Source organism: Mycobacteroides sp. H003 (genome assembly GCF_001440135.1).
In the GTDB taxonomy this organism is placed as follows: domain Bacteria; phylum Actinomycetota; class Actinomycetes; order Mycobacteriales; family Mycobacteriaceae; genus Mycobacterium; species Mycobacterium gwanakae.
In genome coordinates this window covers 1-56892 of the sequence record NZ_LJYL01000021.1, presented here as the reverse complement: position 1 = coordinate 56892, position 56892 = coordinate 1, and the positions used below count along the sequence as shown (strand labels likewise).

Below are 56892 nucleotides of genomic sequence, written 5' to 3'. Positions count from 1 at the left end.
ACATCGTCCCGGCCCAGCTGCCTGGTGAAGCCCGGTTCTACACGTATGCCTCGGGTGTTGCCGAGCTCGGAACCGGTGCGCTGCTGCTGGCCCCGAAGACACGCAGGCTCGGCGGTACGCTCGCGGCGCTCCTGTTCATCGCCGTCTTCCCCGCGAACATCAACATGGCGCGGCAGTGGTGGGACAAGCCGCTGCCACTTAAGCTCGGCGCCATCGCCCGGCTACCGTTGCAGATCCCGATGATCACCGAGGCCCTCAAGGTACGACGTACGGCGTAGCCGTCTTTGATCTTGTTCACTTGTTCATCAGTCATATATGACGGCGTTTCCCGTGCGCTGAAGGTCAGCTAGCCCCGCCCGGAAGGTTTCCATGAATTTGGGCGGGGGCCCTTTCCAGTCCTCAACCTCGCCAACGATGCGCACGGGTTCCCGGGTGCGGTACGAGTGGGTCGGATTCCCGGGGAACTTCTTGTCCGTCACGTTCGGATCATCTTCCAGGGTGCCCTCCGGTTCCACGATGTAGACATGGCCCCTGCCCTCGCCTTTGGCCATGATGGCGGCGAGTCCCGCGCCGATCAGTGTCCTCGTGACGTAGACGTGGTTCATGATGCGGCCCTCCTCGTAGTTCGACAGATGCCCGGCGGTCAACAGATCGCCTATCTCGAGGTCTGCCTTGGTGCCATGGAAATACGCACCCGACTCGTGCGCCTCGAAAAAGTTCGGCATCGTCATACCCGTTCCCATCAGTCGAAATTCGTGGTCGCAGGATTGTGCGTCACGATGGGGGCCTTGCCGCAAGCCCCCCTTCGTGACATATTTTGAAAGGGGACAAGCCAAAAGGTTGACCCCGCAACCGCGCAGTGGTCGGCTTGATCCATGACGCTGCAGATATCCGAACGCGAACGCGAAGCCCTGGCACAGGTCACCACGTTCCCACTGCTGGCAGCGATCACCGGGCGCCGGTCCCGGCGCTTCCCTCTCGGCGGACGCATTCCCGACGGTCCGCTCGCCTACACCAGCGGGCATCCCGTTAGACCGATATCGGAAGTCGAACGCGCACTGATCCTTTCGGTGGTTGGGGGTGTAACCGGATGGCACTATGGCATCACATATCACCCCGGATACGCCCCCGCGTTCCCGAACTACTCCGGCAGTGCGACTGGACGCACCTTTCCCTCCGCCGCCGGATTTCACACCAGCCAGCTCTTCTTCACCGATGACACCGGGATCTACCTGCTGCCGACACGTGATGAACCCCCTCGTGAATTCGCGTCCATCGAGGACTGGATCACTCACACCGCCGACTCCTACGTGCGGATTTCGGACAAACGTCTGGAACTGCCACGAGAGGAGCCGTACATGGAAGGCCACAACACCTGGATCGGGAATCACCCGGGGAGCCTGCTGGCCTTCCCGGTGGCCGATCTGGCCGAACATCTGATCGCGAACCTGTCCTTCTTCGCCGCGAACGGCTACCTGGTCTACGACGACGTCAACAACCGGAGCCTTCCCGGCACCGAAAAGTTCAGCAGCTTAAGGAATTACGACGATCCTATTCCGCTGTCTTTTGTGGAGCAGTACACGCTCACCGAGGCTAGCGCCGAACTGGCCACCGCAACCCACAACGGCGTACTCCTCCTTCAAGCACTCGGACTGGGTGGCTGGATGTTCGACGGGCTCGACCGGCTTTCGGTGCTCGGCGGCTCCGGCGACCCGCGTGCACCCGGTATCGGGTTCCGCTCCGACAACGACGATCGGTGGCCATTTCCGAATGCCACCGGTCTGGATGGATTCTTCGAAACCCTCAGTCCCCCACATGTGCCGACGGTCGCAGCGGGCGTCCAGAAGTACATCGAGCGCAAGTACGGCCCCGGCGGGCCCTTCCACCCCGACACCCCTGGCGCCTGGGCGGATTCACGCAAGGTGCGCGCGGCCGCGTTACCGGCCGAGGCGATCCAGGAGATCGTCACGACGCAGGCCTCGTACATTTACGACACCTTCGGAAAGATTCCCGGCACCGTTCCGACCGTCCATGTCTTGATGTATCTGCAGGCTCAGAACATCGATCTGGGTTTCTATGACACGCACTTCGGCCCTGGCGCCTACCTATCGACACACGCCGAACACGGCAGACGTTGGTACGGAGATTAACGGGGCTGGGACCACGGCGCACCGATGTCGTTCGGCCCGGTCGGCGGCCTGCAACTCAGTGTCACTACCCCGGAAGGGCTGGTTTCGGCGCTCAGCCGCCGGGGGTAGCACAATCTGGATATGCGCCGACGACACCTGCTCCAACTCGGAACGGCGGTAGCAGCGGGCCTCGCACTGACTTCCTGCGCGGACACTGCCGACGAGCCGCAAGATAATGGCGAGGTGAGCGACGGCGAGATCTGGCGCATGCCCGACGAGGGCGAACCACACCTGCGAACCTGGATGGCCTTCGGCGCCAGCGACGAGATCTGGGGCCGGCGGCTCAACCGAAAGGTGCAGCAGAATCTGGGTGCGATCGCCCAGGCCACCGCACAGTTCGAACCGGTGTCCATGCTGGTGCGACCGCAGGAGATCGAACTGGCGCGCCAACTGGCCGGACCCAATGTGGAACTGGTTCCCGCACCACTGGATGACCTGTGGATTCGCGATAGCGGGCCGGTGTTCGTCCGCAACGACACCGGCAAGGCAGCTGTCGATTTCAACTTCAACGGCTGGGGCGACAAACAGAAGCACGACTCCGACGCCACGGTCGCCGTCGAGGTCGCCAAGCGCGCCGGAGTGCGGGTCCTTCACACCGATCTCGTGCTCGAGGGCGGCGGCATCGAGGTCGATGGGGACGGCACCGCGATCATCACCGAGAGTTGCGTGCTCAACAACAACCGCAACCGGGGACGCTCCAAAAAGGATGTCGAGGCAGAGCTTGCGCGTCTGCTTGGTCTGCAGAAGATCATTTGGCTACCGGGCATCGCGGGCATGGACATCACGGACGGTCACACCGATTTCTACGCGCGATTCGCCGGACCGGGCGTCGTCGTCGCAGGGCTGGATAACGACCCCGACTCGTTCGACTACGTCGTGACGCGCCGGCATCTCGACATCCTCGAAAAGGCAACGGATGCGGCCGGACGCCCACTGCGCGTGGAAGTACTCGAGGCACCCGAGCAGGGGCGCGATGACTTCGAATCAGAGGACTTCGCAGCGGGCTACATCAACTTCTATGTGTGCAATGGCGGCGTCATCGCACCCGAATTCGGAGACCCGGACGCCGATGCGGCGGCCAAATCCACGCTGGAGACTGTCTTTCCCGGGCGCAGGGTGGTTCAGCTCGATATCGACGGTATCGCCGCGGGCGGCGGCGGCATCCACTGCGCCACCCAGCAGGAACCGCGGTAGGTCGCCCTCAGCTTGCCACCGAACGCGGCGCGCCGGGCCCGGGATCGATTCGCGCTGGCCCCGTCGCGGACGGCGTCACCGGAAAGTCGAAGATCGCCGTCGGGATATACACAGTGGCACAGGAATTCGGGATATCGACGACGCCCGACAGTCGACCCTCGATGGGTGCTGCGCCCAGCAGGAGATAGGCCTGCTCCGGGCTGTAGCCGAACTTGGTCAGGTAATCGATAGCGTGCAGACAGGCCCTCTGATACGCCAAATGCGAATCCAGATAGCGTTGTTCGTCGTCGAGAGTGACCGAGGTTCCCGAGAAGGCCAGCCATTGCGAGTACTGAGGGTCGGTGTTACCCGGCATGAAGATCGCGTTCTCCGACACCCCGTAGGTGTCCATTCCGCCCTTGAGCACATCGACGTGCAGATCGATGAAGCCACCCATCTCAATGGCTCCGCAGAACGTGATCTCGCCATCTCCCTGCGAGAAATGCAGGTCACCCACCGACAGCTTTCCGCCCGGCACAAACACCGGATAGAACACCCGGCTGCCCTTGGTCAGATTCTTGATGTCCTGATTGCCGCCATTCTCCCTGGGCGGCGCGGTCCTGGCCGCCTCCGACGCCGCCCTGTCAAAGGTGTCGCCGGTAAGCCCACCGAGTACGGCATCCCGGGGTTCTGGCGGAAGAGCCAGTGCGGGAACACGATAGGGGTCAGTAGCGATCAACGCGCCCTCGCGCGCATTCCAACGCGCCAGCAATTCCGCCGACGGCGCCGTCCCCATCAGCCCGGGATGCACAATCCCGGTGAAGCTGACCCCAGGGATATGTCGCGAGGTTGCGGTTTGACCTGAGAAGTCCCAAATCGCCTTGTAGGCATCGGGAAACTGCTCCGTGAGGAATCCGCCACCGTTGGTCGTCGGGAAGATGCCGGTATAACCCCAGCCCTGCCCGGCCAGTGGCCCGGAGTCTTCCTGCGGAATCGGGCCCACATCGAGAATGTCAACGATCAGCAGGTCCCCTGGCTGAGCGCCCTCCACCGAGAACGGCCCCGACAGTGCGTGCACGGTGGTCAGTGGTGCGTCACGGATGTCGTCGGCGGAGTCGTCATTGTGGATCGCACCGTCGAACCATTCGCGGCAATGCACCCGGAATGAAGCACCGGGTTTGACGACGGCAGCCGGCGGAATATCGGGGTGCCACCGGTTATGCCCGACGATCTGTTGTTCGGTGAACTTCTTGCTCGAATCCAACGGGAACAACACTTCGGGCATGGCAATCCTTCCGGTCAGGGGCGAGGCAACTTGCGATGCAAGGGATTTGATGTCACGGGAATCGCCCGGCGCGCGGTGGGCAACGCCGCCACCACGGACGGCTCACTGGCGCTGCGCTGGGTGTCGTCAAGCAGACGCATGCGAGACGAGGCGCCCCGGCTCATCCCGGCTATGCCGAAAACCCGGCGTGCCGGCTCAGGGCAGCCGGGGCAGGACACGCTATCGGGGGCGGTCGCCAAGGGAAAATTGCGCGACGTACTGCCGCAGCTCGTGCAGCGATACTCGTACAACGCCATGACCCGCCCTCACCGAGGTAACACCTGGATCTGAGACGTTACGCCGGATCGGCCAGGCCCGCAGAGGAAATCGATGGCAGGCCGGTTACAACCAGGTGTCCTCGGTGGTGGCGGTGAGGAACGCCTCCAGGTCATTGCGCCAATCGGCGGGCGTGGTCTTGTCCGGCTCGATGCCGGTGTACTGCCCTCGGTAGAACAGCAGTGGCCGGGTGGCCGTCGGCTTCTCGGGGATCTCACTCAGTTCGTTGACAGACCCGAACACCACCCAATGGTCTCCGCCGTCGTGGACGGTGGCGACCTCGCAGTCGATGTGCGCCAGCGACCCGTCGATGATCGGCGATCCGAGACCCGATGGATGCCAATCTATTCCAGCGAACTTGTCCGGCTCTCGTGAGCCGAACCGTGCCGAGACCTCACGCTGGTCCTCGGCCAGCACGTTTACGCAGAACTTGCCCGATGCCTCGATAGCAGCCCAGGATCGCGACTGCTTTGTCGGGCAGAACAGCACCAGCGGCGGCTCCAACGAGAGCGCCGCGAACGACTGGCACGCAAACCCCACCGGCTCGCCGTCGTGCGTTGTGGTGATGATGGTGACGCCGGTGCAGAACTGCCCCAGCACATTCCGGAACGCCCGCGGGTCAATAGCCGTCACTGGTTCAGCTTCGCACCGATGGTGAAGTCGTGGCCCCACAAGCTAACCGCGGTACTCTCCCGCGCAACCCAGGACTCGTCTTCGACCTGGCGTCCCTCACAACCGAATTCGATGTCGAATCCGCCCGGTGTCTTCATGTAGAAGGACAGCATCAAGTCGTTGACATGTCGCCCCAAGCTGGCCGACATCGGCACCTTGCGACGCAATGCACGGTCCAGGCACAGGCCCACATCGTCGGAGTTCTCCACCTCGACCATGAGGTGCACGATCCCGCTCGGGGTTGGCATCGGCAAGAACGCCAGGCTGTGGTGGCGCGGGTTGCAGCCGAAGAAGCGCAGCCAGGCCGGCTCGCCGTCGGCGGGACGGCCCAGCATCTGCGGTGGGAGCCGCATGGAGTCACGCAGCTTGAACCCCAGTACATCTCGGTAGAAATGCAGCGACTCGGCGTCGTTCTTGGTCGACAGCACCACGTGACCCAGGCCCTGCTCCTCGGTGACGAACTTGTGCCCGTACGGGCTCACCACCCGGCGGTGTTCCAGGGCAACACCGTGGAACACCTCTTGGATGTTGCCCGAAGGATCCTCGAAGATGATCAGCTCATCGACACGGCGCTCGGCCTTCTCCTGCGCGGTGCCCTCCTTGTACGGAGTGCCGTTGGCTTCCAGCGCCTCCCGGACCTGCTGTAGTCCGGCAGCGTTGGCGGCTTCCCACCCGGTAACCGACAGTCGGTCGTGCTGTCCGGGGAAAATCACCAGACGGGCGGGGAAGTCGTCCATGCGCAGGTACAGCGCACCGTCAACCGTGCCCTTGCCTTCGACCATGCCGAGGATCTTGAGCCCGTACTCACGCCAGGCCGCCATGTCGGTGGCCTCGATGCGCATGTATCCCAGTGAGCGGATGGCGTCCATTCTCGGATTCCTCCTAATACCCGGCGTTAAACCATTGTGTCGGTGGCGGGCAGCTCGAAGGCGTGGTTACCCCAGATTTGGTAAGCCCGCTCGGCGTCGTTGGCAGCGTGCACACGACCGGCGTGGGCATCACGCCAGAATCGCTGAACCGGAGCGTCATTGGACAGCGCAGTAGCACCGGAGTTCTCGAACAGCAGATCGATCGAGGCGATCGCCCGGCCGGTGGCACGCACCTGGTCGCGGCGGGCCGCGGCGCGCAGCTCGAACGGAACCTCCTGGCCTGCCGAGATGAGCTTGTACTCGTCGCCCACATTCCCGATCAATTGGCGCCACCCGGCGTCGATATCACTGGCCGCCTCGGCCACCCGCACCTTGGTGAACGGATCATCCTTGGCCTTCTCACCGGCGTACGCCGCGCGCACCCGCTTGCCCTGGGCCTCGACGTGGGCGTCGTAGGCGCCGTATGCCATGCCCATGATCGGCGCGGTGATGGTGGTGGGATGCATGGTGCCCCAAGGCATCTTGTACACGGGTGCCGTGTTGGTCTCGTAGCCACCGGCTGTCTGGTCGTTCATCTTCTTGTACGACAAGAAGCGGTGCGACGGCACGAACACGTCCTTGACGACGACGGTGTTGCTGCCGGTGCCACGCAGACCCACGACGTTCCACACGTCGTCGATCCGGTACTCGGTACGCGGGATCAGGAAGCTACCGAAGTCGACCGGACGGCCGTCCTTGATCACAGGGCCACCGAGGAAAGCCCAGGTGGCGTGGTCACAACCCGAGGACCAGTTCCACGCGCCGTTGACCAGGTACCCGCCGTCGACGACGACGCCGGCACCCATCGGCGCGTACGAGGAGGACACGCGCACGTTAGTGTCGTCGCCCCACACCTCCTCCTGCGCCTTCTGGTCGAACAGGGCCAGGTGCCAGTTGTGCACGCCGATGATCGAGGAGACCCAACCGGTAGAGCCACAGGCGCTGCCCAAACGACGCACCGCCTCGTAGAAGGTGGTGGGGGCGGTCTCGTACCCACCCCACTGCGAGGGCTGCAGCAGCTTGAAGAAGCCGATCTCCTGCAGTTCGGCGACCGTGGCGTCAGGCAGACGCCGCAGGTCCTCGGTCTCCTGCGCGCGCTTGCGCAGGATCGGCAGCAGGTCGTCAATTCCTGCGAGAACCGCCTGAATCTCGTCCCGCTGTTCGGTCGTCGTCACTGCATTTCCTCCACTGCTGTAGTTAGCATCAGTCGGCACAAACTAGGGCTAGTAGTTCGCGACACCCGCTGTACACCCACGGTGGTAGCGCGTGTTCCCTGCTGAGACTAGAACACGTTTCGATCTGTGTCGACACCGCCTCGCCTACCCCAGGAAGGCGGGCTCATCTGGAACGAAGCGACGACGGTGTTGTAGGGCCAAAGGTCAATTCTGTAACCTGTTCTAGTTCCACGAAGCTGGCGGCTCTTCGCGCAAGCGGCTCATCGCCCCCGGGCGACGTACAACTGACGGAGGAAATCACGTGACGGACGTTCCGCTGGGGAAACACGTCCTCGAGGTTCGCATCGCCGAAGTGATCGACGAGACCGCCGACTCCCGGTCGCTGGTCTTCGATATCCCCGAGGACGCGGCCGACAAGTTCGCGTACACACCCGGCCAGTACCTGACGCTGCGCATTCCCTCCGATCGCACTGGATCGGTGGCACGCTGCTACTCGCTGTCCAGCTCACCGCATATCGACGAGCGGTTGACTGTCACGGTCAAACGCACCGTCGATGGTTACGGGTCCAATTGGCTTTGCGATAACGCGCATGCCGGCATGCACATGCACGTCCTGGCGCCCTCCGGAGTATTCGTCCCCAAAGAACTCGATCGTGACTTCCTGCTGCTGGCCGCAGGTAGCGGCATCACCCCGATGATGGCGATCTGCAAGTCCGCACTCTCACAGGGCAGCGGCAAGGTGGTGCTCATCTACGCCAACCGCGACGAGCGGTCGGTGATCTTCGGTGCGGCACTTCGCGAACTGACGGCGCAATATCCGGATCGGTTGACCGTCATCCATTGGCTCGAATCGGTCCAGGGGCTGCCCTCACAACAAACCCTGGCCACTTTGGCCGCCCCGTTCGCGGCCGGACACGAGGCCTTCATCTGCGGCCCCGGGCCGTTCATGGACGCCTCGGAGGCCGCGCTCAAGGGCAACGGCATGCCTGAGGAGCGCGTGCACGTCGAAGTTTTCCGTTCCCTGGAGAGCGACCCGTTCGCCGAGGTGGTGCTGGCCGAGCCCTCTGACGACGATGAACCGCCTGCCACGGCCACCGTCGAACTCGACGGTGAGACCCACACGGTCAGCTGGCCCCGGAGCACCGTCCTGCTCGACGTCCTACTCGCAAAGGGACTGGACGCACCGTTCTCTTGCCGCGAGGGGCACTGCATGACCTGCGCCTGCATCTTGAAGGACGGCAAGGTCCGCATGCTCGTCAACGACGCGCTGTCGCAGAACGACCTCGATGACGGGTACATCCTGGCGTGCCAGGCGGTGCCCGAGACCGACGATGTCAACGTCACCTTTGATGAGTGAACGCCAGGTTCAGAAAAAAGATCTCAGCGACGCGGCCCCACCGGGCCGATACGATTCCCCCATCATGAGCTCCCTGAAAGCGGCGCTGGCCGCCGCATCACTGGTGGTCACGTCCCTGGTCTTCCCAGGCACGGCCACCGCCGAGGTCAAAACCACCGACGTCAGCACGCCCGTCGACGAGGGGCGTCAGCTCGAGGTGCACGCCACGGCCGACTGCCGCAAGGCCGAACGGCAGTGCTACTACACCGCGAGCTTCAACCTTCGGACCCCCAACGGGATTGAGGGATTCGGGGGAGATCTGTGGGCCAAGCAGACCACCGAGCTGCGTACCTCGGACCGGATGAACTATCTCTGGGTGCAATGGGCCGACAATCCGAACACCGTGGAGCACAACGGCGGTAGCACCTGGCTGCTCACCACCGTCTACTTCGGTGGAGGTGACGTCGACCGCTTCCGGATCACCGGCACCACCCAGCCGACCGACTGGGCGACCGGACAACCCAAGCTCGACGCCGACTACATCGTGTGCAGCCACGTGGAGGCCAGCATCGGCGGCCGGAGCGTAATCTCGCCCGACGCCTGCGCACAGGCCCGCTTCAGCTAACCGTCACCAGACGGCGTACCGAGCACCCGCTCTGACCATGTAGGTGTGCTGCCCGCGTCTATGCGACAACAATTGGTCAGGCCGGTAGTTGTCGCATAAACGCGGGCACCAGACGTGTGTTGTTTAAGACGCCAGTCCGACAATGTCGGCGCACCGTGGCATGGTGCTGAGCATGAACGCTCGGGCCCGGTCGCTGCGCACCGATTTGCGTTACCTGCTCGTCCTGCATATCCATCGCCACGGGCTCACCTCGGTATCCGAGATGGTCACCATGTTGGCGGACGTAGGTTTTGACGTAGATGGCCGGCCGTCAAAGACGATCTCGGATGCACTGCGCACCGATGTCAAGCTCGACCGAGTTCGTCGACGCGGCCGTGGCCTCTACAGTCCGGGCGCTCTCCCGCGCAGCACCCAACACCGCATGCGCACCCGAGCTGACTGCTGGCTGTCAACGCGGCAGACCGAGCAACCGCTCCCCTGCCACGCTGAGCAGGATCTGCGTGGTGCCCCCGGCAATCGACAGGCATCGGTCCCGCATGAACAGCCACATCTCGTGTGACTCCACCGCTCCATGAGAGTCCACATAGTCAAGGATGTGCTCCGACAGCCCCTGACGATGCCGCACGCCGACGAGCTTGCGCACGCTCGAGGCCGCACCCGGATCCTGACCACCGATGGCGCGCAGCGCGGTGCGCAGATCCAGCAGCGCACCCGTCTGCGCCGAGCACACGAATACACCAAGCGTATCCAGTTGTGCCCCATCTAATTCTGCGTCCCCGATGAGCGTCAGCAGCGACTCCATGGCCTCGTCGAGCGTGCCGCCCCCGGCCATGGCCACCCGTTCGTTGGCCAGTGTGGTGCGGGCTAGACGCCATCCATCGTCGACCGATCCGACCACATTCTCGTCCGGAACGATCACACCATCCAGGAAGACCTCGTTGAACATCTCCTCCCCGGTGATCTCACGCAGCGGCCGCACGGTGATCCCCGGGGTCTTCATATCGAGCAAGAAGTACGTAATGCCCTTGTGCTTGGGCACATCGGGGTTGGTCCGCGCCAGGCAGATCGCCCAGTCCGCGATCTGAGCCTTGGAGTTCCACACCTTCTGTCCGTCGAGCTTCCACCCACCGTCAACCCGGGTTGCCTTGGTACGCAACGCCGCAAGATCGCTACCGGCACCGGGCTCGGAGAACAGCTGGCACCATTCGATCTCACCGCGCAGTGTGGGAGCCACGAATTGCGCTATCTGCTCCGGAGTTCCGTGCTCGAGAATGGTAGGAGCCGCCCACCACCCGATCACGAGGTCGGGGCGGGTGACTCCCGCGGCATGCAGTTCCTGATCGATGAGCAACTGCTGCGCGGCCCCCGCGCCCAGCCCGTACGGCGCGGGCCAGTGCGGGGCCAGGAAGCCCGTCTCGGCCAGCCGAACCTGGTGTTCATCTTTTGGTGCCGAAGCGATTTCCGCAGCGGTGGCAGTGACCTGAGCCCGCTGGGCCTCCACGTCACCGAGGTCGATGGTCAGGGAGCGGCGAGTTCCCCCGAGGGTCAGCGCGGCGGCCTTACGCCGCCATACCGCGGGCTTACCCAGGAAGGACTGCAGTGCGAAGGCACGCCGCAGGTACAGGTGCGCGTCGTGCTCCCACGTGAACCCGATGCCGCCAAGAATCTGAATGCAATCCTTGGTGTTGACCACCGCGGCATCGACCGCCACGGCCGCCGCGACCGCAGCAGCAAGCGAAAGCTGCTGGAAATCAACACCATTGGCCACCGCATCCTGCGCGCATCCGGCGGCATCCCAGACTGCGACATCTGCCTGCTCGACCCTGCACAGCATTTCGGCACACATGTGTTTGATGGCCTGAAAGCTGCCGATCTGCTTACCGAACTGCTCACGCACCTTGGCGTACTCGACGGCGGTCCGCAGCGCCCAGCGCGCCACACCCACCGCCTCGGCCGCGAGGGTCACCGTCGCGAGATCGGCGACCACGGCTTTCGGCAGACTCACCGGATGCGCCTCGGCGCCGTTCAGGGTGATCGCGGCCCACGGGCGCGAGAAATCGGTGGCCTTTTTGACGTCCACCGTGGCACCCGCACCCGCGCAGTCGACCAACACCCAACCATCGGGCCCCGGCGCAAGCAGCACTCCATCGACGGTGCCACCCAGCACCGCGGGCAACACGCCCGAGGCCAGCCCGTCGGCGACGGTCAGGCTCCCGGTGAGGGCCAGGCCCGCCGTGCGCTCACCCGAGGCCAGCGCCGCCACCAATTCCGCCGGCCCGGCGGGCGCGAGCACCACAGCAGCCAACGCACTGGTGGCAACCGGCCCCGGCACCAAGGACGCCGCGGCCTCGTCGACCATGACGATCATGTCGTCGAATCCGGCACCCGAACCGCCTGCGGCCTCGGGCACCGCGACACCGAATATTCCCAGCTCAGCCAACCCGGCATAGGCCGGGCCCCACCCGTGGGGGTCGGATTCCATCTTGCGGACCGACTCGATGACAGCCGCGCTCTTGGCCCACTGACGGACAGCGTCCCGGGCGGCTTCCTGAACATCGGACGACACAGATTCTCCTCGGCTTGATTCGGGTACACGAGACTAGAACGTGTTCTAATATCGTGATTGGGTTCAGTGTAGTAGGAACGCATTCAGGCTGTACAGAGCACTACCGGAGGGCCAGGGAGACCTGAAACGACCGACGGTCATCCGTATAGTCGTGCGCTGAAACCGTCCCGTGGACACACGGGATTGAGCACAGGGAGTACAGACGCCATGGCAACGCCTCGGACATCTAACGCATCGGAAGCCGTGCAGTCGGATAACGGTGACACCGACGCCGCGAATCAGCCTGCAGCCGTCTCAGCACTGTCCGATGACGATCTCGGTTCGACCGCGCAGCGCGAGCGCCGCAAGCGCATCCTGGATGCCACCTTGGCCATCGCATCCAAGGGCGGGTACGAAGCAGTGCAGATGCGTACTGTCGCCGAACGGGCAGACGTCGCCGTGGGCACGCTGTATCGGTACTTCCCCTCCAAGGTGCACCTGCTCGTATCCGCGCTGGAGCGCGAATTCGAGCAGATCGACGCCAGATCGGATCGCAACACCGTCAGCGGCAGCACCGCGTATGAACGCCTGCACACGGCGATCACGCGGCTGAATCGCAACATGCAGCGCAACCCCCTCCTTACCGAGGCGATGACCCGCGCCTTGGTCTTCGCGGACGCTTCCGCCGCCGGTGAGGTTGATCACGTGGGCCGGCTGATGGACGGTATTTTCGCCCGCGCGATGGCCGGTGACGACGACCCTTCCGACGCGCAGTTCCACATCGCGCGTGTCATCTCGGATGTCTGGACCTCCAACATGATTGCCTGGCTGACGCGTCGGGCGTCGGCAACCGACGTGAGCCACCGTCTCGATCGCACCGTCAGATTGCTGCTTGGCATTACCTGAGCAGCAACGCTTGGCCTAGCCAGCCCGCCGTAGGTAGCGGACGTAGACTCGGGACCCGTGGTGAGTGCCCAAGATCTGCCTGTCGAACTGCGCCGGGCTCTTTCCGAAGTCGCCCGTACTCCTCGGCTGTTGGTGGCCTCCGACTACGACGGAACCATCGCTCCGCTGGTCAACAACCCCGATGACGCACGCCCACACCCCGAGTCGACCACGGCGTTGCGGGCGTTGGCGGGACTGCCGTCGACAACCTCGGCGCTGATCTCCGGGCGCGCACTGCGTGACCTGGCGACCCTGTCGCGGCTGCCCTCCGAGGTACATCTGGTCGGTAGCCACGGATCGGAGTTCGATGCCGGCTTCGTGCACGCCATCGACGGAGACGCCAAGGCGCTGTTGAAGACCATCGCCAACAAGCTGTCAGCCATCGCCGCCGAATACGCTGGGGTGGCCATCGAGCTGAAACCGGCGAGCGTCGCACTGCACGTGCGTAACGCCTCGGAAGAGGACGGCGATGCCGCGCTGTCCCAAGCACTTACCGTGGCCAACGGGTGGGGCGCGCAGGTCACCGAGGGCAAGAAGGTTCTCGAATTCGCGGTCATACCCACCGACAAGGGACAGGCGCTCGACATCTTGCGCCATCAGGAAGGCGCGACCGCCGCGGTGTTCTTCGGCGACGACGTCACCGACGAGAAGGCCTTCAAGCGACTGCATGGCCCCGACGTGGGTGTCAAAGTGGGCGACGGAGAAACACTCGCCGGATACCGCATCCCGGACACCGAATCGGTGGGCACCGCACTGGCTTTCCTGCTTGAGGAACGTCGCACCTGGCTGCTCGGCGGTCACGCCACCCCCATCGAGCGTCTCACCATGCTTGCCAACTCACGCACGCTCGCGCTGGTGACCCCCACCGGTGACATCACCTGGATGTGTCACCCGGAACCCGACTCGGCAGCCGTCTTCGCCCACCTCCTCGGTGGGGATGAGGCCGGGCACTTCACCATTGGCCCCGCACGGTCGGCGCTGCCACTCGGCCAGAAGTACATCGACAGCACCATGACTGTTGAAACCCGTTGGGCCAGCCTGCAGGTCACCGACTACCTGGCGCACGACGAGATTCCCGGGCGTACCGATCTGATCAGGGTTGTCACCGGTGAGGCCGATGCGGTGGTCACGTTCGCCCCGCGCCCCGAGTTCGGTCAGACACCAGTGCAGCTGGTAGCCGACGAGGGCGGTCTGCGGGTGCTGGGCACCAACGACCCGATTGTGCTGCGCGCACCCGGCGTCACCTGGAGCATCTCCGCCGACGAACAGACCGCCACCGCGACGATCAGCCGCTCCAACCGGCCGATCGCTCTCGAATTACGATGCGGTACAGAAGATTTAGGGCCTAACCCGGTCCCCGAACCTGAGCTGCGGCGCCGCGCCGAGTCGTATTGGCGCGACTGGGCGCAGACCCTGACACTCCCCGAGCGCAAGCCCGGACTGATGAAGCGCTCGGCGCTGACGCTGCGCGGCCTGGTGCACGCCGAATCCGGCGCGATCCTTGCGGCCGCCACCACGTCATTGCCGGAAGACATTGGCGGCATTCGCAACTGGGATTATCGGTACTGCTGGCTGCGCGACGCCTCGATGACCGCATCGGCCCTGGTGGCGTTGGGATCGCTGGGCGAGGCCGAGGGCCTGCTGGGCTGGCTGCACCGAGTACTGGAGCACCTGCCCGGCCCAGATCGCCTGCACCCGCTGTACACCTTGTCTGGAACCGTGCTGCCGCCCGAGGCGGTGATCGACTCGCTGCCCGGATACGCGGGCTCACGCCCGGTCCGCGTCGGCAACGCCGCCAACTCACAAGTGCAGCTGGACGTCTTCGGTCCCGTGGTGGAACTGATCCACGATCTGACTCACGCCCGTAAGCGTCTCGGACACGCCGAACCGCTGACCGATGCCGACTGGAACCTGGTATCCGACATGGTTCTTGCCGTCGAACGCCGGTGGTACGAACCCGACCACGGAATCTGGGAGATCCGCGGCAATCCGCGGCACCACGTCTACTCCAAGGTGATGTGCTGGGTGACCGTGGACCGTGCGGTGAAACTCGCCGAAGAGTTCCAGCGCGAGACTCCCGCGGGCTGGGCCGGACTACGTGACGAGATCGCCGCCGAGGTCATCGACAAGGGGTGGAACGACTCGGTGAAGTCCTTCACCGCCGCCTATGACGGCACAGATCTGGATGCTGCCACCCTGTACATCGGACTGTCCGGGCTGATCGAGCCGACCGACCCCCGGTTCACCGCGACAGTGATCGCCACTGAAGCCGAGCTACGCAGTGGTGCAACAGTTTACCGATACCACCGCGATGACGGCCTGCCCGGCGGAGAGGGCGGCTTCCATCTGTGCGCCGCCTGGCTCGTGGAGGCCTACCTGCTCATCGGTGCGCGATCACAGGCCGAGCTGCTGTTCGACCAGTTGGTCAAGGCCACCGGCCCCACCGGCCTGTTGTCCGAGGAGTACGACCCGGTGGCCGAACGCTCGCTGGGCAATCACCCGCAGGCATACAGCCACATCGGGCTGCTGCGCTGCGCCGCCTTGCTGTCCTAACCGGCCATTTCGCCGCGCCACCGGCGGCGCGGGCATAGCGTTCAGCCATGAACCCCATGCAACGTCTCAGCTCCCTGGCGTCGCAGCAGTTTGGCAAGGTCAACAAGGCCCTGACAACGCCGACCGGACAGCTCACACCACACGCCATCGCCAAGCTCGTCACACCGAGCCGAAGTCTGCGCTCGTCGGTCCGCAAGAAGATCGTCATGATCACCGGCGGCTCGTCCGGCATCGGCCAGGCCGCAGCGCTGCAGATCGGCGAGGCCGGGGGAACGGTACTGCTCGTCGCCCGCTCCGAGGACAAGTTGCAGGAGACCGCCGCGCAGGTTCGCGGTGTCGGCGGGACCGCCCACGTGTTCCCGTGCGACCTGTCCGATATGGATGCCATCGATCGGATGGTGAAAGACGTGCTTGCCGAGCACGGCAGGGTGGACATCCTGATCAACAACGCCGGTCGATCGATCCGGCGCTCGCTGGCCCTGTCCTACGACAGGCCACACGATTTCGAGCGCACCATGCAACTGAATTACTTTGCGCCCCTGCATCTCATCCTCGGCTTCATGCCGGGCATGCGTGAGCGCAAGTTCGGCCACGTCATCAACATCTCGTCCATCGGGGTGCAGACAAAGGTGCCACGATTCGGCGCGTACATCGCATCGAAGGCCGCGTTGGACACGGTCTCCGATGCGTTCCAGGCCGAGACGTCGGATGAGGGACTGCGTTTCACCACCATTCACATGCCCTTGGTGCGGACCCCGATGATCGCGCCGACGACGCTGTACCAGAAGTTCCCGGCCCTGACCCCGGACGAGGCGGGTGAGGTGATCGCCAAGGCGATCATCGAGCGGCCCCGGCGAGTGGCTTCGGCATTCGGACGGATCGCCTCGTTCGCAGATTCACTCACCCCGGAAATCATGGATGCGGTGCGCAATCAGGGGTACAAGATGTTCCCGGATTCCGATGCCGCCAAGGGGGTCAAGAACCTCAAGCCCGAAGAAGTTGACAGCGGACAGCAGATCTTCATCGACGCCACACCCGGGGTGCACTGGTGAGCCTGCCTAAGCCAGAGGCCGCCGGCCCCGTCGTCATCACCGGGGCGTCCTCGGGGATAGGCACCGAGCTGGCGTACGGGCTGGCCAAGCGCGGATACTCGTTGACGCTGGTAGCGCGCCGCAAGGACAGGATGGACAAGCTCGCCGACATCCTGACGGCACGCCACCACATCGAAGTCGGCGTGCAGGCACTGGACCTTGGCACCGAGTCCGGCCGCGCCGAGTTGCGCGAGTGGATTGCCGCCAATCGCATTGCGGGATTGTGCAATTCTGCGGGGTTCGGCACCAGCGGGGTCTTCCATGAGTTGCCGTTGGATCGCGAGCGTGAAGAGATCGAGGTCAACGTCATCACACTGGTCGAGCTGACCCATGCCGCGGTGGCAGGCATGGTTGATCGGGGGACCGGGGCCGTCCTGAACATCGCCTCGGTTGCCGCCTTCCAGCCGATTCCGTACATGGCGACCTACGCGGCGACCAAGGCCTACGTGCAGTCCTTCTCCGAGGCCGTGCACGAGGAGCTGCGGGGCACGGGCGTGTCCTGCACGGTGTTGTGTCCGGGACCGGTGCCCACGGAATGGGCGGAGATCGCGAGTGCGGAGCGGTTCAGCGTGCCGGGTGTACAGGTCTCTGCGAAGCACGTGGCCGCAGCGGCAATCAAGGGCATGCAGCAGGGCGCGCGCAGCGTGGTCCCGGGAGCGGTACCCCAGGCGATGACCGTGGCCGGGCGCTACACGCCACGATCACTGCTGCTACCGGCACTGCGTGTGGTCACCAAGCTCAGCGAACGCTGACACGTTTTGCACTCTCCCCGCCCATCCCCCATAATGAAAACCGTTTTCATTACTGGAGAGCTGGAGGTCTGCTGTGCACGCTCGCGTGACTGGGTTGGCTTTGGCGGTTACGACCGTAGGAACGCTCGCGCTCTCCGGCTGCGGCCAAGCCCCCCAACGGTCCAGCGAACCCACGGTGGTGGCCTCCACGGATGCCTGGGCCTCAGTGGCCCAGGCCGTCGCCGGTGACCACGCCAAGGTGAGCGCATTGGTCAGCGGCGCCAACACCGACCCGCATTCCTTCGAGGTAACGCCCGCGGCCGCGGCGCAGGTCCAGGACGCCACGCTGGTTGTGTACAACGGCGACGGCTACGACCCGTTCATCGACAAGCTGCTCAAGGACGGCCAGCCTCGGGTCAACGCCTACCAGCTTCTGCCCGCGGACTCCGCCGACAAGAATGAGCATGTGTTCTACAGCCTGAGCACCGCGAAAAAGGTGGCCGATCAGGTTGCGGACGAACTTGCCAAGGCAGACCCGGACGACGCCGATACCTACCGAGCGAATGCCAAAACATTTGGGCAGCAGCTTGACTCCATCTCAGATCTGCAGCACGGCATCGCCGAGAAGGACCATGGCAAGGGGATCCTCGCGACCGAGCCGGTGGCCAGCCACCTGGTCTCTCATTGCGAACTGGTTGACCGCACGCCCCACGACTTCGCCGAAGCCGCCGAGCAGGGCCAGGACCCCTCACCCGCCGATGTCGCCACCGCGTTGGACCTGATCAACACCAAACAGGTTGCGGCACTGCTTTTCAACTCTCAAACGGCCGGACCGGTCACCAATCAGCTCAAGCAAGCCGCCGAATCTCATGGCGTTCCGGTAGTGACGGTGACCGAAACCCTGCCGGACGGCACCGACTACATCACCTGGCAGCGACGCACCACCGAACAGCTCGCCACCGCCCTGAGATAATGGCCGAATGAGTACCGCGACGCTGTGCAATGCATCGCTCAATCGCGGCGGACGCACCCTGTGGCAGGATCTGGATCTCACGGTCGAACCCGGTGAGTTCATCGCGGTATTGGGCCCCAACGGTTCCGGGAAGACCTCGCTGCTGCGCCTGCTGCTGGGGCAGGTGCCACTCACCCGAGGCACCATGATTGTCACCGGCGAACTCGGGTACGTCCCCCAGCACCGGCTCGCCGACAACGCGCTGATTCTGCGCGCGGAGGATCTTGTCGGCCTCGGAATCGACGGGCATCGTTGGGGTTTGGCGGCGTTCAACGGCGCCCGCCGCGCGCGCCAGCGTGAGGCGATCAAACTCGCACTGGATCAGGTCGACGCGACCCACCTGGCCACCAAGGCAGTCTCGTCGCTGTCCGGAGGTGAGCTACAGCGGGTACGCATCGCGCAGGCACTGGCGGGCGATCCCGCGCTACTCCTCTGCGACGAGCCGCTGTTGAACCTGGATCCGGCTAGTGCACAACAGATTTGCGCCCTGATCGACAAACGGCGCAGGAGCGCACAAACGGCGGTGCTGTTCGTTACGCACGAGATCAATCCGATCGTGCCGTATGTCGACAGAATCCTGTACCTGGTGGACGGACGCTTCCAGATCGGCACCGTCGACGAGGTGATGACGACGGAGACGTTGTCACGGCTATACCGCGCGCAGATCGACGTGGTGAAGGTACGTGATCAGTACGTGGTGGTGGGCGAAAACCAGCAGCTCACGTCAGAGTGCGCCGAGCACGCCCATGAGTAACTTCTTCAATCTCTCACTCACCGCCGATCTGCTCGGGCGCGACTTCGTGCAGCAGGCGATCCTCGCGGCCGCTCTGCTGGGATTGCTGGCCGGGCTCATCGGCCCCTTCGTGATCATGCGCCAGATGTCTTTCGCCGTCCACGGCTCCAGTGAGTTGTCACTAACCGGTGCCGCAGCAGCGCTGCTGGCCGGTGCCAATGTCGGGACCGGCGCACTCCTCGGAAGCGTGGTCGCGGCAATCCTTTTCGGGATCCTCGGGCAGCGCACCAAGGATCGCGACTCCTCAATCGGTGTCGTCATGGCCTTTGGGCTGGGGCTGGCAGTGCTTTTCATCCATCTGTACCCGGGACGCACCGGCACCAACTTCGCACTTCTGACCGGACAGATCGTCGGCGTCGGATACAGCGGGCTGCTGATGCTCGTCGTCGTGAGCCTCGTGGTGGGCGTGGTGCTGGCCGTCACCTACCGGCCGATGCTGTTCGCCACCGTAGACCCCGATGTGGCCGAGGCGCGCGGAGTGCCGGTTCGCACCTTGGGCATCGTGTTCGCGGCCCTCGTAGGCCTCACCGCGGCACAGGGTGTGCAGATCGTCGGCGCGCTACTGGTGATGTCGCTGCTCATCACACCCGCGGCGGCCGCCGCTCGCATCACCTCGTCCCCGGCGCGCGCCATCGGCCTGTCGATCCTCTTCGCCGAGATCGCCGCGGTCGGTGGCATCGTGCTGTCGTTGGCGCCAGGGGTGCCGATCTCGGTCTTTGTCACCATGATCGCGGTATCGATCTACCTGCTCTGCCGGGTCATCGGGCGATATCGGCAGGCCTGAGCGGGCTAGGCTCGCACGGTGACGCGCATCGACCTGAATGCCGACCTTGGTGAAGGATTCGGTGCCTGGCGCCTGGGCGACGATGAGGCGATGCTCGATGTGGTCACAAGCGCAAACCTCGCCTGTGGCTTCCATGCGGGCGATCCTGCGACATTGCACCGCACCTGCCGCGCCGCTGCCGCTCGGGGTATCCGCATCGGCGCGCAGGTCGGCTACCGTGATCTGGCGGGCTTTGGCCGCCGGTTCATCGATGTCGCCGCAGACGACCTCTACGCCGACGTGGTGTACCAGATCGGCGCATTGGATGCGTTGGCCCGCACGGTCGGGTCGTCCGTGGCCTATGTGAAACCGCATGGCGCGCTGTACAACACAATTGTTCATCATGAGGTGCAAGCGGACGCGGTTGCGCGTGCGGTACGCGACGTGAACGCCGCCTTTCCGGTGCTGACACTGCCGCACAGTGCGTTCGGGGACCGTGCGCGCGAATTGGGGTTGCGCGTGGTGACCGAGGCCTTCGCCGACCGGGCCTACCGAGAGGACGGCACCCTGGTACCGCGCGGCGAACCGGGGGCGGTGTTGCACGATCCCGCTGCGGTCGCGGCGCGCATTCCCGCCCTGAGCAAAACTGCCGAATCGATATGCGTACACGGCGATTCCCCGGACGCCGTGACAATCGCACGGACCGTGCGCGCGGCGCTGACAGCCAACGGAATCGAGCTGGCCCCGTTCGTTTAGCGGTGGCGGTAAAACCGCCGCTGAAAAGGTCCTTCGGTGCGATCATGAGGTCATGAGCGTCTTCTCGGCTCAGTACGGGTCCTACGCACTCGTCACCGGGGCCTCAGCGGGGATCGGCGAGGAGTTCGCCCGTCAGCTGGCACAGCGCGGGCTGAATCTGGTGCTGGTTGCGCGTCGGGACGAGAAACTCAAGGACCTGGCGTCAGTCCTCGCCGAATCGGCCGGTATCGACGTGAAGGTCATCGCCCTTGACCTGGTTTCCGAGAGCGCCGTCGCCGAGTTGGCGAGAGCCACCGAGGCACTGGATATCGGCCTGGTCGTACTGAACGCGGGCGTGCTCGTCATCGGACCATTCCTTGACGAACCATGTGACACCCAGACCAACCTGGTGCTGCTCAATGCGCTGCGACCCATGCAGCTGGCCCATCACTTCTGCAGCATTCTGGTGCGAAGACGCCGGGGCGGGATCATCCTCGTAGCCTCACTGGCCGGTCAACATCCGGTTCCGTATGAGGCCACCTACTCGGCGTCAAAGGCATTCGTCAGTTCCTTCGGTCAATCCCTGCACACCGAGCTCGCCGGTACAGGTGTCGATGTCACCGTGCTGGCGCCGGGCATGGTCGACACACCCATGATTCGAGACTCCCCAGTCGATGTGACAAACACCCAGCTATCGGTCACCGGTCCGGAACCGGTCGTCCAGGCTGCGCTGGATGGACTCGGAAAGAAGGCTCTTGTGATTCCCGGGGCCACAAATAAATTGGCGGACATAGCGTTCCGCGTGCTGCCACGTTCAGTGGCTGTCCGGCTCGGCGGCAGAATCATGCGCCAAATACTCACCAGCCCCACATAAGCACCCTAGAAAGTGATCAGTGCCATGGAGAAACGATTCTTACTGGACAACGTGGACGAGAATCAGCCGATCTTCTTTGCCGATTGTGACGCCGACGGCAGGGTAAGCGCTCAACTCCGCTTTCGCTTCATGCTCTTGGGCGAAGAGTTGATGGAGAAGCTGCCCGGCGCAGCGGCTTTCACGCATAAAGCCTTCGCCGAGGACGGTCCGCTCGATGAGTGGTACGACATGGAGGTCGACATCAAGGCGGGAGAAACGTACTCCGCACTAATCTTACGTAACCGTGACAAGTGGCGTCGGCACGTCGAGTTCAAGGACAGCATCACCATCGCGGCGGTGTGTGCCATGAAAAGGACCGACCTCATCACGTTTGTCCGCCCTGTGATCGGCGGCACCTACCTGGGTGCGTATGTTCAGACTTCCGAACCGGCGCGCGCCGCGGTGTTTGTCTACAAACAGGAACAAGGTAAGGCCGCTCCCCCCTCCCTCAATGGACTCCCGCAATTCCCCGGCAAGTTGGCAAGCAGCGGTTGGAGCCCGGAGAAGCCCTCCATGCTTCCGTTCGCGGTTTCACAGGCCTATTCGGACCCTGGGCCAGGATCGTCGATCATCGGCGTTCTCTCACCGGGAAATCTTTATGACGTGCTTTTCGTCGTGATGACCGAGGACGGCAGGTGGGATTGGGATGTGCGACAACTGCGCACGGATCTCAGGGAAGTAACCGTCACCTTCGACAGGGTTCACGTGACCAACGACGCGGACGAATCCACCTCCGGTGAAATACATTTCAAGTTTCAAACGGGCTGCTGGGATTCGGGCCATGACCCGCGAGTGCTTCAGACATTCGACCGGCCACGTGCGAACATCACGGACGGACACACTGTGGGCAACCTCGGGTACGCACATGTGGGTGCCCTCGAGGCCGCGGAGCAGGATGTGATCATGACCGAACTCTTCTTCCGCTGCTGGGGTGACGAGATGGACATCGACGGCAAGGACCGCGCCGAAGGCTCACAGGAGGTCCCGCTGCCCAGCGGCTATGGCCGCGAAAAGGTTGAGAAGGCGCCCTTCGGAGTGATTTGCAGGTCGATCACCGGAGACCCCCTGGCGTTCGAGGTGTACGGAACCTATTCAGTACGGTATGCGAGCAACTGAACTGCACCAACGTGTTCGAGATCATCGGTGATAGGCCGGTGGCAGCGCCAAACCCTTCTCTGCCAACACCTTCCGCAGGATCGTCGGATAGTCGCTGATTATCCCGTCGGCACCGGCGTCGATCTGCGCCTTCATGGTCTCGGCGTCGTTGATGGTCCACGGAATAACCTTGAGCCCCAAAGCGTGTGCCTTCTCGACGAACTTCTTGTCGGCGACCAGCGTGAAACCCGGATCACCCACCTTGCCTCCATAGGGCACGGTGTATCCCGGTGACAAGATGGTGGCACCTATCTGCTTGGCCCCGTCAATCGGATCCTTGACGACCGCGGGATCCACTCCACCGAGCCACGGCGAGCCCGGATACCAGGTGGTCTCGTCCCAGAGCGCGACAAGTGGGATACCCGGTTCGGCTCGCTTGGTCATCGGCAGCGTGCGCCAGTCGAAGCTCTGAATTTCGGCTTTGTCGACCTTGCCCGCCGCCCGAATAGCCCCGAGAATGACGTCGACAAACACCTGCGGTTCCGCCGATTTCTGAGGTTCGGCGGCCTCCACCTTCGTCTCGATGTTGTACCGCACATCGGCATGATAGGAATCCGCGAGGGCGAAAACCTCGGGTAGCAAAGCAATCCTGTCGTTCTTCACTACCTCTGCCTGTGGAAAATCCTTGAGCAGCTTGCCGCAGTCCAGGGTGCGCAACTGATCGGAAGTCAGGTCTTTCACCAGCTTTCCGACATAAGGGAACTGTGGGTCACCCGGTGTCACCGGGGCAGTATCTGAGCATTTCGCGGAATCGATCACCGGATCGTGCCAGACCATGGGTTTGTGGTCCTTGGAGATGACGACGTCGAGCTCGAGAGTGCTCACCCCGAGTTCAAGTGCTTTCGCGAAGGCGCGCAATGATTCTTCGGTGGTTTCACCGCGCCCGCCCCGGTGCGCCTGCAGATCAAAAGACGCCGCGTCCTTATTGCCACAGGACGTCAGTGCCAGGGTAACTGCGAGAACGGCAGCCAAGCGCTTCATGGCGATGAGGCTATGCCACTCGCACCGGGAAGGCATTCGCGTACACCAAACAGCCATCTTCCGTACACAGATGCCTTCACGGCACGAAGCAATCAGCGCCGCTGGCGCGCGATCTCCGCGAGCACCACGCCGGCGGCCACCGACGCGTTCAGCGATTCGACCGGCCCGGCCATGGGGATCGACACCACCGCGTCGCAGGTCTTACGGACCAGCTGGGACAGACCCTTGCCCTCTGATCCAACGACCACAGCGATATCGCCCGCGCCGTCGAGGTCATCGAGCTCGGTATCTCCGCCGGCGTCAAGTCCGACAATGGTGAGACCCTTGTCCTGCCAATCCTTGAGTGTGCGTGTCAGATTCGTGGCGCGCGCGACCGGAAGGCGCGCCGCCGCACCAGCGCTGGTTCGCCATGCAACAGCGGTGACCGATGCACTTCGCCGCTGCGGAATGACAACCCCGTGCCCCCCGAAGGCAGCCACGGAGCGCACGATGGCGCCCAGATTGCGCGGGTCCGAGATGTTGTCCAGTGCCACCAATAGTGCGGGCTGCGCCTCCGCACGCGCGCGGGCCAGCAGATCGTCGGGATGGGCGTATCGATACGGAGGGACCTGCAGGGCAAGCCCCTGGTGCAACCCGTTGGTGCTCATGCGGTCCAGGTCGGGCCGCGGCACTTCCAGGATCGCGATACCGGCATCGGCCGCCAGCGACACGGATTCGGTGAGTCGCTCGTCGTTGTCGGCGCCGACGGCGACATATAACGCCGTTGCCGGCACACCCGTGCGCAGGCATTCGAGCACCGGGTTGCGTCCCAGCACCATCTCGGACTCGTCGCCCTGCTTCAGCCGACGCTGCTTGGCATCGGTGATCTTCCGTTGCACAGCAGCACGTTTGGCAGCTGGATGCTTCGTCCGCTGTTCGGCCGGAGGTGTCGCGCCCTTGCCCTCCAGGCCCCGTCGGCGTACACCGCCGGAGCCGACGGTGGGCCCCTTCTTGGTGCCGGGCTTACGTACCGCGCCGCGGCGCTGGGAATTTCCTGCCATTGCTACTCTTCGTCACTACTCGTAAGGGACCACTGAGGGCCGTCTGCGGTATCGGTGATCTCCAGGCCCGCCCGCTTGAGCCGGTCCCGGATCTCGTCTGCGAGTGCCCAATCCTTCTCTGCCCGAGCTGTTCCCCGCCGCTCTAGCTCGGCCGTCACCAGCACGTCGACGGCATTCAGTGCGGCGGACGTCTCGTCACGCGTCTCCCAGCGCTCGTTGAGCGGGTCACATCCGAGAATCGACATCATGGCGCGGACGCTCGACGCCGCCGATAGCGCGCCCTCGTGGTCACCGGCATCCAGTGCCCGGTTTCCGTCCGCGCGCGTGGAATGCACCTCTGCCAACGCGATCGGCACCGACAGGTCGTCATCCAGAGCCGCTGCGAAGCCAGGAGTCCAGGTACCCACCGGGACGTCGCCGACCCGGATCCGCACCCGGTGCAGGAAGTCTTCGATACCGCAGTAGGCCTTGACCGCGTCCGCGAGCGCGGTCTCGGAGTATTCGAGCATGGAGCGGTAGTGCGCGCTACCGAGGTAGTAGCGCAGCTCGACAGCCCGGACTCGTTGCAGCACAGCCGGAATGGACAAAACATTGCCCAACGACTTGCTCATCTTCTCGCCACCCATGGTGACCCAGCCGTTGTGCAGCCAGTAGCGTGCGAATCCGTCGCCGGCAGCACGGCTCTGCGCAATCTCGTTCTCGTGATGCGGGAAGATCAGATCCATGCCGCCCGCGTGAATATCGAACTCCGGGCCCAGATATGACTCGCACATCGCCACGCACTCGGTGTGCCAGCCCGGTCGTCCGGGTCCCCACGGAGTGGGCCACGACGGCTCACCGGGCTTGGCGCCCTTCCACAGGGTGAAGTCCCGCGGGTCACGCTTGCCGGTCGCGACACCCTCGCCCTGGTGCACATCGTCGATCTTGTGCCCAGACAGTTGCCCGTACTCCGGATAGCTCAGCACATCGAAGTAGACGTCGCCGCCACTGGCGTAAGCATGCCCGGTGTCGATGAGACGCTCGATCAGCTCGACCATCTGGGTGATATGGCCCGTCGCCCGTGGGGACACCGAAGGAGGCAGCACTCCGAGCGCGTCGTAGGCCTGGTCGAAAGCGCGCTCATAGGTGGCCGCCCACTCCCACCATGGCCGACCGGCATCGGCCGCCTTGTTCAGGATCTTGTCGTCGATATCGGTCACATTGCGAACGAACAGGACGTCATAGGCGCGGGCGGTGAGCCAGCGACGCAGCACATCGAACGCGACGCCGCTGCGGACGTGCCCAATATGGGGCAGACCCTGCACAGTTGCCCCGCACAGGTAGATGGAGACGGACCCGGGCTGCAAAGGCACGAAGTCACGCACGGCACCCACACGGGTGTCGTACAGCCGAAGCGGAGCGTGACCGGTCACGACCAGCGAGCTTACAGCGCTGTGACGAGCGCCGTTGCCACCGCGGCCAAGCCCTCGCCACGTCCGGTCAGACCCAGCCCGTCGGTTGTGGTCGCCGAAACCGAAACCGGTGCTCCGAGGAGGCCCGACAGTAGCTCCTGGGCCTCGGCCCGGCGCGGCCCGATCTTCGGGCGATTCCCGATGACCTGAACTGCGGCGTTACCAATCTGGAAACCGCTGTCGTGCAGCAGCTCCCGCACGTGGGTCAGCATCTTCGCCCCGCTGACACCCGACCATTCTGGCTGGCCGGTTCCGAACACCGCACCCACATCGCCCAGTCCGGCCGCCGAAAGCAGCGCATCGCACAGCGCGTGGGCGGCGACGTCACCGTCCGAATGTCCCTCGCAGCCATCCGCATCGGGGAACAAAAGCCCCAGCAACCAGCATTGCTTACCCACCTCTATCGGGTGTACGTCGGTGCCGATGCCCACCCGGGGCAATGCGCTCATTGAGCTACCTCCCTGCTCAGAATCGCCTCCGCCAGCGTCATGTCCAGCGCCGTGGTGATCTTGAAGGCCAGCCGGTCACCGTCCACGACGTGCACGCTCTCACCCATCTGCTCGACGAGTGCGGCATCATCGGTGGCGACATCCCCCGCGGCCGCGTACGCGCGCCTCAGCAGGTCTGCGGCGAACCCCTGCGGCGTCTGCACGGCGCGCAGGCCGGCCCGATCGGGTGTGCCGCTCACATCGCCGGCCGCATTGACCGATTTGATGGTGTCCGTGACGGCTATCGCCGGGATAACCGCGCGACGGCCGCCTTTCAGCTCCGCGACGATGCGGGCGATCATGTCCGGAGGGGTCAACGGACGCGCTGCATCGTGAACAAGAATCCAGTCGGCCGCATTCACCGCTGCCAGCCCGGCACGTACCGAATCGGTGCGTTCTGCGCCGCCCGGCACAAGTGTGGCCGCCGGGCCCAGCAGGGCCGCAGCTTTCTTCAGCTGCTCGGCGCCGACTACGACGACTACCTCGTCGACGGCCCCGGAAGACAACAGACCATCGACACAACGTTCGAGCATTGTCCGGCCACCAACAGTGACGAAGGCTTTCGGAATGTCTGCACCCAGCCGCACACCGAGACCGGCGGCCGGGACAATCGCCGCCGTCCTACGAGGCAGCTGCGAGCACCTCGTCAAGAATGGTGTCGGCCTTGGCGGCATTGGTGTTCTCCGCAAGCGCCAGCTCACCGACCAAGATCTGACGAGCCTTGGCCAGCATGCGCTTCTCGCCTGCGGACAGGCCACGCTCCTGCTCGCGGCGCCACAGGTCACGCACGACCTCGGCGACCTTCTTCACGTCGCCGGAAGCCAGCTTCTCCTGGTTGGCCTTGAATCGACGGGACCAGTTGGTCGGCTCTTCGGTGTGCGGTGCACGCAGCACCTGGAAGACCGTGTCCAGACCCTCGCGGCCCACCACGTCACGGACGCCGACGTACTCGGCATTCTCTGCAGGCACACGAACAGTCAAATCGCCCTGGGCAACCTTCAGGACGAGATACTCTTTCTGCTCGCCTTTGATGGTTCGGGTCTCGATCGCTTCGATCAGCGCTGCACCGTGATGTGGATACACAACGGTGTCTCCGACCTTAAATATCATCTTGTTTCGTGCCCCTTTCGATACCCAATTCTATCACGGGGTATCTCGACGTGTGCACCAACGGTGCAGGTCAGGGGCACTGCAGGTGAACCCTCGGGGTTGACATGGTGACGTTTTCGTGCATCCAGCGCCCCTCAGCGGCGGCGTCCGCCGACCCATAAACCAGCCCTCACAAGCGGTAATCCAGGTCACATCGGTTCCCCGATGCCAGCCTGGGACACCGGATCCGGACGGATCTGGACGGTCTTCACGCGAGTGACTCATCCCGGGTGCCCCGCCGTTTTCGTCGTCGCCAGGCACCTACTACTGTCTATAGGACATATCGGCCGCAGGTGGATTTCGGACTATCCGGAGCCGCTTTCGAATCAGGGAGATGCCTGTGTTTCGCACTCGGTCCCATCGCAGCACCGCTCGCGTGACGACACTTCTTGGCGCCGCGGTTCTCGCGACTGCCCTCACCGGCTGCGGCTCGGGGCAGATCTCGCAGACAGCGAACCAGTCCTCGGCGATCAACGGCGGCAGTGCCAACCTCGGCAAGCTGGCGTTGCGCAACATCCATCTCGTCGGCACCCCGGACCCGGTGAAGCAGCGTGCCGGGCAGAAGGCCGAGCTGGTTCTGGTCATCACGAATGAATCAGCGGATGTCAACGACAAGCTCACCGCAGTTTCCTCTCCGGACGACATCGGCAAGGTGACCCTGAGCGGCGACAGCGAGATCCCGGCGACCGGCCGTCTGTTCGTCGGGGCCGCCGAAGGCCAGGAGCCCGCATCCGAGGCCAAGGGACCCGAGGCCGCCGGCGCAGAAGGCAGCAACGGGGAGCACGGTGCCACCGTCTCCACCGAGCCCGGAGCCGCCACGACGGAGGTCAAGGCACCAGAGCCCAAGCCGCAGGCCGCCTCTGACCCGACGATCAAGCACGGCAAGGCTCAGCTACAACTGACGAAGGATCTGGCCGACGGCCTCACGTACCGATTCACCTTCACCTTCGAGAAGGCCGGAGAGGTCACCGTCGCGGTGCCCATCGACGCCGGTCCGAGTGCACCTCGCCAGCACACCGCCAATGAGGAAGGCCACGAGGGCGGCGGACACTAACACAGTCGCACAGCGAGGGCCCGGAACGGCGATCTGCCGTCTCGGGCCCTCGCTTTTTTCGTGTTAGCTTGCGCCCATGAAACGGCTCTTCACCTGCATGGCGGCGGTGGCCACGATGGGCGCGGTGCTGACCGCTCCTGCCGCACACGCGGCGCCCAAAACGGTGACGTACCGAGTCTGGGCGGAATACGGCCCACTGGTCGCGGCAACCATCGGCTACAACGATGCCGACGGCGGCCGCCGCGGTGCGATGAATCCGCAGTTGCCATGGGGCAAGGACATCACCTGGACCGATGACACCAAGCACCCCCTGATCAATGTCACCGGGTACAACACCGGAGATGGTCCGCGCATCTTCTGCCAGATCCTCATCGACGGCCAGGTGGTCGACGAGGATGATCGCGTGGAGCTGGCCACCTGCAGCTACGCCACCGACGGCGTGCCCCGCGAGCATTGCCAGCGCGGAAACTCAGGCTCCATCGTGGGCATCTTGAGCAAGGTGCCCGGCGACCCATGCAGCCGCGATCAGTGACGCCCGCCGTGTGACGAATCGGCCCATTGCCCGCGGCCGTCGTGATAACTTCCGGCCCAAAGCCTGAACCGGGAGGACATCGTGAAGCGAACCCTGGCAGCGGTAACCGCGGCAACCGCAGTCGTTGGCCTGGCCCTCCCCGGGACCGCGCAGGCTGCGCCCCCCAAGGTGACCTACCTGGTGTGGGCGGCCGGCAAGGCACCCGAGGCCGGCACCATCAGCTACGGCGGCCACAACGGAACGCCTCAGTCCGTCAGCGACGTCAAGCTGCCATGGTCGGTGACGGTGGCCTGGCCGTACCAGGACACTGTCAAGCAGGTGACGGCGATCTGGGGCTCGGGGCACATCTATTGCCGGATTCTGGTGGACGGGCAGACCGTCTTGTCCAACGACGGCGAGAAGACCGTGAATTGTCAGGACCGCATCGTCCCACTGCCGCCTGACTAAGCACGTCCCACCGAAGCTTCAATTCCGCACTGGCACTTCGTCTCCGCCCCCACAAGCCAGCCGTTGGGAGGCTGGCTTGTGGCAATGCTCAGGCAGCGGCCCGAAACTGGCGCCTCACCATCCGCACAGGGAAGGTGATGATGTCTGCAACCGTTGCAATCGGCGACTTCTGGAAGAAGTTGTCCGGGAACGAAAGCTTGAACACCTTCTTGTAGACACTTCCCAGCTGCTTCGCCATCGAAGCCTCGTGGTAAGCGATGCCGTATTTCTCGCATATCGCGCGGACCTCCACCGCAATCTCCGCATAGCGGTATGCGGGGAGGTCGGGGAACAGGTGGTGCTCGATCTGATAGCTCAGGTTGCCCGACAGGATGTCGATGCCCTTCCAACCGGTGAAGTTGGCCGAGCCAAGGATCTGGCGGTAGTACCAGGCGGCATGGCTCTCATCCTCGGTCTCTTCGATTGAGAACGTCTGAACCTCTTCGGGGAAGTGACCGCACCAGATCACCGACGATGCCCAGAGGTTGCGGACCAGGTTGGCCATCATGTTCCCGAGGAAGGTAAACGGCGCGCCCGGGCCCGAGAGCAGCGGGAAGATGACGTAGTCCTTGAGCGCCTGCTTGCCGGCCTTCGCACGGAACCTGGCAAGCCCTTCCTTCATGTCGGACCACGACTTCTCGCCCTTGAAGAACTTCTCCGACTCGAGCTCCTGGAGCGCGGTTCCCCACTGGAAGAAGATCTGCAGGGTGGCGCAGAAGACGGGGTTGAGCAGCCAGATCGGGTGCCACGGCTGCTCCTCGGTCATGCGCATGACGCCGTACCCCTCGGCGTCGTGGTCCTTGCCGACGATGTTGGTGAAGGTGTGGTGCACGTAGTTGTGCGTGTACAGCCAGCTGTCGGCGTGGATGGTGTTGTCCCAGTCGAAGTTCTTGGACGTGAGAGCCGGGTCCTGCATCCAGTCGTACTGGCCATGCATGACGTTGTGCCCGATCTCCATGTTGTCGATGATCTTGGAGAGGGAAAGCGCTACGACTCCTCCCAACCAAGCCGGCGGGAACCAGCCCGCCCACAGCAGCGCGCGGCCGGCGACCTCAAGCTTCTTCTGCTTGCTCACGATGTCACGGATGTAGTTGGCATCCTTTTCGCCGAGGTCGGCGACGATGCGGGCACGCAGGGCGTCCATTTCCTTGCCGAACTCTTCGATCTGCTCGGACGGCAGTTTCTTGAGGTCGTTCGGCCTGGCCGGGGGTGCGTACGTGGTCGGCTTCTTCTGGTTCTTCTGCTTGTTGGCAGGTGCGAAAGTAGTCATTTCGTGTCTCCTTCGGGGCTGTGGTGGAGGCTGGCTCGGCGTTGCTCAGAGGGCGATGACGACATCGCCAACGGGTTTGTTGATGCAGAGCTTGACGTTGGTGTCAGGGTCGCTGCAGAGGTCGCCGTTGAGAACGTTCTGCGTTGTTCCGCTGTCCTTCTTGCGAACACACGTGAAGCAGATGCCGATGCGGCAGCCGTACTCCGGAGTCAGGCCCGCGGCCTCAGCCTGCTCGAGGATCGTCTGGCCGTTGTTGGCGACAGCCAGGTTCGACTCGGAGAAGGTGAGGTCGCCTTCGGCATCGTCGGTGCTGACGGTCCGAATCGGGGCGGCGAACTGCTCGAGGTGGAGCTTGTGCGCGAGACCCTCGGCATCGAAGATCTCACGGACCGCGTTCATCAGCGGCATCGGGCCGCACAGGTATGTTTCGGCTTCTGCGTAGTGGCGGTCAGCGGCGAGCAGGTGCTCCTTGCAGAAGTAGCCCTCGAGGTCTCCGTCCGACGCTTCGGTATACGCACGGACAATCCTGACGCCTTCGTACTTGGCCTTGATCTCATCGATTTCCGCCTGGTAGATCACGTCGTCCTTGGTGAACGCGTAGTGCAGGAAGGTGATCTTCCCGATGTACGCCTTATCGGTGAGTGTGCGCAGCATCGACATCACCGGCGTGATTCCCGAACCACCGCTGATGAACAGGATGCTTCGCGGATGCGGCAGCGGCAGGCAGAACTCGCCTTGCGCGGCCGAGATCTGTACGACCAAGCCTGACTTGGCGTTGGCCAGCAGCCAGGGCGAAACAAGGCCGTTCGGGTCTACTTTGACGGTGAGCTCGATCTGGCCGTCACGACGGAACTGCGAGTTCGCCGGCGAGTAGCAACGGGTGCGGCGGACACCGTCGATCTCAACCGAGAGCTTGACGAACTGTCCGGCCCGGAAGCCCTTCCAGTTGGCATTGGGACGCAAGGTCAAGGTGACGCTGTCCTTGGTCTTCCGGACGACGTCGGTCACCTCTGCGCGGGTCTCGGTCGTGGACCACAGCGGGTCGATCATTTCGAAGTAGCGGTCCACACCATGCGGAGTTGTAGCGGCCTTGACGAACGAAGAGGTCAGTATCCGACGCGCAAGCCGAGAAGAGGTCAAGGTCTGAACATTGAGGGACATGCTCGACTCCATTTCGGTTAACGTTTGTATACTGAATACAGTACGGCAGGGTGCCTTAAGCCACAACCTATGCGCCGGGGCGCTCCCAAAACTGAACTATTACCGCAGTTCATAGCACCTATCGATCGGGGCAATCAGTGCACTTGCCGGGCAATGGTTTGCCGCGATCAAGTCATGCAATCCCCTTGAAACAAGTGCACATTTGTGTGTGAATACGCTGTGACAACAGGAGGCGCACCCGGGAAATCACTCGCCCCGGCCCACATCCCCGGATTTGTCACACCCGACGGCTAACGTCGCGGTGTGGCCAAACCCCGCGCGCAGTTCAGGTGTTCTGAATGCCAGCACACCACCGCCAAATGGGTGGGCCGCTGCCCCGATTGCGGCACCTGGGGCAGCGTGAGTGAAACCGCCGTGCTGTCCTCCATCGGCGGACTCGGCGCGGTGCGCGCCGTCGCTCCCGCCTCGGCAGCGGTACCCATCACCAGCATCCCCACCGACACCACCAAGCACCAGCCCACCGGTGTCTCCGAGCTCGACAGGGTGCTGGGTGGCGGCGTCATCCCCGGCTCGGTGAATCTCCTCGCCGGTGAGCCGGGCGTCGGCAAATCGACGCTGCTGCTGAAGGTCGTCCACCAATGGGCGGCCTCTGGCGGACGTGCGCTCTACATCAGCGGCGAGGAGTCGGCCGCCCAGGTTCGGCTTCGGGCCGAACGCACCGGATGCGCGCACGACGAGGTGTATCTGGCCTCCGAATCCGATCTACACAGCGTGCTGGGGCATATCGAGGCGGTCAAACCCACACTGGCAATTATCGATTCGGTGCAGACCATGTCCACCACCGATGCCGACGGCGTGACCGGTGGTGTTACCCAGGTGCGAGCGGTGACGACGGCGTTGACCATGGCGGCGAAGTCTTCGGGGGTGGCGATGGTGCTGGTCGGCCATGTCACCAAGGACGGTGCGATCGCCGGGCCGCGATCTCTGGAACACCTGGTCGACGTGGTGTTGCACTTCGAGGGCGACAAGCACACGGCGTTGCGCATGGTCCGTGGAGTCAAGAACCGATTTGGCGCCGCCGATGAGGTCGGATGTTTTCAGTTGCGCGACAGAGGGATCGAATGTGTATCCGATCCTTCCGGGTTGTTCTTGGAACATCGCGAGAAGGCCGCTCCCGGAACGGCGGTGACGGTCACCCTCGACGGTAAGCGCCCCCTGCTCGGCGAGGTTCAGTCTCTCGTAACCACTTCCACCAACCCGTCACCGCGGCGTGCGGTGAGCGGACTCGATCATGCACGTTCGGCGATGGTCACCGCCGTACTGGAACGCCATGGACGAATCCCCTTGGGCAATAACGATATTTACATGGCAACGGTGGGCGGCATGCGCATGACCGACCCGTCGTCGGATTTGGCCATCCTGATGGCGGTGGCCTCGGCGTACACCGACATCGCATTGCCGGCCAACATGGTGTTCATCGGTGAGGTGGGGCTGGCGGGCGATATCCGGCGCACCGCTGCCGTGGGTAAGCGCATCGCCGAGGCCGCGCGGCTCGGCTACACCCATGCGGTCATTCCGCCCGAGGGGGACGACCTGCATCCGGCAGGTATGCACCTGCTGCGCTGCCCCACGGTCGGCAGGGCCCTTGAAGTGCTCTCCGAGGCACGCCGGATCGAGCCGGAAAAGCGCCCGAGTCTACGCCTGGCACAACAATCTACGGACTGATGCCGAGCGTCCGCGAGGCTCCTTCACCGTAGTGCGCATCCGGGTCGATGATCACGAAGATCCCCTGTGAACTAGCCACCAGCTCACCGTCGATTCGCGCACTGGCCGTCGTGTACAGCTTGCGTCCGGCCCTGCCCTCCACCGCAGCGGCCAGGTCTACCATTGCCCCAACGGGAATGGGCCTGCGGTAGTCGATCTCCAAATGCGCAGTGACAGCGATCAACTGCGTCACGATGCCCAGCACGCCCTGCAACTCATCAAAGATCGCCGCCATCACACCGCCGTGGATGACGCCGGGTCCGCCCTCTAGCTCCGGGAGAACCTCGAACTGGCCGGTAACACCGGCACCGTCAGCGGCGAAGAACCGCGTGCCCCACAGGTCCTCCTCGGACCCCGGGTAACTGAACCTGCGGGGCCAGCCCGGGTTCAGCGCTGCTCCCGGAGCGGGGGCTTCCGGGCCGCGGCTAACCGGCTCTAGCCCCTCGGGCAACGTCCACGTCGACATGACCACGTAATCTAACTGCGGCGAACCGAGCCTGGAGAGGGAGGGGCGCGATGGACAACGCGGAAGCCAACGCAAGAATGCGGGAGACCCTGGCCCGGTTGGCGCCGGGCACACCCCTGCGCGACGGGCTGGAACGCATTCTTCGTGGTCGCACCGGGGCGCTGATTGTCCTGGGCTACGACGACAAGGTCGAGAGCATCTGCGACGGCGGTTTCTCACTCGATGTCGCTTTCGCCCCGACCCGACTTCGCGAGCTGTCCAAAATGGACGGTGCCGTGGTGCTGTCCACGGACGGATCGCGCATCGTTCGCGCCAACGTGCAGCTGGTCCCCGACCCGTCCATCCCGACCGAAGAGTCCGGTACCCGGCACCGGTCCGCAGAGCGAACAGCCATCCAGACGGATTATCCCGTTGTCTCGGTGAGCCATTCAATGAACATCGTGAGCGTGTACACCGCCGGCATCCGGCACGTGGTCATGGATTCGGCGACCGTCATGTCCCGGGTCAACCAGGCGGTATCCACCCTCGAGCGCTACAAGACACGACTGGACGAGGTGACCTCGTCGTTGTCCACCGCGGAGATCGAGGACTTCGTGACCCTGCGCGACGTCATGACCGTGGCGCAGCGGCTGGAACTGGTGCGCCGGATCAGCCAGGACATCGAACTCGATGTCATCGAGCTCGGCACCGACGGACGTCAGCTCAAACTGCAGATCGGCGAGCTCGTCGGCGATAACGACACCGAACGCGAACTACTGGTGCGGGATTATCACGCCAACCCCGAGCCACCGACTCAGGCGCAGATCGCGTCGACACTTGAAGATCTGGACGCGCTCTCGGATACCGATCTGTTGGACCTGACGGTGCTGTCGCGCACATTCGGATACCCATCGACCGTCGAAGCCCAGGACACCGCGATGAGTTCCCGCGGTTACCGGGCCATGACGCACATCCCCCGACTGCAGTTCGCACATATCGACAGGCTGGTCAGGGCCTTCGGGTCGCTACAGGGACTCCTGGCCGCCAGCGCGACCGATCTACAGTCGGTGGAGGGAATCGGGGCCATGTGGGCCCGGCACATCCGTGAAGGACTGTCCCGTCTGGCCGAATCGACTCTTACCGAACAAACCGGTTAGGCCGGTGGTGCTGCCGGCGGCGGTGCATCGGCAGGCTTCTCACCGATGATGAAGGGCACTGGCGCGCTGCGCAGATCTCCGAGCTGAACCACCAGCGAGTAGGTCCCCGGGCCGATGGCCGGGCGAGGCAGCGGGCAGTTGGGCGCGGAACCCATTCCGGTCCAGGTGACCTCGGTGGTCACCTGCTCGCCTGGGTTGAAGGTCTTGATGGAGTTCTCTTGCGACGGAGCGCAATCCAGGTTGGCCCAGATCCGCTTGTTGTCCACACTGAACACCGAAGCGGCCAGCACAGCGGCACCCACATCTCGTTTGCACTGCACCAGGCCGATATTGGTGACCACCATGGTGAACTTGGGCTGCTCGCCGGCCAGATAGCTGGGCTTGTCGGTGGAGGCCTTCACCGCGAGCGTCGCGTCGGGGCAGTCATCGCCGGCGTTCAACGCCACTGGCGGCACCAATTCGGGCTTGGCGATTGGCGGTCCGTCGTGGACCGGCGCATCCACGGGCTTGTCGGTCGGCTTCTGGATCTCGTTGGGCGGCAGAATGACCGGCTTACCGGCGGGTGCCGTCGCTTCAGCAGGCTGATCCGCGGCCTTGGTGTCGGCTCCTGCACTGCCACCGACCAGCGCGAAGATCACCGCGGCGACGATGGCGACAACAACCACCGCCACACCGATCGCGAGGGCGCGGCGCCGCCAATAGATCTCCGAAGGCAGCGGGCCTGAGGGGTGCATGTCAATCACGATTCAACGGTAAGCGCAGGTCACTATAGGATGGCCGACCTCGCTCGGCGTGTCGGCGAGCTACACAGACTTCACAGTGCTAATTGAGGGTGACGCGGCAGAGCCGTTCCGGCGCACCGGGCACTAGTTCACGCAGGGAATGCCACTGCTGCCAACAACCGGCTTACCCGAGTCCGGCGGTGCGTAGTCCTCCGAACTCAACGAGCCGGCCATCGAACTCGCGGTGCCACTGTCTTCGGCACTCAAGACATCGGACGGCGCAGAGTATCCGTCTCCCAGCATGACCCGAATTCGTCCGGGCGCCAACGCGGGATCCGCACTGGGCTTCACATCAATGCCCAACATTGTGGACATGGTCTTGGCGTCGGCATCGGCACCTGCGCCGTAATCGATGGTGGTACTGGTCGATTCGCCGCTTTCCGGATCCCGCACGTCACCCTTGGTGTAACCGCGGCTCACCAGTGCCGACGAAATCGTTGATGCCAGACCCGACGTCGAGGTGGCATTCACCACGTCGACGGTGCTCGTGGGTGTCGCGGGAGCGGACGCGGGCGCGGCGTCCTCCCCCTTGAACGCGGCGGCCACCTTGGCCCGGATCGCCACCGGGTCGACGATGTTCACGTCGGCACCGTTGATGGTGTCGTACCGCACCACCGGCAGCGTCTGGAAGTTCACGTTGCCGTCCGCGATCTGTCCTATGCGCTGGAACTGCTTCTCGGTCCAGCCCTTTGACAGCACAACGTCCTTGTGGACGACGTTCATCAGACCGTTCAGTTTGGTGATGTCGGTGAGGGTGCCGGCATTGCGCAACTGCTGCATCACCGAGATCAGGAAGGCCTGCTGGCGATGGGTTCGGTCCAGGTCACCGTTTTCCAGGCCGTGGCGTTGACGCACGAACGCCAGGGCCTGTGAGGCGTTGAGGGTTTGTTCTCCGGCCTGGAAGTTCGCACCCGAATAGCTGTCGTAGACGGCATTGTTCAGGCAGACGGTGACCCCACCCAGCTCGGAGGCCAAGTCGTAGAAGCCGACCAAGTTGACCTCGGCGAAGTAGTCGATGGGCTGACCAGTAAGCCGGTGCACGGCATTGAGGGTGGCGCGCCTGCCTGCCTCACGGCTCTGCTGCTCCAGCGTCGCTTGATCGGTGATGCCCTCGTTGACGAGCTTGTCCGCCTCATTGGCCTTGGTCAGGCCATAGGCTTCCTTGATCTTGATGTGCTTGTAACCGGGTATGCCCTCGGCCGGGACCCAGTCGTCGCGAGGAATCGAGAACGCGGTGACCTTGTTGTCCGCGCCGACGTGCACGAGGATCAGGGTGTTGGTGTTGTAGCCGCCGGCATCCGAATCACCGGCATGCAGCTGGCTCAGGACCGCCTTCGGCAGGTCGTTTCCGTCCTGATCCTTCCGCGAATCCAGACCGATGAGCAGCATGTTCATCGAGCCGTCGCTGGACTTGCCTCCTTCGGCCTCCGCACCCGAAGTGGGGACATGACTGAACGCCTTGTAAAACACCTGCCAACCGGCGCCGGTTACCACCAGGCTGGCGCACGCCAGCAGAGCGAAGACTGCTCGACCAGCCGCAGTTTTACTTATTGACCAGCGGTTATTTGATTTGGGTAGTGCGTGCTTAGGCCGCCTGCGACCAGTGTCGCGGCTCATCGGTCGCCACCCCCGTGTGGCAGCAACGTACACACTGAACTACCCATCCCTCCCCCAGAGAAATCTGCATTCCGTCTAATTCTCCCATCACGGGCATCGAGATGCCATGTGACGTTTACCGAATGCACGTTGACCTGGGGTTTTGAGATCTTTACTCGCCGATGTCGCCGACGTGGCCGTGTAGAACGATGCGTCCGTCCGCGAGTTTGTAGGTCAGGTACACGATGGCGAGCTTGTTGGCCTTGACCGCATCGGCGACCACCTGGGAGCGCTGAAGCAGTTTGATGCCGGTCTCTTCGACGTGGCGGGCCTCGAACTCGTCGATGCGCGACAGCCCGTCCTTGCGGCCGCCCAGGATCGAGGGCATCACCCGCACCACCAAGTCCCGGATGTACCCGCCGGGTACCTCTCCGGTGTCCAGGGCGGCCACCGTGGCCCCCACCGCGCCGCAGGAGTCGTGGCCCAGGATCGCGATCAGCGGCACACCCAGTACCGCCACCGCGTACTCGATGGAGCCCAGGACGGCGGAGTCGATCACCTGACCGGCGGTACGCACGATGAACATGTCGCCCAGGCCCTGATCGAAAATGATTTCCGCGGCCACCCGGCTGTCCGAACAGCCGAACAACAGCACATTGGGGTTCTGACCATTGGCCAGCTCGGCCCGACGCGTAATGCTCTGACTCGGGTGCTGCGGAAAGCCACCCACAAAACGCTGGTTACCCTCTTTGAGTGCCTTCCAGGCGGACCTCGGATCAGCTGTCATACCCGTCATTGTGCCCTGACGAACTTTTGAGCTGGTTTGATGCCGCCGAACGAGACCTTCCCTGGCGACATCCGGAAGCGACGCCGTGGCACATCCTCATCAGCGAAGTGATGCTCCAGCAGACCCCGGTGTCCCGGGTGGAACCGGTGTGGCGGGAATGGGTGGCACGCTGGCCAGTTCCGTCCGCGATGGCGAAAACCTCTGTGGCAGAAGTACTACGCGCCTGGGGAAAGCTGGGATACCCGCGTCGCGCCATGCGCCTACACGAATGCGCCACCGTGCTGGCCCGCGACTATGGCGACCAGGTTCCCGACGACGTGGAGACATTGCTGACGTTGCCCGGAGTCGGGGCGTACACCGCGCGGGCCATTGCCTGCTTCGGCTATGGGCAGCGAGTTCCCGTGGTGGACACCAATGTTCGCCGAGTGATCGCGCGGGTGGTCCATGGCGTCGCCGACTCCGCACCATCGGCACGGGACCTGCGGGACGCCGAGGCATTGCTGCCCGTTGACAACGGGGCACGGTTCTCGGCGGCACTCATGGAGCTGGGCGCCCTGGTGTGCACCGCCCGCGCGCCGCAGTGCCCGCTGTGTCCGCTCAGTTCCTGCACGTGGCACGAGGCGGGCCGACCTGAATTAGACACACCCGCCCGGCCGGTGCAGAAGTACGCCGGTACGGATCGCCAGGTACGAGGCCGATTGCTGGATGTACTGCGCAGCAGCAGCATTCCCGTGACGCGGGCACAGCTCGACGTGGTGTGGCTGTCCGACATAGCCCAACGCGACCGCGCCCTGGACTCGTTGCTGGTCGACGGATTGGTCGAGCAGACCTCGGACGGCCGCTTCGCATTGGCCGGCGAGGGCGGCTAGCCGACCGCCGTCGCGAAGGTCTTGCGGTAATCGGTGGGCGTGATCCCGACACCGCGGCGGAAATGATGGCGCAACAGGATCGCCGTACCGAAACCGCTGCGCGCCGCCACGGCATCGATATCTAGATCGGTCTCCTCCAACAGACGTCGGGCCAGCAGTACCCGCTGGTCGATGATCCAGCGCAGCGGCGTCACCCCGGTCTGATCGGTGAACTTTCGGGCGAACGTACGGGTCGACATATGCACGTGTGCGGCAAGATCGGCGACCGTATGCGTCTGGTCGATGTTTTCGATGAGCCAATCAAACAGTCCGCCAAAGCCGTTGGTATCCACATCGGGTACTGGCTGCGGAATGAACTGACGCTGACCACCCGCGCGCTGCGGCGGCACCACCATGCGTCGCGCGATCTTGTTGGTGATCTCGCTACCCAGCTCGCGGCGGACCAGATGCAGGCAGGCATCGATGCCCGCGGCGGTCCCCGCGCTGGTGATCAGGTCGCCGTCATCGACGAACAGCACATCACGATCCACCGTCGCCGTTGGATGCCGGCGCGCCAGCTCGTCGGTGTACATCCAGTGCGTGGTGCAGCGGCGGCCATCCAACAGCCCTACCGCACCCGCGATGAAGACACCTGAGCAGACGGTGAGCACTGTGGCACCGCGATCTGCCGCGGCACGCACTGCCTCCAGCGCCTCCGGCGGGTAACCCTCGGTGTAGGTACGCGCCGGCAACGCCACCAAATCGGCATCGGCGAGCCCGTCGAGTCCGCGATCGGGGATCAGTGCGGCCCCGACCGTGGTGCGCAGCGGAACCCCGGGTTCCACCCCGCACACCCGAAAGTCGAAATTGGGAACACCGTCGCTAGTGCGGTCGAGCCCGAAGACCTCACATAAGACACCGAACTCGAAAACGGCGACCCGGTCGAGGACCAGCGTCGCCACCGAACGCAACATGGCTGAATATTATCGAAGGTCGTCAATTCCGCCACTGTTGGCGTGATATTTATCAGAACACAATTATTGCCATGACCATCTTCGCCGCCATTCTCGTCCTGCTATCCCCATTCGCCCTGGCGGTCGCACTGAGCTGGGTCGCCCGCCGAAACAAGACCTTCCGAATCCACCTCGATCAGTTCCGGGTCGCCGCACCTCTGGGCGGAACCTTTGCCGACGATCGAGACCTGCAACGGCAACTGCACGAGATGGAAGTGATCCACTCCCGGCGCTAGCCGTTTACCCGGCCGCGACTGCTGCGATGAACTCGCACACCGCCGCCCGATAGCGCTCTGGCGCGTCGTCGTGAATCAGATGCCCGGCCCCCTCAACCTTCACATAGGTTGATTTCCAACCTATTTCGGCCATCTTGGTCATCTGTCCGGGTGGCGCCACGGTCGCCGACGCCTCTATCAGTAGCGACGGACAACGCACCTGCCGCCACTGATCCCAGAAGTCGCGCACTCCCCATTCCGCAGCCGTAGCTATCCATTTGTCAATGGGGCCGTGCAAGCGCCAGCCGCCGGGCACCTGGTCAAACGCCTCCAGGAAATACTGTCCCGCAACGGGTCCGAACCTTTCGGTGACGTCGGCGGCCGATGTGAAGACTTCCGGCCAGGAGTACAGCCAGGGTTCCCATGGCCCCGTGGTACCGCCGACGAAATCCGGAGCCATGTCCTCCACGACCAACCCCGACACCAGCTCCGGATGCTCGGCAGCCAGGCACCACGAATGCAAACCACCCATGGAGTGCCCAACGAGCAGAGCCGGACCGTCCAGCTCGCGCACCGCCTTCGCGAGTGCCTCGACATAACGCTCAGTCGAAATCGGTTGGGCATCAACGACGTCCCGCCCTCGATGCCACGGTGCGTCATAGGTGTACACCCGGCCCAGCTCACGCAGCCAGGGCAACTGGCGCGACCAGGTGCTCCCACGTCCCATCAGACCGTGCACGAGCACGATCGACGGCGCCCCCACAGCTCTAGACAGACCGCCTTGGTCGAACAGGCGGTCGTGGTCCATGTCTCTCATCATCGCCCTGTCAACATAAGCCCCGCTGCCGGGTAGCCTGAACCCATGTCCGTGGTGAAGATCAACGCAATCGAGATCCCCGAGGGTGCGGGTCCGGAGCTGGAGAAGCGGTTCGCTCAGCGCGCCGGAGCAGTGGAGAACCAGCCAGGATTCCTGGGCTTTCAGCTGCTGCGCCCCGTAAAGGGCGAAGACCGCTACTTCGTGGTCACCCAGTGGGAATCCGAGGAGGCCTTCCAGGCCTGGGCCACCGGTCCGGCGGTCGAAGCACATGCCGGCCAGCAGGCCAAGCCCGTGGCTAAGGGCGCCCACCTGTTGGAGTTCGAGGTTGTGCTCGACGTGACCGGGGCCGCCGCCAAGGCGTGAACGGGGGGTTGCTGCGCGCGCGCATGACGCGCGCCGTTTCAGTGTGCACGGTGGCCGTGGTGGCGTTGTCGGTGGGCAGCACAGCGGGGTGTGGCATCAAACTGCGGCAGGTGCCGCACGGTGATGTCGATACAAGCACGCCTCCGGGCCTGCGCTCGCAACAGCTCATCGACATGCTGAATTCGAACTGGCCGATCGGTAAGCAAGGCGTGGCGACATTGGCCGCCGCCAACAAGGTCGATGACTACACCGAGATCATGACCAAGTTGTGGGTCGACCGGCCGTACAAGGTGAGCTCGGTGGATCTCGCCGCGAACAGCTCCACCGTCCACCTGATCGCTCCCTACGGCGCCAATGTGGACATCGGACTGCGCACTAATGACAAGGGAGATGTCGACAGGCTGGTCCCGTACCAGCAGCCCCCGACGATCGCCGACTGGTCCGATATCGACACCGCGCTGTCGGCATCCGGCGGCCGGTACTCCTACCGGGCCTCCAAGATCGTCAACGGACAGTGCGAGCAGATCGCCGGAACCAACACCTCCGAATCCATGCCGTTGGCTTCGGTTTTCAAGCTCTACGTACTGTTGGCCACCGGTACCGCGATCAACGCGGGCACCCTCAAGTGGGATGACCAACTCACCGTAACCGATCGCGGCAAGGCGCTCGGAAGCTCGATGGACAAGCTGCCGACGGGCTCAACCGTCTCGGTGCGCACCGCCGCTCAGAAAATGATCTCGGTGAGCGACAACATGGGCACCGACATGCTGATCAACCGCCTGGGTCGCCAGGCGATCGAAAAGGCCCTCGCAGACGGCGGGCACCATGACCCGGCATCGATGACCCCTTTCCCCACCATGCACGAGCTGTTCAACATCGGCTGGGGCATACCGGATGTCCGCCAGCAATGGAAGGACGCCACCACACCCGCACAGCGTGGTCAGATGCTCGCCGAGGCGGACACCCACGACTACAAGCTGGATCCGGACCGGACCACCACGCCCGCATCGAAATTCGGCATCGAGTGGTACGGCAACGCCGAGGACATCTGCCGCGTGCACGCGGCACTGCAGAAGGTCGCGGTGGGTGCGGCCGCCCCGGTCCGCGACATTCTGTCCGCGGAGCCCGGGATCGACCTACACAGCGAGAACTGGCGCTATATCGCTGCCAAGGGTGGCAATCTGCCCGGTGACCTGACGTTCAGCTGGTACGCCGAGGATCGCCACCATCAGCCGTATGTAGTGAGCTTCCAACTGAATTGGGACCGCGCATTCGGCCCTGGCGCGGCCGGGTGGGTGATCGGCCTGGCCAAGGGCGTCTTCAAGAAGCTGGGATGAGCGCTGGCTAGCCGGTGACGGCGGCCTCGGCGTTGACGGGCTTACGCCCGATCACCGTGGCGAATCCGATACCGATCGTCGCCCACATGATGGCCTGCGTCGTGAACGAGTACAGCCTGAACAGATACAGGTCATGCGCCGGAAACCCCGGATAGACGATCTTCCCGTCGGCATCGAGCAGCGGTTGCGGCGCCTCGACAAATCCGGGCGTGACCGCGATGACGAGCCCCACCAGCACGACGAACACCGCGGCGGCCGCGAGCGTGGCCGTCCAGGTGTCCACGCGCTGGGATAGCTTTCGGCCCACCCACAGCGCGACCGCGAGTGCGATCGCCGCGACCAGAATCATCAGCACGAAGTACCCGGTGCGCTCCTTGATGGTGCCCTCGGCGCTTGCTGCCGGCGGATTGGCCGGGAACTTCAGGAACGGCACCACATACAGCACCAGGAACAGACCACCGGCGACCGCCAGAGCCTGTGCGCGCGGACTGAGATTGCCGACCCGTCCGATCGCCACCACGTACGCCACCGCGAAGAGTGCGCCCATCGCGATTCCGAATCCGATGACACCGAGCGCCAAACCCGCATTTGCCTGCGCGAAACGGCTGAACAGTTCCGCGCCCTCATGATGGGCGTGAACGCCGGCCGCCTCGTCGAGCGCGGCTTGCGCCTCACCCCGGCCCTCCTCGTAGGAGATGGCCCTGTTGATGACGGGCTCGACGAAGATCCATCCAAAGATGAAGGAGAGCAAGCCACCCAATGCGCCGAAGCCTAAGCCGCGCAAAATTATTGACTTTTCCATGTATTCGGTCCGCTGCTAGTGGCAGGGGAAACCGAGCAGATGGCGGGCGTCGTGCACGAACTCATGAACGTGCATATCGCTACCGAAGATCGACACCGCACCCTGGTCGATGCCGATGAAGTAATAGGCGAGCAGCCCAAAGAGGGTAGTCACGCTCAACCACAGCGCAGCCTGGGGAATCGACACCGCAACCGGTTGGCTGGCGGACGTTGTGTGTGCCATATTGCTCCTTTTCGGGATACCGCGTCCCGGGTCCGATCGTCGTCTTCTGGAATCGACAGGTCGGGGTCTGACTTTTACAGTGGCGCGACCGTCCTGGGATCACACCAGGTTCCCGTCCTGTCGAAGGACGAACTGAGCTTAGTCGACGCGGCTGGTCTGCGCCTTCGAGTGATAGTTTTGGCCTCGCATTGGTTTCTCCATGAGCACCAAGAAGCGCTCCTGGAGATCGCAAGAGGGAATCCGGTGTGAGTCCGGAACTGCCCCGCAGCGGTATGTGGAAACGACAGCGGCACTAGAAGCACTGGGTCAAGTACCCGGGAAGCGGCCGCCGGTAGGTGAGGCTCGTAGATGAGCCTCGAGTCCACGAGTCCGAAGACCTGCCAACGCGGCCGCACCTCCTGGTGCGGTCATTCGCCAGTGCCGAGGGCCCGCCTGGTGGGTAGTGCCTATGCGGCGTATCCGTCATGCCCGAAGTGTCGGCGACCCGACGACGCAGGAAGATCGATGCTCGCAGCACAGCACGGACGGCCGGTGTTCCTGGCAGCGGTCGGCGGTCTGGCAGCACTACTGCTGCTGTCGGTGACGGCACTCGCCTTCGGCACCGCCGACGTGCCATGGCGCGACTGTCTGCATTTCCTCTGGGCAGGCGCGACCGGCGGCTCCGTGCCGGCCGCCGACGCGGCGAATTACCGAATCGTTGTCGAGTCCCGGCTGCCGCGGGTGATTCTCGCGATCCTCGTCGGTGCGGGGCTGGCGGTGGTGGGCGTGCTCGTACAGGCCATGGTCCGCAACGCACTTGCCGATCCGTACGTTCTGGGCATCTCCTCGGGCGCCTCGGTAGGCGCCACCGCGGTCGTGGTCTACGGGGTACTTGGCACCCTCGGGGTGTACGCACTCTCCCTTTCGGCCTCATTGGGAGCGCTTGCAGCAACCGCACTTGTCTACCAAATCGCCCGTACCCCACAAGGTCTGATACCTCTGCGGCTGGTGCTGGTGGGCACTGCGGTGGGGTACGGCCTGTCCGCGGTGACAACAGTGCTGGTGTTCTTGGCGCCGAACGGCGAAGCGGCGCGCAGTGTGATGTTCTGGCTGCTCGGCAGCTTGGGGGCGTCGTCATGGGACAAGGTGCCGGTGGCGCTGGCGGCGACCGTGATCGGCTTCCTATGCGTTGCAGGGCTCGCGCGTCAGCTCAACGCCCTCGCCATGGGTGACGAGGTGAGCGCGTCGCTGGGTTTACACGCCGGCCGCTTCAGGGTGTCACTGTTCGTGTTGTCCGCCGCCATGACGGGATGTTTTGTATCCATCTGCGGAGCAATCGGATTCGTGGGGCTGGTCATTCCACACGCGGCACGGCTGCTGGTCGGGGCGGACCATCGCCGGGTCTTGATCGTGGCTCCGGTGCTGGGCGCGTGCTTCCTTGTGGCCGCCGACCTCATCGCGCGGACCGCGATTCCGCCGCAAGAACTGCCTTTGGGCGCGATCACGGCCGCGGTCGGGGTGCCCGTCTTCGTCGGGTTGATGCGTCGCCGCGCGATGTCCGCGGGAGCGGTGGGCTGATGGACGTCACCTACCGGAATGTGTCGGTCGATATCGGGGGTACTCGGATCGTTTCCGGCATTGACCTCGAGGTCGGGGCCGGTGGGTTCGTCGGCATCGTCGGCCCTAACGGCAGTGGTAAGTCGACGACCCTGCGCTGCCTCTATCGCGCACTTGCTCCAGCCACCGGTGACGTCACAGTCAGTGGCGTGTCGGTGCGGGCAATCAGCATGCGGGAGAACGCTCGTCAGGTGGCCGCACTCACCCAGGACATGTCCTTGGACTTCGATTTCACGTCTGCCGAAGTCATCGCCACCGGCCGGTTACCGCACGGCACGTCCCTGCGCGGCACCTCCGAACTGGACCGACGCATCTGCACGGAGGCCACCGAGACGGCGGACGTGACCGCACTCGCCCACCGCAAGTTCAGTTCCCTCTCCGGCGGGGAACGTCAGCGAGTTCTCATAGCCCGCGCTCTCGCGCAACAGCCACACGTCCTGGTGCTGGACGAGCCGACGAATCATCTGGATGTGCGCCATCAATACTCGATACTCAGTTCGGCTCGGACACTGGGTATTACCGTCATCGCCGCACTACACGATCTCAATCTCGCGGCACAGTACTGCGACACGATCCATGTCATGGCCGAGGGACACGTGGTGCTGTCGGGATCACCCGACCAGGTCATTACCACCGAGTCCATCGGCCGCTGGTTCGGCATCGGTTGCCACGTCATCGCCCATCCACGAAGCGGCGTCCCACAGATCATCTTCGATGCTCAGCCAGAGAGGCAGGATAAGGAATGAAGGCACTCACCGGTTTGGCGGTCGCGATGTCGCTACTATCGGCCAGCTGCGCGACCATCGAGGCGCAAAGCCCCGGAACAACACGGGTTTCTGTCGAGAATTGCGGTGCACCACTGGATGTCCCGGTCCCCGTCACCCGGGCTGTCAGCAATGACACCGGGGTTACCGAACTCCTGTTCGCGCTCGGCCTGCAGGACCGGATGGCCGGCTACTTCATCGACGCCGGACAGGACCGGGACGTCGAAAGCTCGCCATGGAAGGCACAGTTCGAATCCACGACCAATCTGGGCCAGGGATTCACCCGTGAAGCGGTGCAAGCCGCGCGCCCCGACCTCGTGTTCGCCGGGTGGAGCTACGGATTCAACGAAACCTCCGGGCTCACCCCCGATTGGGTGCGCTCCATCGGATCGGTGCCCTATCAGTTGACCGAGGCATGCCGTCAGCCCGGAACCGTGCGGCGCGGTATCAAGCCGCCCCTCGATGCCCTCTATGAGGACCTGACCAATCTGGGAATCATCTTCGGGGTACAGGACCGTGCGGCATCACTGATCGCCAACTACCGCAAGACGATCGACGACGTGCAGTCACGTATCCCGCACGGCCAGCCACCCGCACGCGTCTTTCTGTATGACAGCGGCGAGGCGGAACCATTCACCTCCGGCAAGAATGCTGCGCCACAACAGATCATCGAGAAGGCCGGTGGTCGCAACGTCTTCGCAGATCTCGACGACAGCTGGACTACCTCCGCGTGGGAGACCGCCGCCCAGCGTGATCCGCAAGTGATCATCATCTGCGATTACGGGGTGGGCCCCAACAACACCGCGAACGCAAAGATCAACCTGCTCAAGGCGCAGCCCCTCATGAAGCACACCCAAGCGGTCCGCGACGGAAACTTCCTCGTGCTGCCGTACGCCGCGCTGGTCGAGGGACCGCGCAACCCGGACGCCATCGTCACTCTTGCGAACTATCTGCGCGACAAGGGATTCTGAGAAGACTTCACCGGAAACGCCGAACGCCCGGCCGCCGCGTAACGCGACAACCGGGCGCTCGAACAGAACTGCCTACTCCGAGGCGGAGGCTGCCAGGTCGGCAGCGGGCTCCTCGCCGGTGACCAGTGCGGGCTTTGGACGTCCGACGAACGTGAACTTCGCGTCCTCGCCGGTGCCTTCGCCATCCCAACCCTCGACGTCGACGGTGACCAGCTCGCCCGGCCCCACCTCGTTGAAGAGAATCTTCTCCGAAAGCGCGTCCTCGATCTCTCGCTGGATGGTCCGGCGCAACGGCCGCGCACCCAACACCGGATCGAATCCGCGCTTGGCAAGAAGCGCCTTGGCCTGGTCGGTGAGTTCCATGGCCATGTCCTTGGTCTTGAGCTGCTTGCCCACCCGTCCGATCATCAGGTCGACCATCTCGATGATCTGTTCCTGCGTCAGCTGCTCGAAGACGATGATGTCGTCGATGCGGTTGAGGAACTCAGGCCGGAAGTGCTTCTTGAGCTCGTCGTGAACCTTCTGCTTCATCCGCTCGTAGTTCGAGCCGCTGCCGCCCTCGGAGAACCCGAGGCCCACAGCCTTCGAGATGTCCGAAGTGCCCAGGTTTGAGGTGAAGATCAGCACAGTGTTCTTGAAATCGACTGTGCGACCCTGGCCGTCGGTGAGACGTCCGTCCTCGAGGACCTGCAACAGGGTGTTGTAGATCTCCTGGTGCGCCTTCTCGATCTCATCGAACAGCACAACGCTGAACGGCTTGCGACGCACCTTCTCGGTGAGCTGTCCACCCTCTTCGTATCCGACGTATCCCGGAGGAGCACCGAAAAGCCTTGAAGCGGTGAAGCGGTCGTGGAACTCGCCCATGTCGATCTGGATGAGCGCGTCGTCGTCGCCGAACAGGAAGTTGGCCAGCGCCTTGGACAGTTCGGTCTTACCGACACCGGACGGGCCGGCGAAGATGAACGAACCCGAGGGGCGCCGCGGATCCTTCAGACCGGCACGCGTACGGCGGATCGCCTTCGAGACGGCCTTGACGGCATCTTCCTGGCCGATGATCCGCTTGTGCAGTTCCTCCTCCATGCGCAGCAGCCGAGTGGTTTCCTCCTCGGTCAGCTTGAACACGGGGATACCGGTCCAGTTGCCCAGCACCTCGGCGATCTGCTCGTCATCGACCTCGGCCACAACATCCAGATCACCTGAACGCCACTGCTTTTCGCGATCTGCCCGCTGGGCGACCAGTTGCTTCTCGGAGTCGCGCAGGCGCGCGGCCTTCTCGAAGTCCTGGGCGTCGATGGCCGACTCCTTCTCCCGGCGCGCATCGGCGATCTTCTCGTCGAACTCGCGCAGGTCTGGTGGAGCAGTCATCCGGCGGATGCGCATGCGGGCACCGGCCTCGTCGATCAGGTCGATCGCCTTGTCCGGCAAGAACCGGTCGTTGATGTACCGGTCGGCCAAAGTGGCCGCCGCTACCAGCGCGCCATCGGTGATGGAGACCCGGTGGTGCGCCTCGTAGCGGTCGCGCAGACCCTTGAGGATCTCGATGGTGTGCTCAACGGTCGGCTCACCCACCTGCACCGGCTGGAAGCGACGCTCCAGGGCGGCGTCCTTCTCGATGTACTTGCGGTACTCGTCGAGGGTGGTCGCGCCGATCGTCTGCAGCTCGCCGCGGGCCAGCTTGGGCTTCAGGATGGAGGCCGCGTCGATCGCACCCTCGGCCGCGCCCGCACCGACCAGGGTGTGCAGCTCATCGATGAACAGGATGATGTCGCCGCGGGTGTTGATCTCCTTGAGCACCTTCTTGAGGCGCTCTTCGAAGTCACCGCGGTAGCGGCTGCCGGCCACCAGGGACCCGAGGTCCAGGGTGTACAGCTGCTTGTTCTTCAGTGTCTCGGGCACCTCGCCATGCACGATGGCCTGCGCCAGGCCCTCGACGACGGCGGTCTTACCGACGCCGGGCTCACCGATCAGCACCGGGTTGTTCTTGGTGCGACGGCTCAGCACCTGCATGACCCGCTCGATTTCCTTCTCACGGCCAATGACCGGATCGAGCTTGCCCTCCATGGCAGCGGCAGTCAGGTTACGGCCGAACTGGTCAAGAACCAGCGAGGTCGACGGAGTTCCAGCCTCGCCACCGCGGCCACCGGTACCGGATTCGGTGGTCTCCTTGCCCTGGTAGCCGCTCAGCAACTGGATGACCTGCTGACGCACCCGGGTCAGCTCGGCACCCAGCTTGACGAGCACCTGAGCCGCGACGCCTTCACCTTCACGGATGAGGCCCAGCAGGATGTGCTCGGTGCCGATGTAGTTGTGGCCGAGCTGCAGCGCCTCGCGCAGGCTCAGTTCCAGCACCTTCTTGGCGCGCGGCGTGAAGGGAATGTGCCCGGACGGTGCCTGCTGCCCCTGGCCGATGATTTCCTCGACCTGGCTGCGCACCCCCTCCAGGGAAATACCCAGCGACTCCAGCGACTTGGCGGCGACGCCCTCGCCCTCGTGAATCAGACCCAGCAGGATGTGCTCGGTGCCGATGTAGTTGTGATTGAGCATGCGGGCCTCTTCTTGGGCCAGCACGACCACCCGCCTTGCGCGGTCAGTGAATCTCTCGAACATCGGTCTCCCTCGCTTCCTCGTCCGGCCTTTGCGCAAGCGGTTCATCGTGCCGCTCGGGGTTCCCCCCAAACGGCTCATCCCCGCTGGCACTAGGACCTAATCGCCACTCTAGTGGTCGGCCGTAGTCGGCGCGGTGCTCGCATACCTGGAGATGGCTCCTGAGTGCTCAGCGGAGCCCATCGGAACCCGGTGGAACCGTCCCCAAAAATACGAATCACCGCACCCGGCGGTGCTTGTTAGGCAACCGAACAACGCCAGATGCGGTGAAAACGTTTCCGATTTTGATCCGACTTCGCCGTAAGCGAAATTACCGGGGGGACCCGCAAGTCGACGGGTTTTAGGAGGCGGTCTTAGTTGGCAGTCTTAGTTGGCGGCGTTGAACGCGTCGACAACTTCGGCGGGAATGCGGCCACGCGAGGACACATTGTGACCGTTCTTGCGTGCCCACTCGCGGATCGCGGCGCTCTGCTCACGATCGATGCTCGCGCGCCCGCGACCCGACCCTGAACTCCCCCGGCCACGACGGCGCCCACTGACGCGACGAGCATGCTCGACCCATGTGGTGAGCTGATTACGCAGCTTCTCCGCATTCTTAGAAGAAAGGTCGATCTCGTAAGTCACGCCGTCAATACCGAATTCAACGGTCTCGTCGGCTGGCGCCTCGCCATCGACGTCATCGACAAGCGTAACCGTGACCTTCTTAGCCATTCCCTTTGTCCTTCCAAAAGCGGAACCCCCGTTGGTCCACTTCAAACATGCCACGGATTGCCGCAAAGTTCAACATACGCGCAAGGCTGCGCGTGTTCCACTCAAGGCAAGCGATTCACTACACGCATAGTTGACTCATAGTTGAAAAGCGAGACAAAAATTCGGACGCGTAGATCAAAGCGTAGGTCGGACGATCGGAAACAGGATCGTCTCGCGAATTCCCAGTCCGGTAAGCGCCATCAACAACCGGTCGATACCCATGCCGGTTCCCGCCGCCGGCGGCATTGCATGTTCCATCGCACTGAGGAAATCCTCATCGAGGCTCATCGCCTCATCATCACCAGCCGCGGCCAAACGAGCCTGGTCAACGAACCTTTCACGCTGAATCACCGGATCGATCAACTCCGAGTATCCCGTTGCCAATTCGAAGCCCCGAACATACAAATCCCACTTCTCGGTCACGCCGGAGATGCTTCGGTGCTGACGAGTCAGTGGCGACGTCTCAACTGGGAAATCTCTGACAAACGTCGGCGCGGACATTTTGTCACCGACCTGGTGCTCCCACAGTTCTTCGATGAGTTTTCCGTGCCCGTAGCCGCGATCGGTGGGAATCTCTGCGCCCACTCGCTCGGCGATCTTCCATAGCGTGGCAATCGGTGTATCAGGCGTGATCTCCTCGCCAAGAGCTTCCGACAACGACGGATACATTTCCATCGTCGTCCACTCACCGTCCAAGTCGTAGGTCGACCCGTCGGGCAACGCCACCTGCCTGGTTCCCATTGCGTCGTCCGCTACCTCCTGTATGAGCTCGCGGATCATTGTTGCAGCGGTGTCGTATGTGCCGTACGTCTCATATGTTTCCAGCATCACGAATTCGGGAGAATGCGTCGAATCTGACCCTTCATTTCGAAAAACTCTGTTGAGCTCAAAAATCTTGTCGAAACCGCCGACGAGCGCCCTTTTCAGGAAAAGTTCCGGTGCAATACGCAGATACAGGTCGATATCGAGTGCGTTGGAATGCGTAATGAACGGCCGGGCCGCAGCACCTCCGGCAAGGGTCTGCAGGATCGGTGTCTCCAACTCCAGGAATCCCCGTCGGTGCAGAGCATCACGAACGGCGCGCATCACCGCGACACGCTGCCGCGCAATCTGGCGCGCCTCGGGCCGCACGATGAGATCCACATATCGCTGGCGCACTCTGGTCTCTTCGGACATCTCCTTGTGAGCAACGGGAAGCGGGCGCAATGACTTGGAAGCCATCTGCCAGCTGTCCGCCAGGACGCTCAGTTCGCCTCGGCGTGAGCTGATGACCTCGCCCTGTACGAAGACAATGTCGCCGAGGTCCACATCGGTTTTCCAGTCCGCCAGGGACTGCTCGCCGACACCGGCAAGGCTGATCATCACCTGTAATGAGGTGCCGTCGCCCTCCTGGAGCGTCGCAAAACACAGCTTGCCGGTATTCCGGGAGAAAATGACGCGACCCGACACACCCACCTGATCACCCGTGCTGGTGTCCGTCTCGAGGTCCACGTACGCATCACGAACCTGCTTGAGGCTGTGGGTTCGGGGTACCTCCACCGGATAGGGTTCAACACCCTCGGCGAGCAGCTTTTCGCGCTTGGCCTGCCGGATGCGAAATTGTTCCGGCAAGCTGGTCTGCGCGTCAGGATCAGTCACGTCTCGGCAGCTTAGCGGTAGTGCTTCTCCGGGACTGTTTCGCCGATTCCGGCGTCCGAAAATTCTATTTCGCCGAGCGGGGCTTACCGCGCTGGTCGGCCCGGTTGCGCTCGTACACCAATCGCAAACCGTCCAGGGTGAGGTGCGCCTCGTAGCGGTCCACCGTGTGCGTCTCGGGAAGGATCAATGGGGCCGTGTGTCCGGTGGCCACCACCGTGGCACCGGCGCCGCCAAAGCCTTCGATATCCCGGCGCACCCGCTCGACAAGCCCGTCCACCAGCCCGGCGAATCCGAAGACCGCCCCCGCTTGCATGCACTCGACGGTGTTCTTGCCGACGACGGAACGCGGCCGCGTCAGCTCCACCCGTCGCAGCGCGGCACTGCGGGCGGCTGCGGCATCAGAGGACACCTGCACACCCGGCGCGATGGCTCCTCCCAGGAATTCACCCTTGGCCGACACCACGTCCACACAGATCGAGGATCCAAAGTCGACCACGATGCACGCCGATCCAAATCTATGGTGCGCGGCAAGGCAATTCACGATTCGGTCGGCGCCGACCTCTTTCGGGTTGTCGACGAGCAGCGGCAGGCCCGTACGCACGCCCGGCTCGATGAGGACCTGCGGAACGGCCGACCAGTACTGATCGAACATTCCCCGCATTTCGTGCAGCACCGAGGGCACGGTGGACAGTGCCGCGACACCGGTCAGTGTCTCGCTGTCATCGCCGATCAGTCCGTCGATGGTGAGGGCCAGCTCATCGGCGGTGATCTCGGGTTCCGTGCGAATCCGCCAGTGCTGAACAACCTTGGCATGCTCGCCGGTGCCCGATACCAGTCCGAGGACGGTGTGGGTGTTACGTACGTCGATGGCCAGCAGCACGGCTACACCAGACCGCGGGGCGATACCAGACCGAAGTTCTCGGGCACGTAGGCCGGATCGCCAGAGTGCTCACCCAGCTCAACCTGCTTGTTGTCCGAGTCGACGAACACCACACGCGGCGTGAAGGCGCGTGCCTCCGCATCACTCATCACACCGTAGGCGATGATGATCACCAGGTCCCCAGGATGTACCAGATGTGCTGCGGCACCGTTGATCCCGATGACGCCGCTGCCACGAGTACCGGTGATCGCATACGTCTCCAGCCGAGCACCGTTGTCGATGTCGACAATGGTGACCTGCTCGCCCTCCAGCAAGTCGGCGGCCTCCATGAGGTCTGGATCGATGGTGACCGAGCCGACGTAATGCAGATCGGCATGCGTCACGGTGGCGCGATGGATCTTCGATTTCATCATCGTGCGGAACATCATTGTCCTCCAGTCAGTTTCGCCAGGGCAGTGCGTGATCGGGGTCCGCGGGTCCAGAAGAGCCGATTCCGCCGCCCAATTCCAGGGGAACGTTGTCCAGTAGCCGGGTAGTACCCAGCTTGGCGGCCACCAGCATGCGGCCGGGTCCTTGTGCGGGTGCGGGGCCCAGATCGGCGCCGCGAACCTCCAGGTAGTCCACCTCGATGGCGGGCACCTCATCGAGTACCGCGCGGGCCGCGTCCAGTGCCGATTCCGTGCCGGCCGAAGCCGAGTAGATTCCGGCAAGTAGCGCGGCCGACAGTGCACCGGCCTGCTCGCGGTGTTCCTCGCTCAGGTAGACATTCCGCGAGGACATCGCCAGCCCGTCCGCCTCACGGACAATCGGTATCGGAACGATGCGCGTCTTGAGGTTGAGATCGGCGACCATCTGCCTGATGAGCACCAGCTGCTGGTAGTCCTTCTCGCCGAAGTATGCCTGGTCGGGAGCCACGATCTGCAGCAGCTTCAGCACAACTGTCAGCATGCCGGCGAAATGCGTTGGACGCGAGGCACCCTCGAGTTCGGCACCAAGCGGTCCCGGCTGGACGGTGGTGCGTTGCCCATGGGGATACATCGCCTCTGCATTCGGCGCGAACACCAGCTCGACACCCTCGCCACGGAGCTTTTCGACGTCCGATTCCAGGGTGCGCGGGTACGCGTCGAGATCCTCGCCGACGCCGAACTGTAAGGGATTGACGAAGATCGACACCACGACCACCGCGCCGGGCACCTTCCGGGCATGCCGGACCAGCGTCAGATGGCCCTCATGCAGCGCACCCATGGTCGGTACCAACATGATCCGGCGTCCGGTGTGCCGCAATGCCTTCGACACGTCGTACATCGTGTCGGGATCATGGTGAACGGTCAGTTCTCCACTGAGGTAGCCCTTCGGCCCCTTCGGCCCATACAAACTCGTCATCAAGCAGCCCTACCTAGTCCGGGGTTCCAGTGCGGCGAAAACTGATTGGGGCGCGTGCGCCCGCTGCGCAGTACGTCGAGCATCGGCGCGGTATGCCTCGGCCAGCGCCGGATCCGCCTCGGTCAGTGCATCCAGGTGGCGCCCGATGGCCGCGCCGTCTCCCCGCGCCACCGGACCTGTCAGAGCTGACTGCCCACGGTCCAGCGCATTGGTGACGGCGGCACGAATCAACGGCGCCAGCATCCGTTCGGGCAACCCGCCCGGTCCATCACCGATGATCTCCTGCCCCAACAGTTCCTGACCCCATAGCGCCGATCGCAGCGCCTCAACCGCATCTAGTACCAGCGTCACCACGTGGTTGCTTCCGTGCGCCAGGGCGGCGTGATAGAGAGTGCGGGCGTCCTCGCGCACTCGTACCGGCTCGCCGCCTATCTCCAGCACCAGCGCCGTACCGATCGCGTAACCGATCTCGTCGGCCGCGGTAATTCCAAAGCAGGCATTGGGAAGTCGCTCAATATCCTCATCCCCGCCTACGAACGTCATGGCCGGATGGATGGCCAGCGGCACGCACCCGAGGGCAGTCAACGGCTCCAGGACCGTGATGCCGTTGGCGCCCGACGTGTGCACCACGATGGTTCCGGGCCGTACCGAACCGGTAGTGGCAAGCCCCGAGACCAAGGCCCCCAGCTCGTGATCCGGTACTGCAAGGATCAGTAGCTCGGCACGCGGAGCGACCTCCTGGGCGGACAGGACCTGACTTTCCGGCAGTCGTTCCTCGGCACGCCGACGCGAGGCATCAGATACCGCGCTGCATGCGACAACGAAATGGCCCGCCGCCTCCAGCGCGACGCCCATGGCAGTACCCACTCGGCCGGCCGAGATAATCCCGACAGCCAGACGCGCGGGCCGCAAGCCATCAAGTGGCCCATCGGCTTGGCTATCGACATTGAAAGCCTCAGACATGCTGAACGAGACACCTCGCAGACTAGATACGTTCCAGTCCTGCCTGGCAGGTACCGGACGGTCATCAGCAGGCTAATCCCACCGAGGCGCTACCGGCAGTGCCCGGAGCCGTTAGATTGCTCACTTTCGCGCACGGTGACAAAATCCGCCGAAAGTCAGTCCTCGCGGCGCCGGCGGCGGCCGCCACCGGACTCCGAGGGCTCTGACGGATCTCCCTGGAGACGTCCCAGCAGGTCGGCGACCGAGAAGCCACCCGTTTCCTCAACATGGCGGCGACCGCGCGACTCCTCGGATTCCTCGGGTTCCGGGGCCCGCCGACGACCACGTGGCTCTTCGGATTCCTCGGGTTCGGGGGCCCGTCGGCGTCCGCGCTTCTCCTCAGGTTCCGGCGCCCGGTGTCCCCCGGAGCTCTCCGGATAGCTCTGTTGTTCCGGGGCCGGCGGTGGCGGCGGGTAAGAAGGCTCGGGCGCCCAGTGCCCACCGCCGGCATTCTCGGGCCCGGCCGGAGCCTGGTGGCGTGACGGCGATCCGGAATGTCGACCGACGACTGGCTCTGCCTGATACGGAGTTGGAGCAGGTGCGGGTTCGTTGGATGCCCAGTTGCTTCCGCTGGTGCCGGGAGGCAACCACTGGCCTTCGGCGGGGGCCGGAGACCACACGCTCGGTGGC

At 63.9% G+C, this 56892-nt stretch carries 56 protein-coding genes, 3 pseudogenes and 2 riboswitches (1 of these 61 only partly in view); of the genes and pseudogenes, 28 read left to right on the top strand and 31 right to left on the bottom strand.

Features of this window, described 5'->3' with window-relative positions; all coding sequences use genetic code 11:
* Positions 1–278 carry the 3' portion of a MauE/DoxX family redox-associated membrane protein gene (locus tag AOT87_RS15495; RefSeq protein ID WP_030095763.1) on the top strand. 97 nt of this gene lie to the left of the window's left edge, so the window shows 278 of its 375 coding nt (coding positions 98–375); its start codon lies beyond the left edge, outside the window; it ends in the stop codon at positions 276–278.
* 27 nt (positions 279–305) lie between these two features.
* Here the strand turns inward: AOT87_RS15495 and arr are convergent, their stop codons facing one another.
* Positions 306–731 (bottom strand): NAD(+)--rifampin ADP-ribosyltransferase, encoded by a 426-nt coding sequence (gene arr, locus AOT87_RS15490; RefSeq protein ID WP_057967110.1) that lies wholly within the window; start codon positions 729–731, stop codon positions 306–308.
* 144 nt (positions 732–875) lie between these two features.
* Between arr and AOT87_RS15485 the strand changes: the two genes are divergently transcribed.
* Positions 876–2150 (top strand): hypothetical protein, encoded by a 1275-nt coding sequence (locus tag AOT87_RS15485; RefSeq protein WP_057967111.1) that lies wholly within the window; start codon positions 876–878, stop codon positions 2148–2150.
* Positions 2151–2270: 120 nt separating this feature from the next.
* Positions 2271–3383, top strand: coding sequence for an agmatine deiminase family protein (locus tag AOT87_RS15480; RefSeq protein WP_057967112.1), 1113 nt, complete (start codon positions 2271–2273; stop codon positions 3381–3383).
* 7 nt (positions 3384–3390) lie between these two features.
* Here AOT87_RS15480 and fmdA read toward each other — a convergent pair whose 3' ends face one another.
* The 5 genes from fmdA to hsaA all read right to left on the bottom strand — a co-directional run bounded on the left by fmdA (position 3391) and on the right by hsaA (position 7717).
* Entirely contained in the window at positions 3391–4647 is a 1257-nt protein-coding gene (gene fmdA / locus AOT87_RS15475; protein ID WP_057967113.1) for a formamidase, read from the bottom strand.
* A 14-nt stretch (positions 4648–4661) separates the two neighbouring features.
* Positions 4662–4943 carry a zinc ribbon domain-containing protein gene (locus tag AOT87_RS27890; protein WP_081349432.1) on the bottom strand — a complete coding sequence of 94 codons (282 nt, stop codon included), beginning with the start codon at positions 4941–4943 and terminating at the stop codon, positions 4662–4664.
* An 85-nt stretch (positions 4944–5028) separates the two neighbouring features.
* Positions 5029–5595 carry a 3-hydroxy-9,10-secoandrosta-1,3,5(10)-triene-9,17-dione monooxygenase reductase subunit gene (gene hsaB, locus AOT87_RS15465; protein ID WP_030095768.1) on the bottom strand — a complete coding sequence of 189 codons (567 nt, stop codon included), beginning with the start codon at positions 5593–5595 and terminating at the stop codon, positions 5029–5031.
* Positions 5592–6503 carry an iron-dependent extradiol dioxygenase HsaC gene (gene hsaC, locus AOT87_RS15460; protein ID WP_030095769.1) on the bottom strand — a complete coding sequence of 304 codons (912 nt, stop codon included), beginning with the start codon at positions 6501–6503 and terminating at the stop codon, positions 5592–5594. Before hsaC ends, hsaB begins: the two co-directional genes overlap by 4 nt.
* A 26-nt stretch (positions 6504–6529) precedes the next feature.
* A complete protein-coding gene (hsaA, locus tag AOT87_RS15455) occupies positions 6530–7717 on the bottom strand; it encodes a 3-hydroxy-9,10-secoandrosta-1,3,5(10)-triene-9,17-dione monooxygenase oxygenase subunit (protein WP_030095770.1) in 1188 nt (395 codons plus the stop codon).
* Between the two features lie 301 nt (positions 7718–8018).
* On the opposite strand from hsaA, the gene AOT87_RS15450 reads away from it, so the two are divergent.
* The 3 genes and pseudogenes from AOT87_RS15450 to AOT87_RS27885 all read left to right on the top strand — a co-directional run.
* Entirely contained in the window at positions 8019–9074 is a 1056-nt protein-coding gene (locus AOT87_RS15450) for a ferredoxin--NADP reductase (RefSeq protein ID WP_030095771.1), read from the top strand.
* Positions 9075–9138: 64 nt separating this feature from the next.
* Positions 9139–9678 (top strand): hypothetical protein, encoded by a 540-nt coding sequence (locus AOT87_RS15445; protein ID WP_057965288.1) that lies wholly within the window; start codon positions 9139–9141, stop codon positions 9676–9678.
* Between the two features lie 172 nt (positions 9679–9850).
* Positions 9851–10105, top strand: a pseudogene (locus tag AOT87_RS27885) (hypothetical protein); the annotation flags it as partial.
* Positions 10106–10126: 21 nt separating this feature from the next.
* Here the strand turns inward: AOT87_RS27885 and AOT87_RS15440 are convergent.
* Positions 10127–12244, bottom strand: a complete 2118-nt coding sequence (locus AOT87_RS15440; protein WP_057967115.1) for an acyl-CoA dehydrogenase — start codon at positions 12242–12244, stop codon at positions 10127–10129.
* 207 nt (positions 12245–12451) lie between these two features.
* Here AOT87_RS15440 and kstR point away from each other — a divergent pair, with 207 nt between their 5' ends.
* The 10 genes from kstR (at position 12452) to AOT87_RS15390 (ending at position 22875) form a co-directional block, all read left to right on the top strand.
* Positions 12452–13129: a cholesterol catabolism transcriptional regulator KstR gene (gene kstR, locus AOT87_RS15435; protein ID WP_030095774.1), complete on the top strand. Its 678-nt coding sequence runs from the start codon at positions 12452–12454 to the stop codon at positions 13127–13129.
* A 60-nt stretch (positions 13130–13189) separates the two neighbouring features.
* On the top strand, positions 13190–15721 hold the full coding sequence (otsB, locus tag AOT87_RS15430; protein WP_030095775.1) for a trehalose-phosphatase: 2532 nt from the start codon (positions 13190–13192) through the stop codon (positions 15719–15721).
* 47 nt (positions 15722–15768) lie between these two features.
* Positions 15769–16773 (top strand): SDR family NAD(P)-dependent oxidoreductase, encoded by a 1005-nt coding sequence (locus AOT87_RS15425; RefSeq protein ID WP_030095776.1) that lies wholly within the window; start codon positions 15769–15771, stop codon positions 16771–16773.
* Positions 16770–17564, top strand: coding sequence for an SDR family oxidoreductase (locus AOT87_RS15420; protein WP_057967116.1), 795 nt, complete (start codon positions 16770–16772; stop codon positions 17562–17564). Before AOT87_RS15425 ends, AOT87_RS15420 begins: the two co-directional genes overlap by 4 nt.
* A 73-nt stretch (positions 17565–17637) precedes the next feature.
* Positions 17638–18516 (top strand): zinc ABC transporter substrate-binding protein, encoded by an 879-nt coding sequence (locus AOT87_RS15415; protein WP_057967117.1) that lies wholly within the window; start codon positions 17638–17640, stop codon positions 18514–18516.
* Between the two features lie 7 nt (positions 18517–18523).
* Entirely contained in the window at positions 18524–19309 is a 786-nt protein-coding gene (locus AOT87_RS15410) for a metal ABC transporter ATP-binding protein (RefSeq protein WP_057967118.1), read from the top strand.
* Positions 19302–20132, top strand: a complete 831-nt coding sequence (locus AOT87_RS15405) for a metal ABC transporter permease (protein ID WP_030095780.1) — start codon at positions 19302–19304, stop codon at positions 20130–20132. The genes AOT87_RS15410 and AOT87_RS15405 overlap by 8 nt, the downstream gene beginning before the upstream one ends.
* An 18-nt stretch (positions 20133–20150) precedes the next feature.
* The gene (locus AOT87_RS15400) at positions 20151–20867 is read left to right on the top strand and encodes a 5-oxoprolinase subunit PxpA (protein WP_057967119.1); all 717 of its coding nucleotides are present in this window, start codon (positions 20151–20153) and stop codon (positions 20865–20867) included.
* A gap of 52 nt (positions 20868–20919) precedes the next feature.
* A complete protein-coding gene (locus AOT87_RS15395) occupies positions 20920–21720 on the top strand; it encodes an SDR family oxidoreductase (protein ID WP_057969481.1) in 801 nt (266 codons plus the stop codon).
* Positions 21721–21744: 24 nt separating this feature from the next.
* Positions 21745–22875: a hypothetical protein gene (locus AOT87_RS15390; RefSeq protein WP_057969482.1), complete on the top strand. Its 1131-nt coding sequence runs from the start codon at positions 21745–21747 to the stop codon at positions 22873–22875.
* Between the two features lie 21 nt (positions 22876–22896).
* Here AOT87_RS15390 and AOT87_RS15385 read toward each other — a convergent pair whose 3' ends face one another.
* The 6 genes from AOT87_RS15385 to AOT87_RS15360 all read right to left on the bottom strand — a co-directional run bounded on the left by AOT87_RS15385 (position 22897) and on the right by AOT87_RS15360 (position 27984).
* Positions 22897–23895, bottom strand: a complete 999-nt coding sequence (locus AOT87_RS15385; RefSeq protein WP_057967910.1) for a glycerophosphodiester phosphodiesterase family protein — start codon at positions 23893–23895, stop codon at positions 22897–22899.
* Positions 23896–23987: 92 nt separating this feature from the next.
* Positions 23988–24935: a 23S rRNA (guanosine(2251)-2'-O)-methyltransferase RlmB gene (gene rlmB / locus AOT87_RS15380; protein WP_030095785.1), complete on the bottom strand. Its 948-nt coding sequence runs from the start codon at positions 24933–24935 to the stop codon at positions 23988–23990.
* Positions 24936–24937: 2 nt separating this feature from the next.
* Positions 24938–26347: a cysteine--tRNA ligase gene (gene cysS / locus AOT87_RS15375; protein ID WP_030095786.1), complete on the bottom strand. Its 1410-nt coding sequence runs from the start codon at positions 26345–26347 to the stop codon at positions 24938–24940.
* A gap of 11 nt (positions 26348–26358) precedes the next feature.
* Positions 26359–26835 (bottom strand): 2-C-methyl-D-erythritol 2,4-cyclodiphosphate synthase, encoded by a 477-nt coding sequence (gene ispF / locus AOT87_RS15370; RefSeq protein ID WP_057967911.1) that lies wholly within the window; start codon positions 26833–26835, stop codon positions 26359–26361.
* A complete protein-coding gene (gene ispD / locus AOT87_RS15365; RefSeq protein ID WP_081349431.1) occupies positions 26832–27548 on the bottom strand; it encodes a 2-C-methyl-D-erythritol 4-phosphate cytidylyltransferase in 717 nt (238 codons plus the stop codon). The genes ispF and ispD overlap by 4 nt, the downstream gene beginning before the upstream one ends.
* Positions 27496–27984 carry a CarD family transcriptional regulator gene (locus AOT87_RS15360; RefSeq protein WP_005064991.1) on the bottom strand — a complete coding sequence of 163 codons (489 nt, stop codon included), beginning with the start codon at positions 27982–27984 and terminating at the stop codon, positions 27496–27498. The genes ispD and AOT87_RS15360 overlap by 53 nt, the downstream gene beginning before the upstream one ends.
* A 379-nt stretch (positions 27985–28363) precedes the next feature.
* On the opposite strand from AOT87_RS15360, the gene AOT87_RS15355 reads away from it, so the two are divergent.
* The 3 genes from AOT87_RS15355 (at position 28364) to AOT87_RS15345 (ending at position 30056) form a co-directional block, all read left to right on the top strand.
* A complete protein-coding gene (locus AOT87_RS15355; protein WP_030095789.1) occupies positions 28364–29077 on the top strand; it encodes a hypothetical protein in 714 nt (237 codons plus the stop codon).
* Positions 29078–29153: 76 nt separating this feature from the next.
* Entirely contained in the window at positions 29154–29609 is a 456-nt protein-coding gene (locus AOT87_RS15350; RefSeq protein WP_057967913.1) for an MmpS family transport accessory protein, read from the top strand.
* Between the two features lie 81 nt (positions 29610–29690).
* Positions 29691–30056: an MmpS family transport accessory protein gene (locus AOT87_RS15345; protein ID WP_057967914.1), complete on the top strand. Its 366-nt coding sequence runs from the start codon at positions 29691–29693 to the stop codon at positions 30054–30056.
* 88 nt (positions 30057–30144) lie between these two features.
* On the opposite strand, the gene AOT87_RS15340 is transcribed toward AOT87_RS15345, so the two are convergent.
* Both AOT87_RS15340 and AOT87_RS15335 read right to left on the bottom strand, forming a co-directional pair.
* Positions 30145–31239, bottom strand: a complete 1095-nt coding sequence (locus AOT87_RS15340) for an acyl-CoA desaturase (RefSeq protein WP_234795838.1) — start codon at positions 31237–31239, stop codon at positions 30145–30147.
* 171 nt (positions 31240–31410) lie between these two features.
* Positions 31411–32526: a ferredoxin reductase gene (locus AOT87_RS15335; protein ID WP_057967924.1), complete on the bottom strand. Its 1116-nt coding sequence runs from the start codon at positions 32524–32526 to the stop codon at positions 31411–31413.
* A gap of 303 nt (positions 32527–32829) precedes the next feature.
* On the opposite strand from AOT87_RS15335, the gene radA reads away from it, so the two are divergent.
* A complete protein-coding gene (radA, locus tag AOT87_RS15330) occupies positions 32830–34251 on the top strand; it encodes a DNA repair protein RadA (RefSeq protein WP_057967916.1) in 1422 nt (473 codons plus the stop codon).
* Here radA and AOT87_RS15325 read toward each other — a convergent pair.
* Complete coding sequence (locus AOT87_RS15325) at positions 34241–34756, bottom strand: PaaI family thioesterase (RefSeq protein WP_101312842.1); 516 nt, start codon at positions 34754–34756, stop codon at positions 34241–34243. The two genes, radA and AOT87_RS15325, sit on opposite strands and share 11 nt — an antisense overlap.
* A 50-nt stretch (positions 34757–34806) precedes the next feature.
* Here AOT87_RS15325 and disA point away from each other — a divergent pair, with 50 nt between their 5' ends.
* Complete coding sequence (gene disA, locus AOT87_RS15320) at positions 34807–35892, top strand: DNA integrity scanning diadenylate cyclase DisA (protein ID WP_044104838.1); 1086 nt, start codon at positions 34807–34809, stop codon at positions 35890–35892.
* Here disA and AOT87_RS15315 read toward each other — a convergent pair.
* From AOT87_RS15315 to AOT87_RS15305, 3 genes are all read right to left on the bottom strand, one after another.
* The gene (locus tag AOT87_RS15315) at positions 35889–36632 is read right to left on the bottom strand and encodes a hypothetical protein (protein ID WP_030095797.1); all 744 of its coding nucleotides are present in this window, start codon (positions 36630–36632) and stop codon (positions 35889–35891) included. The genes disA and AOT87_RS15315 overlap by 4 nt on opposite strands.
* 126 nt (positions 36633–36758) lie before the next feature.
* Positions 36759–38291 carry an LCP family protein gene (locus AOT87_RS15310; RefSeq protein WP_030095798.1) on the bottom strand — a complete coding sequence of 511 codons (1533 nt, stop codon included), beginning with the start codon at positions 38289–38291 and terminating at the stop codon, positions 36759–36761.
* 151 nt (positions 38292–38442) lie between these two features.
* Positions 38443–39057 (bottom strand): carbonic anhydrase, encoded by a 615-nt coding sequence (locus AOT87_RS15305; protein WP_057965276.1) that lies wholly within the window; start codon positions 39055–39057, stop codon positions 38443–38445.
* 26 nt (positions 39058–39083) lie between these two features.
* Between AOT87_RS15305 and AOT87_RS15300 the strand changes: the two genes are divergently transcribed.
* Positions 39084–39926 (top strand): A/G-specific adenine glycosylase, encoded by an 843-nt coding sequence (locus tag AOT87_RS15300; protein ID WP_109398786.1) that lies wholly within the window; start codon positions 39084–39086, stop codon positions 39924–39926.
* Here AOT87_RS15300 and AOT87_RS15295 read toward each other — a convergent pair.
* Positions 39923–40879 carry a helix-turn-helix domain-containing protein gene (locus AOT87_RS15295; RefSeq protein ID WP_057967917.1) on the bottom strand — a complete coding sequence of 319 codons (957 nt, stop codon included), beginning with the start codon at positions 40877–40879 and terminating at the stop codon, positions 39923–39925. The two genes, AOT87_RS15300 and AOT87_RS15295, sit on opposite strands and share 4 nt — an antisense overlap.
* Positions 40880–40950: 71 nt before the next feature.
* Between AOT87_RS15295 and AOT87_RS15290 the strand changes: the two genes are divergently transcribed.
* A complete protein-coding gene (locus AOT87_RS15290) occupies positions 40951–41154 on the top strand; it encodes a hypothetical protein (RefSeq protein WP_030095800.1) in 204 nt (67 codons plus the stop codon).
* 4 nt (positions 41155–41158) lie between these two features.
* On the opposite strand, the gene AOT87_RS15285 is transcribed toward AOT87_RS15290, so the two are convergent.
* On the bottom strand, positions 41159–41941 hold the full coding sequence (locus AOT87_RS15285) for an alpha/beta hydrolase (protein WP_057967918.1): 783 nt from the start codon (positions 41939–41941) through the stop codon (positions 41159–41161).
* 54 nt (positions 41942–41995) lie between these two features.
* Between AOT87_RS15285 and AOT87_RS15280 the strand changes: the two genes are divergently transcribed.
* Both AOT87_RS15280 and AOT87_RS15275 read left to right on the top strand, forming a co-directional pair.
* Complete coding sequence (locus tag AOT87_RS15280; RefSeq protein ID WP_030095802.1) at positions 41996–42313, top strand: antibiotic biosynthesis monooxygenase; 318 nt, start codon at positions 41996–41998, stop codon at positions 42311–42313.
* Positions 42314–42354: 41 nt separating this feature from the next.
* On the top strand, positions 42355–43650 hold the full coding sequence (locus AOT87_RS15275) for a serine hydrolase (protein WP_030095803.1): 1296 nt from the start codon (positions 42355–42357) through the stop codon (positions 43648–43650).
* Between the two features lie 7 nt (positions 43651–43657).
* On the opposite strand, the gene AOT87_RS15270 is transcribed toward AOT87_RS15275, so the two are convergent.
* A complete protein-coding gene (locus AOT87_RS15270) occupies positions 43658–44452 on the bottom strand; it encodes a CbtA family protein (protein ID WP_030095804.1) in 795 nt (264 codons plus the stop codon).
* A 15-nt stretch (positions 44453–44467) separates the two neighbouring features.
* Positions 44468–44674 (bottom strand): CbtB-domain containing protein, encoded by a 207-nt coding sequence (locus AOT87_RS15265; RefSeq protein ID WP_057967919.1) that lies wholly within the window; start codon positions 44672–44674, stop codon positions 44468–44470.
* Between the two features lie 19 nt (positions 44675–44693).
* Positions 44694–44822, bottom strand: a riboswitch (cobalamin riboswitch).
* A gap of 24 nt (positions 44823–44846) precedes the next feature.
* A riboswitch (cobalamin riboswitch) is annotated at positions 44847–45074 on the top strand.
* Positions 45075–45178: 104 nt separating this feature from the next.
* Between AOT87_RS15265 and AOT87_RS15260 the strand changes: the two genes are divergently transcribed.
* The 3 genes from AOT87_RS15260 to AOT87_RS15250 are packed head-to-tail and all read left to right on the top strand — an operon-like array spanning position 45179 to position 48005.
* Positions 45179–46231: an iron ABC transporter permease gene (locus AOT87_RS15260; RefSeq protein WP_030095806.1), complete on the top strand. Its 1053-nt coding sequence runs from the start codon at positions 45179–45181 to the stop codon at positions 46229–46231.
* Positions 46231–47016, top strand: a complete 786-nt coding sequence (locus tag AOT87_RS15255; protein WP_057967920.1) for an ABC transporter ATP-binding protein — start codon at positions 46231–46233, stop codon at positions 47014–47016. The genes AOT87_RS15260 and AOT87_RS15255 overlap by 1 nt, the downstream gene beginning before the upstream one ends.
* Entirely contained in the window at positions 47013–48005 is a 993-nt protein-coding gene (locus tag AOT87_RS15250) for an ABC transporter substrate-binding protein (RefSeq protein WP_057967921.1), read from the top strand. The genes AOT87_RS15255 and AOT87_RS15250 overlap by 4 nt, the downstream gene beginning before the upstream one ends.
* A 72-nt stretch (positions 48006–48077) precedes the next feature.
* Here AOT87_RS15250 and clpC1 read toward each other — a convergent pair whose 3' ends face one another.
* From clpC1 to AOT87_RS27880, 8 genes and pseudogenes are all read right to left on the bottom strand, one after another.
* Complete coding sequence (gene clpC1 / locus AOT87_RS15245) at positions 48078–50612, bottom strand: ATP-dependent protease ATP-binding subunit ClpC (protein WP_030095812.1); 2535 nt, start codon at positions 50610–50612, stop codon at positions 48078–48080.
* Positions 50613–50975: 363 nt separating this feature from the next.
* Positions 50976–51320, bottom strand: coding sequence for a histone-like nucleoid-structuring protein Lsr2 (lsr2, locus tag AOT87_RS15240; RefSeq protein ID WP_030095813.1), 345 nt, complete (start codon positions 51318–51320; stop codon positions 50976–50978).
* A gap of 174 nt (positions 51321–51494) precedes the next feature.
* The gene (gene lysS / locus AOT87_RS15235) at positions 51495–52997 is read right to left on the bottom strand and encodes a lysine--tRNA ligase (protein ID WP_057967922.1); all 1503 of its coding nucleotides are present in this window, start codon (positions 52995–52997) and stop codon (positions 51495–51497) included.
* A gap of 64 nt (positions 52998–53061) precedes the next feature.
* A complete protein-coding gene (locus AOT87_RS15230) occupies positions 53062–53877 on the bottom strand; it encodes a type III pantothenate kinase (RefSeq protein WP_030095815.1) in 816 nt (271 codons plus the stop codon).
* Positions 53878–53879: 2 nt separating this feature from the next.
* Positions 53880–54302, bottom strand: a complete 423-nt coding sequence (gene panD, locus AOT87_RS15225; protein WP_030095816.1) for an aspartate 1-decarboxylase — start codon at positions 54300–54302, stop codon at positions 53880–53882.
* Between the two features lie 73 nt (positions 54303–54375).
* Positions 54376–55260, bottom strand: a pseudogene (gene panC / locus AOT87_RS15220) (pantoate--beta-alanine ligase); the annotation flags it as partial.
* Positions 55261–55269: 9 nt separating this feature from the next.
* Positions 55270–56223, bottom strand: a complete 954-nt coding sequence (locus AOT87_RS15215) for a DUF2520 domain-containing protein (RefSeq protein WP_057967923.1) — start codon at positions 56221–56223, stop codon at positions 55270–55272.
* 155 nt (positions 56224–56378) lie between these two features.
* Positions 56379–56892, bottom strand: a pseudogene (locus AOT87_RS27880) (hypothetical protein); the annotation flags it as partial.

Excerpts from the sequence above, each read along its gene's own strand:
- AOT87_RS15265 (WP_057967919.1), bottom strand. The coding sequence starts at position 44,674 with ATGGCACACACAACGTCCGCCAGCCAACCGGTTGCGGTGTCGATTCCC.
- AOT87_RS15290 (WP_030095800.1), top strand. The coding sequence starts at position 40,951 with ATGACCATCTTCGCCGCCATTCTCGTCCTGCTATCCCCATTCGCCCTG.
- ispF (WP_057967911.1), bottom strand. The coding sequence starts at position 26,835 with ATGAGCGCATTGCCCCGGGTGGGCATCGGCACCGACGTACACCCGATA.
- AOT87_RS15325 (WP_101312842.1), bottom strand. The coding sequence starts at position 34,756 with ATGTCGACGTGGACGTTGCCCGAGGGGCTAGAGCCGGTTAGCCGCGGC.
- AOT87_RS15295 (WP_057967917.1), bottom strand. The coding sequence starts at position 40,879 with ATGTTGCGTTCGGTGGCGACGCTGGTCCTCGACCGGGTCGCCGTTTTC.
- AOT87_RS15445 (WP_057965288.1), top strand. The coding sequence starts at position 9,139 with ATGAGCTCCCTGAAAGCGGCGCTGGCCGCCGCATCACTGGTGGTCACG.
- AOT87_RS15285 (WP_057967918.1), bottom strand. The coding sequence starts at position 41,941 with ATGGACCACGACCGCCTGTTCGACCAAGGCGGTCTGTCTAGAGCTGTG.
- fmdA (WP_057967113.1), bottom strand. The coding sequence starts at position 4,647 with ATGCCCGAAGTGTTGTTCCCGTTGGATTCGAGCAAGAAGTTCACCGAA.
- AOT87_RS15405 (WP_030095780.1), top strand. The coding sequence starts at position 19,302 with ATGAGTAACTTCTTCAATCTCTCACTCACCGCCGATCTGCTCGGGCGC.
- AOT87_RS15395 (WP_057969481.1), top strand. The coding sequence starts at position 20,920 with ATGAGCGTCTTCTCGGCTCAGTACGGGTCCTACGCACTCGTCACCGGG.
- AOT87_RS15260 (WP_030095806.1), top strand. The coding sequence starts at position 45,179 with ATGCTCGCAGCACAGCACGGACGGCCGGTGTTCCTGGCAGCGGTCGGC.
- clpC1 (WP_030095812.1), bottom strand. The coding sequence starts at position 50,612 with ATGTTCGAGAGATTCACTGACCGCGCAAGGCGGGTGGTCGTGCTGGCC.
- AOT87_RS15425 (WP_030095776.1), top strand. The coding sequence starts at position 15,769 with ATGAACCCCATGCAACGTCTCAGCTCCCTGGCGTCGCAGCAGTTTGGC.
- disA (WP_044104838.1), top strand. The coding sequence starts at position 34,807 with ATGGACAACGCGGAAGCCAACGCAAGAATGCGGGAGACCCTGGCCCGG.
- AOT87_RS15340 (WP_234795838.1), bottom strand. The coding sequence starts at position 31,239 with ATGGACGCCCTGCGTGCCCGCATCGTCGCCGACCTCGGCGAAAAGGAT.
- AOT87_RS27890 (WP_081349432.1), bottom strand. The coding sequence starts at position 4,943 with ATGGCGTTGTACGAGTATCGCTGCACGAGCTGCGGCAGTACGTCGCGC.
- AOT87_RS15485 (WP_057967111.1), top strand. The coding sequence starts at position 876 with ATGACGCTGCAGATATCCGAACGCGAACGCGAAGCCCTGGCACAGGTC.
- AOT87_RS15385 (WP_057967910.1), bottom strand. The coding sequence starts at position 23,895 with ATGAAGCGCTTGGCTGCCGTTCTCGCAGTTACCCTGGCACTGACGTCC.
- panD (WP_030095816.1), bottom strand. The coding sequence starts at position 54,302 with ATGTTCCGCACGATGATGAAATCGAAGATCCATCGCGCCACCGTGACG.
- AOT87_RS15250 (WP_057967921.1), top strand. The coding sequence starts at position 47,013 with ATGAAGGCACTCACCGGTTTGGCGGTCGCGATGTCGCTACTATCGGCC.
- hsaC (WP_030095769.1), bottom strand. The coding sequence starts at position 6,503 with ATGGACGCCATCCGCTCACTGGGATACATGCGCATCGAGGCCACCGAC.
- AOT87_RS15215 (WP_057967923.1), bottom strand. The coding sequence starts at position 56,223 with ATGTCTGAGGCTTTCAATGTCGATAGCCAAGCCGATGGGCCACTTGAT.
- AOT87_RS15280 (WP_030095802.1), top strand. The coding sequence starts at position 41,996 with ATGTCCGTGGTGAAGATCAACGCAATCGAGATCCCCGAGGGTGCGGGT.
- AOT87_RS15255 (WP_057967920.1), top strand. The coding sequence starts at position 46,231 with ATGGACGTCACCTACCGGAATGTGTCGGTCGATATCGGGGGTACTCGG.
- AOT87_RS15270 (WP_030095804.1), bottom strand. The coding sequence starts at position 44,452 with ATGGAAAAGTCAATAATTTTGCGCGGCTTAGGCTTCGGCGCATTGGGT.
- arr (WP_057967110.1), bottom strand. The coding sequence starts at position 731 with ATGACGATGCCGAACTTTTTCGAGGCGCACGAGTCGGGTGCGTATTTC.
- rlmB (WP_030095785.1), bottom strand. The coding sequence starts at position 24,935 with ATGGCAGGAAATTCCCAGCGCCGCGGCGCGGTACGTAAGCCCGGCACC.
- kstR (WP_030095774.1), top strand. The coding sequence starts at position 12,452 with ATGGCAACGCCTCGGACATCTAACGCATCGGAAGCCGTGCAGTCGGAT.
- AOT87_RS15335 (WP_057967924.1), bottom strand. The coding sequence starts at position 32,526 with ATGTCCCTCAATGTTCAGACCTTGACCTCTTCTCGGCTTGCGCGTCGG.
- ispD (WP_081349431.1), bottom strand. The coding sequence starts at position 27,548 with ATGCCGCCAAGGCCGACACCATTCTTGACGAGGTGCTCGCAGCTGCCT.
- AOT87_RS15410 (WP_057967118.1), top strand. The coding sequence starts at position 18,524 with ATGAGTACCGCGACGCTGTGCAATGCATCGCTCAATCGCGGCGGACGC.
- lsr2 (WP_030095813.1), bottom strand. The coding sequence starts at position 51,320 with ATGGCTAAGAAGGTCACGGTTACGCTTGTCGATGACGTCGATGGCGAG.
- AOT87_RS15390 (WP_057969482.1), top strand. The coding sequence starts at position 21,745 with ATGGAGAAACGATTCTTACTGGACAACGTGGACGAGAATCAGCCGATC.
- AOT87_RS15310 (WP_030095798.1), bottom strand. The coding sequence starts at position 38,291 with ATGAGCCGCGACACTGGTCGCAGGCGGCCTAAGCACGCACTACCCAAA.
- AOT87_RS15360 (WP_005064991.1), bottom strand. The coding sequence starts at position 27,984 with ATGATATTTAAGGTCGGAGACACCGTTGTGTATCCACATCACGGTGCA.
- AOT87_RS15305 (WP_057965276.1), bottom strand. The coding sequence starts at position 39,057 with ATGACAGCTGATCCGAGGTCCGCCTGGAAGGCACTCAAAGAGGGTAAC.
- AOT87_RS15480 (WP_057967112.1), top strand. The coding sequence starts at position 2,271 with ATGCGCCGACGACACCTGCTCCAACTCGGAACGGCGGTAGCAGCGGGC.
- AOT87_RS15350 (WP_057967913.1), top strand. The coding sequence starts at position 29,154 with ATGAAACGGCTCTTCACCTGCATGGCGGCGGTGGCCACGATGGGCGCG.